Here is a 57,671-nt window from a genome sequence, read left to right as displayed (position 1 = left end):
CACCTAGCAAATAGAGATGTTTTTGAAATCTTTTAGGTTTACATAATTTAAATTATGTATGATTCTGTATTTTTGAGCCTTTTTAATATATGGTATTATTTGTTAATAAATATGAGAAATATACTCTTATTTATGCGGAATAGTGGTCGCATTATCTATTTCTAATCGATTTAAACATAAACAGCGTATAATTTATATTATACGCTATTTTTTTAAGAGTTTTTTATGCTAAATATATTGGTTTTTAAAGCTGTCTCCTTCTCTCTGCTATCGATGTTAGTAACCTATATTTCCACTATTATAGAGTGATATCAATAGATTTCGGATAAAACTAAATCGTTCTCTATGACCTATACTTACTGATTATCGTAAAACATATGCTGCAATCTGAAAGAAATAGATACCTTTACTTAGGATTATAATTTTTAATATTGTATGCAAGAAAAAATAATTTTACATAGATGTAACCTTTCCCCTCTCTACATGATCTAATCTAACGAATACAAAAAAATGTATACCATATAAAATCGCAAATGACTTACCTCAGAAAAACAAACAACTAATAATGCCAAATACAAGAAGGTGAATTTCAGATTGGATACACAGCAGCAAGTCGAACGTGCACAAGATGGAGATCATCAAGCTTTTGTAGAACTCATGAAAGGAATCGAATTACGACTTTATCGAATCGCTCATTCTATCGTAAAGAAAAATGAAGATGTTGTGGATGCTATGCAAGAAACGATTTTAAAAGCCTATGAAGCTTTACCACAGCTACGAGAAAGTCGATATTTCGAGACATGGATTATTCGGATTCTGATCAACGAATGTAATACAATTCTTCGTAAGCGCAACAAAATTATTCCTTTTGAAGAAATTAGAACCATTCATTTAAATACCCAAGTGTATGATGCTGTCGATATTCGTGAGGTAGTTGACCAACTTGAAGAAGAGAAAAGGCAACTGATTATTTTGCATTACTTTCAAGACATCCCTTTAAAGCAAGTAGCAGAAATGATGAACATAACCGAAAGCACAGCCAAAACTAGATTGCACCGAACACGAAAATTATTATCACGTTGGATAAATGATTACGAGGAAGGAGGTCATACACATGAAAAATGATAAATTAGAACGTATGTTAAATCATGCTAAACAACAAGAATCTTTGGAAATAAATGAAATTCCTAAAGAAGTAAAATCTAAGCTTCAAGATATATATCAAGCGATAGAACAAAGACAATCTGCACAGCAAATCAGAGAAAAATTTCCCTTATCTTCTGATATACAGCAAAAAACTACAGAAAAGATGACTCCATCAACTGTACGTACAAGAAATAATACAATAAGACGTTATAGTGCTACTGTAACAGCAACATTAATTATAGGTATAGGTGGTATTATAGGTTCGGGTTATGTATCACCAGATATGGCTCATCTAGCAAAACAAATACCAGGAACAAATCAAATATATCAATTCACTTCCGCATTTGGATGGGTTCCTGCCGATGATTTACAGTCTTTCACCTCTCAGCCAAGTGTTACGCAAGAAGGGGTTACCCTAACTCTTAGTTATCTTATATATGATGGCAAGAAAATATATGTTCATCTTCAGCAACAAGCGAATGCAGAACTCCATAGTTATCAAGCTATTCATTTATCGGTTAACGGAAAATTATTAACTTCTGCTGACAATACCACTGCCAATCTGCAATGGTCAGAAAACAAAGAAAAAAAGATATCAGATCTCAGTTGGCAAAAAGATCTTACTTCTGAAATGCTTCCTGTACAGTCTAATATTTCTGATTCTTCTGGAAAAGATATTTCAGCTTCTGATCTTCCAGAAGAGTTAGATGTACAACTTAATATACAATTGCAAGACATGCCTGATCAGCCATTTATATTTAATGTTCATGTGCAACGTGATGTTCCACAAACCTATCAATTAAAAGATTATAGTCAAGCTAAAGAAGGAATTACGTATAATAAAGTTACAGTAACGGGTACATCTGCATCTACTTTTGTTGAACTTCAAGCATCTGGTATAAAGGAATGGAGATCTCGATATTATCTTCAACATGGTCATTATCCTATTACTATTGGTTATATTTTGTTAGATTCTATGAATAAGGTATACAAAACAGAATTGCAAAATGGAGATTTCACCAATGAAGCTTTGGAATATAATGCCCTTCCCAAAGAAATGAAAGAAGTGACATTGATTCCCTGGACATTCAATGAAGAACCAATACTGAAAAACCGTCTTTTTTCCAATAAATCTAATTCAAGTACTACACCAGCAATGATCGATATGGGACAGACAGGAAAGGTTAACTTGTTGAAAATAGAATCAACACCAGAAAAGTATGTTTTGCATATTCAACCTCAAGAAGTATATCAATCCTATATGATAGCTTATTCATTCTGGTATAGCCAGTTAAATAAAGATGGACATGAGACCTATCCATCTGAAGTGACTCCTGATCCTGAACATAAAGGACAATTCCTTGTATCATTTGAGAAAAGTAAATTAAAAACAAATGATCAGCTTCATTACTCTGTTAATAAAATTCGTTATCTGAAACCTATGCATATAAACCGTATAAACCAATAAGAAAATACACATCTATGTGCAAGAATACTAATAAATAGCAAAGAGGAGATAGTCGCTAATGACCTATCCCCTCTTTGCTTTATTAAATAGACAACATCAAAAATGATAATATCCTCATTCTTTATACCACTAAGCCACATACACTTGCTTCATCGTGCGCCTTTTCAATAAAGTAAACACAATCAACATCACTCCAAGCAATGTACAAATGCTGTACATCCCTGAATAAGATAACACGTCTGAAAGAGGTCCCATAATGATACTACCCAGTGACATCCCTAGATCGGCTGTTGCAATAAATAAACCTATTAATATATTACGATTGTGAGTCGGTAAAACGAAACTCAAATAGGTAGTTAATGTGGGATACAGAATTGCTTGAGCAACACCCATACATATAGCTCCTATGTATAGAACAACAGCACCAACAATGACAGAAAGACTAATCAATTGCGCAGCGATCGTTAATAATAGCAATGCGCCTACAATAAAGGAAGTATGCCATTTGCCATCAGAAGGAATTTTTTTGCGTAATGTAAATCGGGCAATCACTACAGTTGCCGCTTGAATCATCAAATACACTCCAGCACTTCCTCCGGTCAATTCTTTAGCATATAACGGAATAAAGGTTGTTACTGCCCCAAATACAACTGAAGCTGTCAACATCATCAGACTACATGTAAAAAGAGTAGGATTGGTTACCAACTGCTTGAGCGATCCGATTGTTCCTGTTCGCTGATCTGAAGAATCTTTAGTTGCTGTAGAGGGTCTAGTATCTATACGCGCAGTATATCCAAGTACACCTGTAAAGACTGCAATAGCGATCATCGTTATTGTAAAATACGTCATATTGCCACTTTGCCAGATACCTAGTGCTAGAAGTGGTGCAATAATACCCGGCATATAAGAGCAAAGTGAGTATAACGAGATCCCTTGCGAACGATCTTTTTCAGGAAGTGCATCTATAATTCCCATCTGCAAAGCCATTGAGAAAAAAGCAGTAGATACTCCTTGTAAAATACGAGCGATTAGATAACCGCTTAACCCAGTAAATGTATACAATAGTAAAGCTACAGCATTGATGATTAAAATCAAACGAAGGATTCGAATAGGCCCGTACTGTTGAATCATCTGCCCTGCCCACGGACGGAAAAACATGGTGGTTAATAAATAAGCTCCCATAATCAGCCCAATCGTTGTATTGGTCGCACCCCATGCATTTCCTTGAAGTGGAATAATCACATTTAAAATCGCATTGGCACTAAAGTAACCCAACACTAAAATGTATAATCGCAAAAATGGCCAAGACATCGCTCCTGTCAATGGTTTCCCCTCCTTTGATCAAAACACGCCTTTTTATAAAACAATCGATGTCGCTAATAAAGTACGACCGTAATCCGACTGTACCTGACTTAATTGATCTGTATTTATGATCTCTTCAATCTGTCCTTGACGAAAGATAATAATACGATCACAGATATAAGCAGCGGCTTGGATATCATGAGTAATAAAGACATAGCCCATATTGTAGATATTTTTCAACTCTTTCAGTAACTGAAGAACTTGTACTTGAATAGATACATCCAATGAACTGATCGCTTCATCCAAAATTAGATATTGTGGTCTGCAAGCAATCGCTCTAGCAATACATACCCGCTGTGCTTCTCCACCGGATAATTCATGAGGGTACCTTTTTTTGAATGAAGCATTTAAGCCTACTTGCTCTAGTAATGAATCCAGAACATATATTGAATTGCTGTCTATGTTAGTACGAAGATGGACAGATTCCATAATTGCACGCTCTACCGTAAAAAATGGATTGATCGAAGATGTATAATCTTGAAATACAGCGCTGATCTGACCTCGCCTTGTCGAACGATATTCAACAGACTTTCCGTGTAAAAATATCTGTCCTTGATCGGGTCGCTCTATACCTAATATCATTCTTACTAATGTAGATTTACCACTTCCACTTTCTCCGATAATACCTAAAGATTCTCCTGCTTCACATGCAAAGCTCACTCCGTGAAGCACCTGATGCTTCTTTTTCCATCCGATAATTCCGTTGTGATATGATTTGGTTATATTTTCAATCTGTAACATTAAGAACCCTCCATCAGTTGGCGAAAGTGATCACTTAGTGTCGCTCGGGTAGCCATTAGATAACGAGTATATTCATGCTGGGCATTTGTAAATATATGATGAGTTGTTCCTCGTTCTACTATCTCTCCTGAACGCATAATTAAGACTTCATCTGCTATTTGCCTGACCATACCCAGATCATGAGAAACAAAAATCATAGAGCTTCCAATCGTCTGACGCAATAGCAGGAATTGTTGGATCACTTCATATTGTGAAATGGTATCCAGCGCTGTTGTCGGCTCATCTGCAATAATAAGGTCTGGTTCTAATATGATAGCGAGCGCTATCATCATTCGTTGCAACATGCCTCCCGATAGTTCATGCGGATATTTACGTAGTAGCTCTGCTGGCTTTTGTAACATGACTCGCTCCATAGCTTTGATCATATGATCATCAGCGACACGACGTTTCCATCCCAAATGTTGACCTAGTGTTTCTCTAAAATGAACACCGACTACACAGGAAGGATCAAAGGCGCTCATTCCATTTTGCATAATCATCGCTATTTCTTTGCCTCTTTTTTGCCGTATTTCTGCTTCAGATAAAGTCGTCAGATCGATTCCTTTAAATACAATCTTGCCCGATTGAGCCAAAGATTTAGGATTTAAGCGAGTCAATGCACGGCATGTCAAAGACTTACCACTACCACTCTCTCCTACAATCGCTAGACAACTACCTTTTCGTAATTGAAAAGAACTATCATGAACCAGTGCTTTCCCACTGTGTTGATCCCATATGCTTAATTGTTCCACTTCAAGAATATTCATATCCGAACCTGCCACTTTTTAGATGATGTATAGGTAGAAGCTGACTGATGCAGACGAGGGTCAAGCGCCACTTGAAGAGCATCAGCCAAAAAGTTAAATGCAGATACCATAATGATAATAGCGATACCGGGAGCTAACATCATTTCTGGACGAGTGAACATTACTTCTCTAGCTTCATTAAGCATCATTCCCCATTCTGCATGAGGTGCTTGAATACCCAATCCTAGAAAAGAGAATCCAGATATTTGTAAAATCATCGACCCAATCGAACTACTAGCAATAACAGTTAGATCAGCAAACGTCACAGGTACCACATGTCTACGTATAATATGCCAGTTGCTAATACCCGATGCTTTGGCAAATCGAATATAATCCAATTCGGTATATTGCATAACTGACGTACGAATCACCCGAGCAAACCAAGCCCATTTGGTCAAAATAAAAGCTATGACTATATTTTCAAGTCCTACACCTAGAATACCGACAATAGCGAGTGTCATCACATAGCCAGGGAAAGACAGCATGATATCGCATATACGCATGATCCAAGCATCGACTTTGCCTTTAAAATAACCTGCTATAAAACCAAGTGCGGTCCCGATTCCTATCGAGATCAACAGTATCCATAACACCAGTAAAATACTTGGACGAATACCATAGATTAGTCGGGATAAAATACATCTACCCAATTGATCATTTCCAAGCCAGTATGACCATGTCGATCCATTATAACGAAGACTCATATTCACTGTTAACGGATCATGTGGAGCAATAATAGGTGCACATATTCCTATAACAATAACAGCTATAACAGTAACAAGTGACAGTATACCGATCCGATCATGTCGTAGATTACTCCATATATTCATTTACAGACCATTCCTTAATCTCGGATTCATTGCAGCGTTGATCATGTCAGAAATAGCATTGAATATGACAAATGAAATAGCTAGTATTAATACATAGGCTTGAATAACAGGAAAATCTCTACTCAATATCGCTCGTATACTCAAGCTACCTAACCCCGGCCAAGCAAATACATTTTCAATAACCACTGTACTGCCTAATATAATAGGAATAGCCATACAAAAAATCGATATCGCTACTTGAAGCGAATTACGTAAAATGTGCATCATAACGACAGATTCTTTTAACCCTGAGGCACGTCCATATAAGACATAATCTTTGTTCATATTACTGAGCATCGAACTACGTACATTTCTAAAATAAATACCAGCATAACTGATCGTGATAATCAGCACAGGCAGAATATAACTACGATAAGAATCCATCCCACTGGTCGGTAACCAATCTAATTGGACAGAGAAATACCAGATCATTAATGCGGCTAACCAATAAGAAGGCATCGCTGTAAGGATAAAAGCTATTCCGCGCACCGTTTTATCTACTTTTTTTCCTACTTGTAATGCACAGATCATACCTAGTACCACAGAGACAATCATAATGGCTATCGAAGAAACCAGTGTTAATTTGAACGTATTTACAAAAGCAGGTGCTAACGTAGACCATACTGGTTGATTGGTTACATAGGAATGCCCAAAGTCCAATTGAAGACAAGCCATCCCCCAATCCAGATAACGGACAAAAAAAGGACGATCCAGCCCAAGTTGTTGCTCTGTTTGTCTAATCAGTTCTTCGGTAATATCAGGAATACCTTGAGCTTGCAAAACAACAACTGCTGGATTCAAAGGCGATAAGTTAATAAAAGCAAACGTAATCAGAGAAATAATGATTAATAGTAAAAAAGCTAATACCATTCGCTTTACAATATAAATACTCAATCGTAATCCCCTCTACTTTGTATTCAATTCCAATCAGAATGTATATTTATTTTTCAAAGCTCATCTGTTCAAATGGAAGTTCGTATTGCGTCTGTTTGAATGTAATGCCTTTGAGATCAGAAGGTGAGACTACTGTGATATTTCCGTTCGTAATTGGAATAAAAACAGCCTCATCATGAACGATAGTAAGTACATCGGTAAATAATTGCTGGCGCGTTTGCTCATTCGTCGTCGTCATAATCTGATCAATCGTTTTATATAGCTTGGGAGCTTCAGGTATACCTTGAGTGGCGTAAAGATAAGCATTTTGTGAAGTGAATCCTGCAATTGTACTTTGTGGATCATAGGCTAATCCCCATGTCTGGTTAAACAACAGATCGTATTCACCGGTGGATCTACGATTTGCAATCGATGTTGATTCTTCTCCTGTTAGCTCAAGCTTCATGCCTATAGCTGCTGCGGCGCTTTGGATCAGTTCAGCTTCTATTTTTTGCGAAGAGGAATTGCTGTCATAATATAATTTCATTGTGAGTGGTTTGCCATTTTTGGAACGAGAACCTGTACCCTCAGTAGATACCCAACCCGCACTCTTCAAAAGCGAGGCTGCTTTTTGCGGGTCATATGCCCGTTCTTGCAGTGGGATATCTGCATCATTTACATTTTTTGAAAAGAGTGTATACGCAGGTGCCTCCGTTCCTCCCATAATATCTTTACTAATCGTTTCCCGATCGACTACATACCATAATGCTTCGCGTACAGCTTGTTCGTGTACTGGACTTGCTTGGCGACTCGTATTAGCAACGATCATTTTGGTATTCATAGATTCACTTTGTACCCGTTGATACTTTCCAGATGCAATCAGTTGCTCTACTGCTTCTACATCTACGCTGTCTGCTCCACGATCATCTGTAAATGCGAAATTAACTTCACCTTTTTGCAAAGCTAGATACGTCGTTTCTCCTGCGGGTAATACTTTAGCTGTAATCATAGGGATCGTTGGAGTTCCATTCCAATAGTTCGGATTGGCTTTGAACGTTGCATATTGTTCGGGTTGATGGTCTGCCAGTATATAAGGGCCTGTACCATGATATCCATTGACTCCATCTTTAGTTTCTCCATTTTTAAAATCTTTGGGCGAAATAAAAACGTAAGGACGAGTCATAGACAGTTCTGCTAGTGTTGGATAATAAGGTTCAGCTAGTACAAGTTCAACTGTATATTCATCGACTACACGACATGCTTTTATTTTGGTCGATAATTTAATCCAGGCATGCTTTTCTGAATTACGCTGTACTGCTTCTATATTTTGCTTGACGGCTTCGGCATTAAAAGGCTCACCATCATGGAATTTGACGTCTTTACGTAAATGAAATGTATAGGTTTTGCCATCCGGTGATACGTCCCAAGATTCTGCTAATAGAGGCTTGATCCCTTCTGCTGTATTTTCGACTAAAGATTCATACACGATTCCCTGAGCAGGCATTGATCCTGCATAAAGATGAGGATTCATATCATTAATATCTTTGGCAGTCGCATAGGTGATGTTTTTCGTGGCAGTCTCTGCCTGATTATTAGGTTGATCTTTGGCTGGATTACAAGCTGTTAAAATGACGGTTAACACCATCAATATAGTGATCGATTTGAATGTTGTGATAAACAAATGATTTCGCTCCTTAATGAGTTGTCTGAATTCGGTTCTGAATCCGATTATAGTCTTCATCATGATGATGAATTTGAAAAGCAGTCGATAACGGTTCTTCGGGATGAGCTTCAATATACTGCTGAAGATGATATTCATAATTACGAATCAATTGATCAATCGTAGGACAAGGTGTACCTGTATGTCTGGCGAATCCTTGAATCATTTTGATCCGATAATAGTCTTCTTGTGGCATTCGAGGAATGTCTTGCTTCCCTTCTTTATTGGTAAATACCGTCCGAATCGGCACAGCTGAGAAATCGAAATACCTTCCCTTTGAATCAGGTTCTGAAAATGGATCGATTAATAGTGAAGCATATCGTACATATAAGAGATACTCTTGGTGAATCGGTTCTAAGTCCATAAAGTTCTCAATATCTTCTCTAGATAGACTTTCTGTAGCGATAGGATAATTATCATCCACCATAAATTGAAGTAAATTGATCCCTGTAATCCCCATCTGCTGTAGCAGATTCATCACTTCTTTCCATTGAGACAGCATATTGCGAATCAATGGTGGAGTGATAGGACCTTCTGGATATAATTTGTATACAAATTTGGGAACGCTATGACTACCAAATACAACTTGTAAGGAAAAATCATTCATAAATAGTGCAGGATGAACATAAAGTGAGATATTTCTAGTTTCTGCTTCCAGTGGTGAAGACATCGTTTGGACTTGAATTCCCAATTGTTGATACATACGTTGTAACTCTTGAACCCGCAACGAAGATGAAGTCTGAGAACCTATATATACTTTTTTCTTTACAGCAGTCGTAATCACTTGATGAGAAGGTTCATCACCTGCCCAACGTGTGTCTCCATAATACGTAGAAAAGCTGATAATCTCTGCCTCTGGTTGAAAAGCACTTATGTAGTCAGAGACGAGATCGCCCGAGCCAAACGTGGGAGAAATCAAAAGTACACATTGGATCTGCTTCAATAGATCAGGTTGAAGTTGTTGCAGGACTTGAATATAGGTGTCTGTAGTTACTGCCAGCACAATGGTGTCCCATTGTCCTGTAATCTGTTCGTACCCAGCAAATACATGATCTATACGACATTCTCCTGCGACTGATTGATGTTTTTCATTTTGAATATGCACAGATATATGTTGATCACTTTGCGCTAAAGCTTTATACACATGATCTGCACGTGAAGACTGCCTTCCTGCAATCGCTACAACACTATGTAAATGCTGCTTGAGATTAACAGCTACTTGAATTGCCACAGGACCTGTACCCAGAATCAATACATTTTGAAAATTATTCATGATCTACACCCTTTTGATAAATAGCAATATCAAATACTTGATCCGCATGTACAATATTCTCAACTTGTTGCCATTTTTGTGGATCTGTCGCTAGAGAAGGAAAATTAAATAATGATTTCAACCCATTTCCATATCGCATAGCCACTACCACTTGTTGGTTTGTTAATAGATATAATCGGTCTAGAATATCGTATTTTTCCGCAACGGTTGAACTAAAAATAATATGCGTAGCCTCTTGTAAGCCCTCAAGTTGTTCAACAGGCACCGCTTTTAACTCAATATCCAGATGAGATCCTAGTCGATCAATAACAGCTTGCCCCAGATCGATCGATTCTTGATCAATATCAATACCTACTACTCTAGCTCCAGTACGTCTAGCTATAAGCATAGGTGTCATTGGAAATGAGCCTGAGCCAATCATGACTACTTTGGATAAAGACGTCACATGAAATCCGCCAAATTCTTGTTCGATGCACGATTCTATATTTTTAAAATAATCGGTCTTCTCATCTTGTCCTTCCAGAAGGTGAAGCGCGCGATATTTCTCCATAATCGCTACACATCGTGCAGATCGCATTCGTAGTGTATCCATTATAGATGTTAAAGCTTCAATATCACTGGTCTGTAATTGTTCCCACTGCTCTTTATGGTAAGGATCAATAATGAACCTTGAATAATCATCGATCAACGTCTGTAACTGTGTATCATGGGCTAACGTGTGATCATATTGAGCTATAGCTTGTTCAAATTGCTGTGAGTAATCAATCAGACTGTGTTGAAATGTGAGTAACTGTTCCATTGTTATCCCTCCAATAGATGATCCTAATTACATGTATTACACATTAACAAAAGCTTTGCCTTGCGCCACTAAACCTACATTGCCTTCAATCTCAACTTGTTCGACGATCGAATGTTGGTAATTTGCGGTGACACGAATAGTTCCTCCCGGTTGCTTAATATCACAATCTATTCCTTTTTGATGTTTCCAAGCAAGATAGGCACCGATTGAAGCTGTTCCTGATCCACAACCTCGTTCCCAGACGATACTATCAAGTGCTGGTACATAAATAAGTGGAGCCATTTCGCCCGTTTGTGCATCATACAATAGCAGACCGATCAGGCTTACATCATATTCTGTTGCTACTATTCGAATAAATGATTCTGCTTCTTTCTGTAGAGTAGTACTGAATGTCTGTACTTCTATCACAAAATGAACAGCATCCTGATAATTCAATTGTGTAGTCTGCCAGATCTTATCTTTATGAAATGTACGGTATTGAATCTGTTCTGGCACCGGCATTCTAACACGACAATAATATTGTCCTGCTTTTCGAGTGACTATACACTGGATAGGTGTATGATTACCTGATGTCTCAATCTGGATAGGCATGGCAGTCATATCAGCAATATTCTTCTCTATAGCGAGCATCACTGCAAGAGACATACAAGCATTACCGCAAAATTCACCTCCTGCCATATGTAGACATGCTTCAGCATGAGGGCTAATCGCTTGTTGAATAAAACCTACCTGTTCTGCATGTACATGATCATAAGACATCAAGTTCGCAGCAATACGGGCATGATCCTGTTGTGGATACCATGTTTTTACAAGGATAGTCATATTTTGTGTAGGACTAAACTTTACAAAATCGATCTCTTGCTTCATTGTTCACCCTCATTCCCATATATGCTTTTATTAAATAGTAATAATTACGATTATCATCTGTAAGCATATATTACAAATATTGATAGTGTCAACAAATAATTATGTTATAAGGAAATTTATTATGTAATAAATACATCTGTATAAGATATAGTTATTATGAAAAAAAGCGACTATCCGGATAGGTTCTTTATACCGGATAGTCGCTTTTTTGCTATGGATACATCATAGGTACTGGGTATACGAATTACTCATCGGCTCCAATATTTACTGCACTACCAGATACCCGATTTTGCCCGTCAATATCAGCAGTTCCTATAATAGCTGTATCGGTTGATCCTTTATCTACAGCAGGTGAAGTTGCCTGAATATGATAATTATCTGCACTTACATTTACAAACTTAGGATCTGCGAAGATGGAATGAGCATCATTACCTGATCCTGATTTGTAAGCTGCAAATCCGTTATACTCTTTGTTTTTCCAAATCCAAAATGTAGAATCACTACTACCTGAAGCAAAATACAAATTGTAGTCGACGACATTACCTGAATTTTTTGTATACGGATTCGTGATCAAAGCATTTGAAGCACCAGCTACCATAATATTGTTTTTGATAATGTTATTGGAAGTATCGTATTGTACTAATAATTGTCCATTATCGTCACCTAATGTATCGTTTTTGTACAGCGTATTATTCACGATTTTGGAGTTAGTCGTTGAACCCCGACCTGTATCATATCCACCCATAGCAATACCAGTTAAGCGGTTTTTATAGACCATATTGCTACGAACTGTAATATTGTCGGTTGCTTTGCCTGCATGTTCAGAAGCAATTTCGATACCGATATCGTTGTTGTAACTATAGTTACGCTCAATAATCGTATCTTTCCCACCATCGACATAAATACCATCTGCGGAATTGGTGTTATTAGGTACAGGACCATAAGATACATTATTATTAGATGTAATATTGTACACTTTATTACCTTGAATCAATCCATTACGAGCTTGATCATAAGCAACTGTTGGAGACTTGCCTTCGAATCCAATCACATCAATCCCAATGTTGTCTGCATCATGGATCGTATTATTGAGGATTGAAAATGTATCTACATTCCCGTTTACAACTAATGCTTCACTTGTACCTAAGACTAAATTATATAATTCATTTCCGCTGATTGTCAGATTATTGATTGAAGCTGGAGCTTGGGTTCCATAGACAGCAATACCATGAGCATCACGTCCTAACCAGATGTCTCCACTTGGTGTAGATGTAGGTGTAGCTGTACTTTTGATATCATGGATTTTGTTATTGAGTAATTTGATATTGCTTCCTTTACCATGGACATAGATACCAATCGGTAGCAAATCTTTAGTAGCTGTTTTGTAATTGCTAAGTTCTAACCCTTGAATCGTAATGTAATCCGCATTTTGAATATCAATTAATCCTTCTAATCCTGTAACACTTAATCCTGTTCCATCAATGATAGGTTTTTCAGAAGCATAGTTGCTAAAAGTGATAGCTCCTGTAGAAGAGCCTGATTTGGTGATTTTCAGCTTCTGATTATACGTACCTCCACGAATATAGACAGTACTTCCTGCTGTAGCTACATCTGCGGCATGTTGCAGTGTTTTCCAAGGAGCACTCAATGTCCCTGCATTAGAATCACTACCACTGGTGGAAACATAATATTGCGTTTCTGCGGCTATCGCTTGGGAAGTATTCCACTGAATACCTGTGGTTACTAACAACACCATACTTGCGCCTAGCACTACTTTTTTGATGGACTTGAACACTTCTTCATCAGCTCCTCTGAAATAGTGAATTGCGATACATTAACGTTGTTGCTTACCCCTTGTATAGCAGAATAAGTATGACAAGCTCACCTCCTTTAAAGAATACACACGTTAAGAATGACTCATCTGTATATGGTCTATCTGCTGTAAAGTCGGTAAAGCGCCTGTACCCCCTACTCCTTGAGTAGATAAAGCGCCACAAGCATTTGCAAATTCTAACAAAGTAGCTCTTCGATAGCCTTGTAAATATCCATAAATGATCCCGGCATTGAAGCAGTCTCCTGCTCCTGTCGTATCAATAGGCGTCACCGGATAAGAGCGAATGGTTAGCGGCTGCTTGGTTGTATCAACAAGTAAAGAACCTTGAGAACCTAATTTTACGATCACATCGCCTACAAGATCAGGTAATTTGGTAATAACTTCTTCCATGTGTGAAGTGTTATAAATATGCAATATCTCTTCTTCACTTGGAATAAACAAGTTAGTGGTTGTTAATAATTGTTCGATGCCTGAACGATCCCATAGATTACGAATGTCCCAACCGGTATCAAAAGAAGTGCTTACGCCTAGCTGCTGTGCCTGTGCAAACAAGGTTGACCAATGCTCTCGCATCTGATCTTGCAAATAGTAGGAACCGAAGTGTAAATGATCAGCTTCACGAAGTAATGATTCTGTTACCATATCAGGTGTAACACATGGAATACTTCCCGGATAGGTGACAAGGCCACGATCAGATGAAGTCGAAAATGATAAGGTTACTCCTGTTTTGATATCTGAACGTATGTGAATATGATCTGTGTTTACACCCATTCGCTGTAATTCTTGTATACAAAATTCTCCAAAATAATCTGCTCCCACTACACTTACAAATGTCACTTCAACGCCAAGACTAACGAGTGCACAAGCCGTAATCGCTGAAGATGATCCCAAAACGATTTCGAATTGATTAGCTATCTTTTCTCGATTCCATTCCGGTACAATATCTTCTCCGGTTAAAATCATATCGACATTCAATTCGCCAACCACAACAACACTTGCAACGGGGGTATGTGATGCTTTAGTCTTCATCATTATTTCATATTCGGAATAAATTCCCGTTCCACTTCATATAATTCATCGAACATATTGCTAATTTCTTCAAGTGAACATACGGCTGCTGTTAATGGATCAGACATCAATGCATGACGTGCCATTTCTTTATCGTTACCGAGTACAGCACCTACAGCTAATTCAAAAAATTCCATATTCGAGCGACACAGCGCAGCTAGATGTTCAGGTAGACTGCCGAACTGACAAGGATTAATTCCATTACCATCAATCATACAAGCCACTTCGACAACACCATTTTGCGGTAAATTGTGAATCAGCCCTTGGTTAGGTATATTGCCATAAATCACTTTAGGTTCATTTTTCAGCATAGCTTCTATAATAACCGCTGCATACTCATTACTATTTTTCAATTCGATAGGTAAAGTACCTTCTAGTTGTTGTAAGATACGCTCATCGTTTTCTTTTCTCCAGATGGGCCAGTTATCTGCATAAAATCCTGTTGCACCGTTATATCCTGTATTGCAGTGCTGATCGATTAATTCCTGACGTTTGCGATAATAAGGAATATATTCAGAAAAGTGTCCGCTGGATTCAGATACAAAAGCACCTAAGTATTTCATTGCGTCTAAGCGCACAGGATCTTGACGCAGTAACTCTTCGTCTTTTATCTTTTCCAGTAATACAGGGTACAAGTCTTGACCTTTATGCTTGAGTTCAACGAACCATGACATATGATTAATACCACCTGCTCGCCATTCTAATTCGTTGTAAGGTACACCTGCATACTCTGCTAATTGACTGGATGTGTTCTGAATCGAGTGGCATAGACCGACTACCGGAAGTTCTGTAATCCGTGAAGTGAGTAAGGTAACTGCTGACATTGGATTCGTATAATTCAAAATGGTTGCTTGAGGAGCAAGGTCTTCAATATCTCTCACAATATCGATCCAGCTTGGGAGCGTACGCAACGTTTTGAACAAACCACCGGGTCCAAGCGTATCTCCTATACACTGATTTACATTATATTTAAGAGGAATCTCATACTCGTACCTTACATTTTGCAGTCCACCGACTTCAATCTGATTAATTACAAATTGAGAGCCACCAATGACTTCACGTCGATCGGTAGAAGCGATAACTTTCCAACGATCACCTGTCATTTCGATCAACTTTTCGACCATACGACGAGCAATATCCAGACGCTTTTCATCAAGATCGACTAAAGCGATTGTTCCTCCATCGATTCCTTCTATTTTCAAGATATCTGTAGTGATATCCTGTGTAAAAGCACTACCTGCACCAATAATAGATATTTTTGTCATTATAATTCGTCCTCTCTGTATGTCGATTATGATGGAATATTGTTATTTCATACCTGTCATGGTTAAGCCTTTGATAAATTGCTTTTGGAAAATAAGGAAAACAATCATTACAGGTAAAGTAATTAAGACGGCAGCAGACATCACAACATTGTAATTGATCACATGAGTTCCGTTAAAATATACAAGTGCCAGAGGTACAGTCATATGATCGGTATCATTCAATACGATTAATGGCCATAGATAATTGTTCCATGCATTCATGAATGTAAAGATACCAAGCGCTGATAACATCGGCAAAATCAGAGGAGCAATAATGCGAACCATCAATCGCAATTCACCAGCACCATCTATCCGCGCAGCATCTAACAAGTCTTGCGGGATATCTTCAATAAACTGTTTAGCTAAGAACACTCCATACGAACTAACAAGGTTAGGCAAAATAATAGCGGCTAAATGATCAATCAATCCAAGTCTTGCAGTGATCAGATAGGTGGGAATCATAATCACTTGAAAAGGAATCATCATCGTTGCCAGAATCAACATAAATAAAATGCGTTTGCCTTTAAATTGATGCTTAGCAAAAACGTAGCCGGCAAGTGCACTTGTAAACAGTGTAATGATGGTAATAATGACTGCTGAAATAGCGCTATTCCACATCCATTTCACAAATGGAGCATCTTCAAATACAGTGAAATATCCTTCTAATGTCGGATGATTTGGAAAAAAACTTCCCTGACCTGACATGATATCCATATTGCTTTTGAAAGAAGATACTACCATCCATAGATAGGGAACCATCATTGCTACTGCTGTCACGATTAGAAACACCAATACGATCGAATCCAACCATGGACTTTTTCGTTGCATCTGTATCTCCTCCTCCTATTGTTCCCAGCTAGAACGTCCTAATCGGAACTGAATTAATGTAACGATTAAAATGATGATCAAGAATATAGTTGCCATTGCCGAAGCATAGCCCATATTGGAATTGGAAAAAGCTTGGTCATAAATATTAAGTGCTAAGACTCTTGTTTCGTTAAACGGCTCTCCTTTGGTCATAATCTGGAATTGTGGAAATGCTTGAAAATACGAAATCACTGTAGTGATCGTTACAAATAACATCGTTCTACGCAATAAAGGCAACGTCACAAAAAAGAACAAATGCCAGCGATTAGCGCCATCCAGAATAGCCGCCTCATAATACATATCAGCAATAGAATCTCTGCCTGCTATAAATAGCACGATATTATAGCCAATATCTGCCCAGAGCGTCATCATAATAACCGATAACAAGGCGTATTTGGGGTCACTTAACCAGTGAACAGGAGCAATATGTAGCTGACCCAGAATCACATTGAACAATCCACTGTCATAATTCAAAATAGTTGTCCAAACAATTGCCGTTCCCGCTAGTGGAGCAATAGCCGGTAAAAAGAATAGTGTGCGAAATAAATTTTTAAGCCATTGGATTCGTATTGCATAGATCGCACTTGCAATAACTAAGGTAATCAAAATATTGCTGATCACAGTAATACCAACGAATTTAAAAGTGACCCAGAGCGATTTTAGAAAGACTGCATCTTGAAATAACAATGCATAATTTCTGATGCCTATAAAAACAGCATGATTACTGAGCGGACTATAATCATAAAAAGATAACAACAAACTCCAAGCAATCGGCAGAAAAGCAAATACTCCAAAAAGAAGTAGAATCGGGGCTAGAGCAATACGTACAAACCATTTCTCATTTTGATATGAACGAGTGGTTCCTTTATCGAATGTTCTTTTGCTGGTATTTCCAGCTTCGATACTTTTATTCATTCGCTATTCACCTCGATTACTTGTGTTGGTCTTGACTTGAATTGATTGATTTTTCTATATTACCTAGACCTGTTTCGACGGTGATCTGTCCGCTTACAATCAACTGAAAGTTATCATTAATCTGTTTGAAGAAATAATCTCGATCTGCAACAGGACCAATCCATTGACCATACTTCAAAATATCAAGCGGTGCTTTCATGTATGGATTCTTCTTCAAAAATTCAGGATTATTCGCGACTTCTTTTTTGGCAGGTACCGTAAATGTACTTACATTCCATTGAAGCAGATTTTCATTTTCGCTTAGAAATTGAATGAAACTCAAAGCTTGCTTCTGTATTTCACTTTTACTGGCTACCACTACACCCCATCCTGATTCTGCTGCGAAATAAGGATTCTCATTCGTAAATGAAGGAACAGGGGCATACTCAAAATCTTTCACCTTATAGTTATCCAGTCCAGAAGCAACTGTCCAAGGACCACGATAAGTCATAGCAGAATTGCCACGGAAAAAGTAATCTGAACTATCCAATTGACCTCCAAAAACAGAAAGATCAGTTACTTTATCTACACTAACTAAAGAAGTAAGCGTATTCATTGCTCGGATAGCTTCTGGAGTTTGAAAGCTTACATGGTTATCGGTTCCCCAGTACTTTCCATTCTGTTGCAAAATCATGGAGAGAAAGGTAAACGTAATATTGTCTAAAGAAACAAAATCAAATCCTTTGATTTGAATGCCATTATCATTACGTACCGTTAATGTTTTGGCATTTTCCACTAAATCAGCCCATGTTTTGGGTGGGTACTCTAGCCCTTTATTTTTGAACATTTCAGGATGGAGTAACATGCCTCCATTTTCGAGGTTATATTCAAGTGGTAAACCGTATAACTTGCCATTGTATTGATAAGCTCCTAATGGAGCTGGATAATACTCTTTGCTGATCTTGTCGATATCAGGAACTTCAGTCAGCGCTCCATTTTTACTATACTCTGGAACCCATGTACCAAACATCTCAGCTACATCGGGAGGGTTTTGTGCAGAAAAAGAGGCTTTAAGTTTTTGATTATAAACGTCATATGGAAAGGTCTGAAATTCAATTTCGATATCGGGGTGCTTGGCTTCATAAGCTTTGATCAGCTTGTTATATGCATCATTCATTGCACTTTCTTGATGTGCCCAAAATACGATTTTAGTTTTACCAGAGGAGCCTACATTTTTAGAATTCGATGCACATCCTGCTAGCATCACAGTAATCAAGATCAGTAAGATGAAATGGTTCAAAACCTTAGTAGGCATATTAATGAATTCCCCCTTTCAAATTCAGTACTCTTACATGCTCTATTTCTATTACCTATAGTGTATAGACAAAAGTTGGATATTCGAGCTAAGCAACCTTGTCTATACGTAATAACAGCTATATGATCAGATGGATATCCAATCATTAGACAAGTTGTAGTTGAACATGTTCTTTCTCACATAATTGCTGTAACCAAGAATCAGGATGTACATTAGTGATAATACCGGTCACTTCTTTTAAAGGCATAATCGTAAATAAAGCTGTTTTCTCAAGTTTACTTTGGTCGAACACAGCATATACTTCACTAGAACGCTCACTCAATTGCTGAGCAATACGTACTTCTAATTCAGAATGCATAGTAAACCCTCGTTCAGATGCGACACCATCTACACCCAAGAACATTTTGCTCAAATTAATCTTCTGAATAACACTTTCAGCTAAAGGGCCAATTAATTCATAACTTTGTGAGCGCATCACACCACCTGTTAGAACCACTTGGATTCCTTCAGCATCTGCTAATTCAAAAGCAATATTGACGGCATTTGTAACAACAGTGATATTTTTGCGATGCTTCAATTCCATAGCGATCAAAAAAGTAGTTGTACCACCTGTAAGACCAATAACATCACCGTCAACGACTAATGCAGCCGCCGCTTCTGCGATTTTTTGCTTATCTGGTTGCTGAGCTAGCTGTTTATCGACAAATGGAACTTCATCCTGACTGATTTTGCTTCCACCCTCGTAGACGGCTCCGCCAATCGTACGAATCAGATGTCCTTCTTTCTCCATAAGATCTAGATCACGTCTAGCTGTAGCTTCAGAGCAACCGATAACGCTAGTAATTTCTTGGACAGATATTTTTCCATTCTTTTTGATCATATCCATAATTTTTGTTCGCCGTAATTCACTTTTAGAATACTCCATTTCTGCAATCTCCTTTGATTGTTATGAGCATTATTCATATAATTCTGCTCTTTTTAATCATTTTGTATGATTACAGAATGAATTGCAAGTATTTATGATCGGTTCATACGGTTCACCTTTTATAAAGGAATGACCTGAACAGCAGATTCTAACTCCAAGTAAGTAGCATAATCCATATCGCCTGCTTTTTCAGATAAAGCATTTGCACTAGCAACCGCAGAAGCTAACTTTAACTGTTGTATAGGGTCGCACTGTCTTAATGTGGCAAATGCCATGCCTGCTACAAAAGCATCACCGCATCCTACCGTATTAATGGCTTGAATAGACGGAGATATCACTTGATACACTTGCTTATTGATGATTGCAATCGCTCCCTGACTTCCTCGTGTAATACAGACATTCTCTATCCCATGATTAATAAGAAGCCATGCTGTATCAATATATTGCTGATCTGTTGTCAGCGAAGTATTGCTCCACTGTTCTAACTCATGTTGGTTCGGTTTGATAAAATAAGGCTTAGCTTGGATTGAATCTGTAAAAGCAGCTCCACTTGTATCCAAAAAAGCATGTGCACCTGCCTGTTGTACAATTTCGATCAGTTCAGCATATCCATTCGTTGCGACTCCTTGAGGTAAACTCCCTGAAAAAACAATAATCGTAGACAACTGTGCAAGTTGTTGTATTTTCTGCTTGATGGCTATCCATTGCGATGAAGAAATCGTAAGCCCCGGTTCTAAAAGTTCAGTAGAAGCATATTGACTGGATTCATCAATAATATTAAGACATATTCTCGATTCACCTGATGTCATAACAAAATCTGTATTTATTTTGCGTGTTTGTAGTAAATGGTCTATTAGTTGTCCATTGTCTCCTCCTATACAACCAGAAGCAGTCACTTCACCACCTAATAATTTGATGATTTTGGCTACGTTGTTTCCTTTACCCCCTGGTTCTGTTAGTACACGTCTGACCCGATTGACCTGATGGGTAGCAAATGAATCCATATAATACGTTTTATCGACTGCTGCATTCAATGTCACCGTAGTAATCATTGTAGAACGCCAGCTTTACCTGCCGATCCGCATAAGCCGATTTTTTGCATGGCTAGTTGTTTAACTGCTTCTTTGGCAGGAATCATATATTTACGTGGATCATTTTCTGAAGGATTTTCGTCAAAAACGTGCTTAATCGCATCAGAGAACGCGATACGTAATTCAGTAGCTACATTCATTTTGGACATCCCTAGAGCAACGGCTCGCTTCACTTGTTCTGCTGGAATACCTGAACCTCCGTGAAGAACCAATGGGATATCGACCAATGCTGCAATTTTCTCGATTCGTTCAAAATCAATATGAGGGTCACCTTTATAAATACCATGTGCTGTTCCGATCGCAGGTGCTAATGTAAGTACTCCGGTTTGTTTTACAAATTTCAGACATTCTTCAGGATCTGCTAATAGAGCATCTTTTTCATCAACGACGATATCGTCTTCTACCCCTCCTACTTTGCCAAGTTCTGCTTCTACATTTACACCAGCAGCAGTTGCTACTTCCATGACTTTGCTAGTGATGGCTACATTATCATCATAAGGATGCATTGAAGCATCAATCATGACCGAGGTATAACCTGCTCGTATACATTCAATAATAAGATTGAACTCTGTACAGTGATCCAAATGAAGAGCGATCGGAATAGAAGATTGATTAGCAGCAACCGTCGCTGCTTCGACTAAATACTTAGCTCCTAAGTGACGAACAGTGCCCACTGTCGATTGAATAATAAGTGGAGACTCCATTTCTGTAGCAGCATCTACAACAGCTTGTAGCATTTCCAAAGTATGTACATTGAAAGCAGCTACAGCATATTGATGTTCTCTTGCCTTTTGGAGCATAACAGTGGATGAAATAATTGGCATATTAGCATCTCCCTAATGATTGAATAAATCATTTAATTTGATTCTTTAGATCATTTTTTAATTATGATACTCTTAATTTATGATCAAAACAATCTTTTTTTATTATTTTTTACAAATTTATTTATTTTTCGATTAAATAAGCGTAATAAATATCGAAATAATCAATTTTTGATTTAATAAATCATAATTTTGATTGAAAAAATCAAAATAAAGAAATATACTATATATGAAGTCCGCTCGTAATGACTATGTTGCAAAATATACTATATGGAGGTCAATTCATGAATTTAACGTATCAGGAAGTAAAAAAGCAATATACAGCGCTACATCAGACGTTCAATTATATGCTAGAACATCGTCATGCTATTGAAGAATTAAGACAACAAGTTCAACCTACTTCTATTACCTTTGTAGGTTGCGGCTCTAGTTACTGCCTAAGTGAATCCGCTGCTTTTTCGACTCGTTTGTATACAGATATGCCTGCATCTGCATTAGCAGGTGGTGATCTTATGCTAAATGCAGAGCGATATGCTCCTCTTTTGGCAAATACATTATTGGTTGCTCCATCACGCTCAGGGAGTACAAGCGAAATTATAGAAGCTATTCAACGTGTACGTAAACTACAACCTCTTTCGGTTCTTTCTCTATCCTGTGTATCCGATTCTCCTTTATCTACACAAGCTGACTTATCTTTAGAATTACCATGGGCATTTGACCACAGTGTATGTCAGACTCGTACAGTCACGAATTTGTATGTAGCTAATCTGTTAATTAATGCTTTTTGGAGTAATGATGAGAAATTAATTGAAGATATTCAAAGTGCGATTCAAATGGGCGAAGCTTATATGGAAAAAGTAGAAGCATCAATTCGAGAAGTAGCTGATTTTGCATGGAAACGTGTCATTTTATTAGCAGATGGTGAATTACAAGGATTAGCTAACGAGGGTGCAATTGCTATTACTGAAATTGCTCAAGCAGAAGCGCATGCTTTTCACTTATTAGATGTTCGCCATGGCCCAATGGTCACTATTGATCAAGATACATTGGTGATTGCAGCATTAACTGGAGAAGGCACATCGTATCAACATGATCTTATTCAAGATATCCATGCTCGCGGAGCACGAATTATTGCGTTAGCCGATCACGCCAATCGGATGCCAGATGCATTAGTCCATCTAGGAATTGTTTTAGAACAACCTTTGCATCCAGCAGCACAAGGAATTCCTTTTATTTTCATCCCGCAAATAGTCGCTTTAGCCAGTGCAGAGCGTCAGAATATTAATCCTGATCAACCCGATGGATTGGAAGCATGGGTAAAATTGTAAAGTAGATTTGTATTTGTAATAGTGCCGATAAAATTTATACAACAAAAGAGAACAGTCCTCTATAAAGGTCTGTTCTCTTTTGAGTTGTACTATTTAGCCTATCATTTATTCATTTCAAATCACACCTAGACCTGCTAATAGCGTCCAAATTCCAGATAAAATAATCAATCCCAATGAATACTTTTTAAACTTCTGCTCGTTCAAATAGTTAACCGCTTTAACTCCAATCCATGTCCCAATCACCATCACCGGTAACATCCAACCTAGATACAGACTCATCTCCTGATCGATCAATCCACTATATACAAAGGTAATGATCGTCACTCCATTTAATATCACACCGACTAAGGCTAGATTGGCTCGAAACATCTGCTTGGACATGCCTTGATTAGACAACATCAATGCCATGGGAGGTCCACTAACAGAGATACTTCCACTCAACAACCCACTTAACGCTCCTGCTGATAGATAAGCCGCTTTTTCATTGGCTATCGGAATGGTGCGTCCACTTAACAAAAACACAGCAAATAGTGTAATCAATATACCTGTCGCAATTTTAAGTACACTCCCACTGATAATAAGTAAAAATAACGTTCCTACCGGAGCCATAGCAACACTTGCGATAATCAATAATCCGATTTTACGAATATTCGTATCTCGATACACTGAACCTAAGACCAACAAACAAATCAGCATACTCAATATCACAATCATCGGCACAACACGTTGAATAGGGAGAAACAAGCTCAGTAAAGGTAAAGCAATCAACGCAAACCCAAAACTAGTCAGTCCTTGTACAAAACTTGCAATCAGGATAATACCTGCCCCCATCAGTAGAGCATCTATAGTAATCATCTATACTCCTTCATGTTAACTAGATTCTATATTATATTAGATTATACGGTATACTTTTATCTATCCATACTATAATACTTTATAAGATCAATATAGATATAATCTACTAACCAAATTAGGCGGGATAATACGATGAAATTAGAACGATTAATTGCGATGATCTATAAATTACTTCATCATGAAGTATTGTCTGCTTCTGTATTGGCAGAACAATTTCAAGTTTCACAACGGACTATTTATCGGGATATTGATGTACTCTGTGCTGCTGGATTACCGATTGTCTCTTACCAAGGTAGTGGCGGCGGATACGGGATTATAGATGGATACAAAATGGATAAAAGTCTACTAGGTGCGTACGATGTCAATTCATTGATCACTGTTCTTGGTAGTCTCTCCACTGTATTTCAAGATCAACGTGCTCAAAGTACTATTGAACGTCTACAGAATATTGCTCCTGAACATCATCATTCTAATCTGGCGATCAATTTTAATACATACCGTACAGAACCTCATGCGCTGCTTTTTCTACGTCAAGGCATTACAGATACCAGAGTCGTTCGTTTCGATTATATTAATGCCAATAATGAGCATAAGGCGCGAGAAATCGAACCGTTATGGCTTCATTTTAAATATAGCACATGGTATGTACAAGGATTCTGCCGGACACGTCAGGATTATCGTGAATTTCGCTTGTCTCGAATGATGAATGTGGAGTTAACCGAAGAACATTTCCAAGCTCATCCACTTAGCCCTCAAGAGCCTATACATGCCGAACAAGAATGGAATACTTTATTAGAAAATATATTGATTCGTGTAGCACCCCAAGCCTTGTCTGAAGCACTGGACCAATTTCAGCAAGCCGATAAGGAATTTCAGACAGATGGAAGTATGATTATGCGTATTCCTGTCTACCAACCACTGGAAGCCAAATGGTTGCGGTCGACACTGCTTAGCTTCGGAGATGGTATTGAAGTGCTAGAACCTATCGAGTTACGTAGTATCTTAAAGCAACAACTTCAACAGGCGCTCAACCTTTATCCAGAAGTATGACATACTGTTGTCATACTTGTTTGGCTATGATGAGGTTAGAAATTAATCATCATTCCAGAGGAGCTGTTATTTGTGCCAAATCATCCTGTAGCTATGTTTGAGTATCATATCTGGGCAAGTCGTACGATTATGGAAAGGATTCAAGAACTACCTGCTTCTGTGTTACATGCAGAAGTAGGTAGCTCTTTTCCAACTATTGCACATGCACTAAGTCATATGTACGCTGTAGATCGAATGTTTTATCAAGTGTTAAAAGGTGAAGAAATGCCGGAAGCCTTACAAGAATGTATGGCTTTAAATCAGACCACACTGACTTCTATCGATGAGTATATCACTCGTTTTGCAGTATTAACTGATCAGTATCAACAATGGCTACAAAGTGAAATAGATTTAGAACAATCTCTTCTACTGAACAATCCTTATGTCGGCCCAAGGCAGACGCGTTTAGCGGAAATCGTACTGCATGTAGTAAACCACGGAACATATCATCGAGGAAATATTTCTACTATGCTTCGTCAATTAGGTCATGCTTCTGTAATGAATGATTATCTATTATTCTGGTATCAGGAATCGGCATCATCTATCTAATGATCGAAAGGAACATGATACATTGAATAACATTGACCATCTTCTCACTATACATTTCAGAATAGAATTAAGAGCATGGTTACAACAGCATAGTAATGATATGCCCTATTGTTGGGTGATTGTGAGTATCACACCTGTTCCCAATATTCTACTCTATCTAGATGTGGTCGAAGAATGTCTATGCTTTGGCTGGATCGATGGGGTCAAAAAGAAAATATCTGATACACAATTAGCACAGCGATTATCTCCTCGTCATCCAAAAAGTTCATGGACTGAACTAAATAAAGAACGTGTTCGTCGTTTAGAGCGACTGGGATTGATGACGGAGGAAGGTCGAAAAGTACTACCTGATATGAACGAAGAACATTTTATTATTCATCCACATATCCTTCAAGCTTTACAAGAAGAGCCTGAAGTGTATGCTCACTTTCTAACTTTTCCAGCACTATATCAAAGAGTGAGAATCGATACAATTCAGAGTATGGAGCATCAACCTGAAGTATTTCACAATCGGCTTCAGAAATTGATCACTAACACCAAAGCCAATAAAATGTACGGTCAGTGGCATGACAATGGGCGTTTATTGGATGCTCACGATTTGTTATAAATGATTATTTACTTGTATGACTATACATTCTCAAACACAAAAACGTGTACTTCCATGTCGATGCTTGACATACAAGTACACGTTTTGATTTATGATTAGATTGATTGCGACTCTATCCAGCTTTTCAACTTGGGAAAGACTTCAAGTGCATTATTATAAAATACATTCTCCCATTGCGCTTCAGGAATTAGATTTTTGATAAAAGCAATATAAGCATCTAAAGGCACTAACGGCCAGTCGGTACCGAATACAAGCCGATCATACTTTTCAGCAAACACGATAGCACGCTTGAAATGATCCACATAGGTTTGTTCACCCATCAGGCGGTACACTTTAGAGCTATCTCCAACAATCCAACCGGATAGATCAGCATATAAATTGGGATTTTTCTCAAGTAGAGCTGCGGTATCCATCACCCACGGATCACCCAAATGACATAACATAAAGGTAATATCCCGGTGCTTCAGGAACGTTTCTTCCATGGATAAAGGATGTGAGTATTTAAGCAGTCCATGATCTGAATAGGTTAGACCTCCATGAATAACGATCGGAAGTTCATACTTACGCGCAAGATCATACACCGGATCATAGATAGCATCACCCACATTATAATGATAATACCCTGCATATAACTTAATCCCTACAACATGATCCCATTGTAACGATTCCTCTAATGCTTTGCATTGACCTTCTTGATGAAGAGTCACCGGGTTAATCCCTACACAGGTAAACAGGTTATCTGGCATAGGGTCTTTCAGATCTAACAACATGGGATTAGGAGCATCTGTATCCGGGAAACCACCAGCAGAAGTCTCTGTTACGCCCATGCCAACAGCAGCGACTACGCCTGATCGTACAAATTCATCCAATAATCCTTGTTGACTATAGTCAATTGAAGCTAATGTCTCAGCTGTATCATAAAAAGATTCTATTTCCGAAAAATGAATATGGGCATCTATGATTTTCATGATGGACTCCCTTCTGAATCATTTATTGCATCACGTACATCAAATTGTATATTGAATAAATCTGATAATGTGGAATCTGGAATCTCGGCATCTGAAATGATATAAAATTGTGGTTTGCCCCATACCTGTTCATTGTTGTTAGCAAATAGGTTAGCGATAGCAACAGAAGCGACTAAATGCGTATTCACAAACACAGCACAAGACTCATTTTCTGGATGGTCAACAAACAGTAACTTTTCTTTCCGTTCATTAGATCCAAAGCGAATGATTCTATCTTTGACTTCTGTCTCATATTGCACTTTGCCCGCTTTATAGATCACATCTTCTTGGACTGTATTTTTAATATAAGCTTTGGCGTCTTTGATCTCTTCACTGACTTTGTAAAAGCTAAAATGATTCGCACCAAATGGTGATAATGTGGTTCCTGTATGTTGATCAAGCTTAATAAAGTTACACAGGACAGGAACCCCTGGAAGCGTAACATAATACTGCTGGAACGACAGTCCTTTTAATTTTACATTGTTCTGAATATGAACCGTAATACAAATACCTGACCATACATTTCCTAGATTATCTTTGATTTCTGTAAATTCAACAGAGCGTTCTTCTTCTAACAAGGTACGTGGTGATAGACCATGAACTTCTAATGTCATCCCACCTATCCATGGATTCCACCATGATTTAGCGACTGGTTGTGGAAATGAAGAATCTAACCATTCGACCCCATGATACTTCAGCGAAAATACAGTCGGTGCAAAAGATTGACTGGCTTGAAATTCAAGTACACCATTGCGCACCGTATGAATATCTCCATGCTCTGTGGAGATAATTTCCTGCGTGATCGCTTGTTCAGATTCTGGAAAGACTAAGCGCTGTTCTTCCAGTATATAAGAATCCATATCCAGTTGTAATCTCAGCACATCTATTTCATGAGCTGATTGTAAAGGAAGTTGAACCTCGAAATCATGCAGTTCTAATGTTCTATCAAGCTCATATTGATTCGGCTCTATACTATTGAACTGTGAAGCAATCGATAGCGTACCCTCTAGTATCACATTTTTGTGTTCTGTAATCTCCACATGTAGTGATTGCTGTGCAAATGGATTGCCTTGATTTACTTTTAGCTCCAGAGATGAAGTCGCTATTAATGTATCTGCTGAGCTTTTCTGTAAAGCAAATGTCCGAAAATCTTGCCAATCATTCCATGTACCAATCGCTAACTGTAGTGCAGGCGTTTCGACTTGTTCTCCAAGCTTGCTGAGCGATAGCGAATGTTCTAATGCATATAACCAATGATCTGTAATCAATGTCTGATCGGCTGACCATGTTACACCATAGGTTGCATGAGGGGTATATGAGAACAACCAATTTTCAGTAATATCGCTAACTTCCCAGTAATCTGTAGCCGAAGCGTCAGAACCTTTAGCTGTATGGATATACTGATGTCGATAAGGAATAATACTATTTTCTAGCGCAAGGCGGAAATGTTCTTTTAAAAATAAAGGTTCGGTTCTTTCCTGTTCACTCGTATTCTTCACTTTGTAATATCGATTTACGATACCATTTGGATATAGTTCTACAACAGTTGTCAAAAGGATATGGAGCGTTTCCAGATTATATTCTGCTTCAAGAATCATCGCTTCTTCTTGGCGGAAAGTGACCTTAGACGCACGATCTTTTTGAAACTCATTTTTGTAAGGTAGTCCAAATTTGGGATGGAACAGTTGGGTAATACTTTCTAGCCCTTTATAGATAGCAAGCTTATTGTTTATTTTGTTCAAGCAGACATGGTATTGTCCGTTAGAAATAACCCAATCTTCAGCCGTCTCGCCTCCAAAAGAAGAGGAGATCCCTGAAAATACAAGACTTATGTATTGGTCAAGAACTTTGGAATCGGCTGTATAGCTTTTTTCCTTGTAAATAGAAATCGAACGATGCCAGATACCATAGCTAAGTAGCGTTGCTGTCAGTGTCACTGCTTGACGTGATCGAGCTGGAACTTCAATAGCTACTTCTGCATGTTGAAAAGATAAGATATCGTCATCTGGACATTTCATATAATAAGTTACGGTTTGATCGTATTCATTTTCTACTGTTAATTCTAATTGTACTTCTTCGCCGACCATGATCATGCGGTGAGGCGCTTGTAATTTTAAGCGAACTGGAAATTTAGGTTCGACTCCGATCTTGAATATAGCAGACTTCCCATTAATGACTAACTCGGCTTCGACAACCGGATGCGTCTGGAAAAGGTCTTGCTCTTCTTCAATCGGCATAATCTGAAACTGTCCCTCAATAGTGGCGTGGGTGTCTACTGTTTTCGATTCTTGTAAGTCAAACGATACCGCGCTGTTACTGATTGATCGGATCTCAAGCGATAAGGGCTTACCTGTTTTGTTAATGATTTCATAGACAATCGGATACTCCGTTCCAAAGGGCAATCCATGCGCAACAGGGATCGTCGCTTGAATCTTATAATCATTCGTTTCAATCAATCGCAGTCCGCGTCCTGTGCGTTCATATTCCATTTTGAGGTGTAGATCGTCTTTACTCCACTGATAGGTGAAATAATCAAATCCATACTCTTGCCGTCCATCCGGTTCGGTTATAATGTCGCGAGTACTATCTGTATACCAATCCATATGTTCAAAATAAGACTGTACTGCTGGTGTCTGCAACACCGAAGGAATAAGGTTGATAAGATGTGTAGTATCATCCCGACGTTCCCAGAAAAAACCTGCTTTTTTGTACGTAGGAACAGCTTTGATATTCCCCGGCCATGTATACAAATCTAAGCGTGGCCATCCACGTTGTAACGTTTCTTCGACTGCTCGTAAGACCAAGCGCTTGCCGATCTTATGTCCATGATAATCTGGACGTACATTAAGTAAAGGAATGTATAAAGCACCTGTATCTTCTTTATAATGAGAAAAGCTACAATATCCTACGACTTCTTCTGCTACTACTGCTAAAAAGATATCAATATGTGTATGATTGTGGTGTTCTTTCAAAATCATTTGTTCGGTCTGAACAGTATTATCACCACCCCAACTTTCATGACTGGCATTCCACATTTCTGCAATCGATGCAGCAAAGCGTGGTTCATAAGTTACTATTTGAATATTATCCATTTGGGTCATTGTTCTGGCTCCTCTATTAGATAAAATATCCGTATTTTACTAGCTACGATTCAATGAAGATACAACTGTCGCTCCTTTCTGTCTAATTGTCTTTTATAATACTATGGTTCACTGCATAAGCAAAGCTTGAGAACGATCATACTATTCATGTGATAACTCCTACAAATCAGAGCAACAAAAAACCTCCTCATGATCAGGAGGTTTTTGACTTATTTCAAATTAAGACTGTAAAATCATCACGCCATAAGCTGGTATAGTCGTGGCTCCATCTATAGTTGTGCCTGTTAAGATATCTGTACGCGGAACTTTAGTATGGATAGGAGCTGGTTGATCACTGTAATTTAGCAAAAATACATAGTCTGCATGTTCATTCTGGCGAATCCCTACTTCTACTTGCTCCGGTAATTCTAACCAATCGACAAGCGGTGAAGAAATATCCAATAGACTCAACAATTCATCTACAACTGCTTCATTAAAAGCTGCTCCATAATACAACACCTGACCTTGCCCCTGTGAACGCTTGGTCAATGCAGGAGCATTTTCGTAATAACACGAAGTATAGGTGGCTAATACTTCTACATCATCATGCTGAATGTGCAAAATATCGTTAAATAATTCTGCGGATTGTTCGATCTGCTTGTTATTATGCTTCCAGAGCAGTCCCGGGGCTTCAATCGTACCTGTAATAGAAGTAAAATCAGCTACAGAGATACCACATAAAGAAGCTACAGGCCCTGGCATAGGCGCCATCCGGCACTGACCATTCAAGTCTTTGTATCCTGTTCTTGCACCAAAGATCAGTGTTCCCCCTGCTTCTACATACTGAGTTAATAACATCGCTGTCTGTTCAGACATAATCGCTGCATGCGGATAAATGATGAATTGATAGCGTTGTAGTTCTTCTAATGTCTGATGACGCAAATAGATAATATCTGTTGGAATATGCTGATACTGAAGTTGCTTGAACCATGCATTAATACTTTTAGCGGTTAAAGGGCCATGCCAGATATCGTATTCGCCATCCCAATCATTATCATAATCTTTGAGAATAGCAACATTGGCTTGATACGTTGTACCTGCAATCTTTTCACCGATGGAGACAAATTCTTCCCCTACTTGAGTCGCTTCTGCAATACGACGATTAGGCTGATTATGGTAATCATTGAGACCATGCCAGTATATCTCTGTACCAAATGTAGCTGTACGCCAGCGGAAGTACATGACTAGATCTGCACCATGCAGTACAGATTGGTATGTCCACAGTCTCAATTGACCTGGACGTGGAGCAGGCATATTCATACGATTCACCCAGCCACCCGGCCCTGCTTGCTGTTCCATAATACAGAAATTATTAGATATATTACGCACAACACTTAGATTCTGACTCCATTTGCGATCCAGTAACGGCTTGTGCTCGTTATTTCCGGAAATCGTTGAAAATTGAGGATACGAATCATATGAGAAAAAGTCGAGCATTTCTTCTGTTAAGGCATGAGTATCTAAATGACCAAACAATCCATTAGTCGTAATCCAATGATGCGGTGCGACTTCTCGCAAAATCTCTGCTTGAATACGAGCAAATGCAATCGTATTGTCTGAAATAAACCGCTTTTCATCTAAGACATGATGCGGATTGGGAGAGTGTGATACGGTAGGACGTGGCAAATATACCTGCTCCCAATCTGTATACGTCTGACTCCAGAATACAGTCCCCCATGCTTTATTAAGCGCTTCCAACGTATGATAACGATGTTGTACCCATTCACGGAATGCGATATGGTCTGCTTCTGCATAGAACTCACTAATTTCACAGTTTAGTTCATTATCGATCTGCCAACCTATAATAGCCGGATGATTTTTGAAATGATTTGCCATTTGACGGGTAATATTTACACATAATTCTCTGTATTTGGGGCTACTATAATTGTAATGTCTCCGCATACCATGCTGATATGTAACACCTTCGATGGATACGTTCAATACTTCAGGGTATTTATGAGTTAACCATGCAGGCGGAGTGGCTGTAGGTGTTCCCATAATCACTTTCAATTCATATTGTTGAGCTAGATCTAATACACGATCAAACAGATCGAAATCGTATACTCCTTCTTGTGGTTCAAATACACTCCATGCAAATTCTCCGATTCGAATATGAGAAAGGTGCATCTGTTTCATTCGTTTAAAATCATCTTCCCATAAGGAATCCGACCATTGTTCAGGATAATAACATACCCCTAATTGCAAAGAATCTAGCTGAATCGATTTGTTCATGACTATCACCTCTACTGTTTGGATAGTCTTATTTTAAGTCTATCGAGCGTATCCGTATATAACGAGTAATTATCCTGATAACACTATTTTGCGATTATGGATTTACGACATAACTGCTAATACTATAAAATAGGTCGTAGCATAGCATTCATTTCATATGAAAGGACGTAATGATGAGAGAACATATTTTCTTTCCCAATCCTTCATTTCCGCATTATAGTTGTTATCCAGACTTTATAGGTGGTTATCAGAACCATGCTTCTCATACCGTAGATCGTCCAGCTCAAAGCAGTGATTTCAAATTAAACCAGTTATATAATCTACACTTTATTTTGAAAGGAAAAGGTTATGTATATAGTCAAGGTACGAAATATGAGCTGAGTGCAGGTCATGGATTCTTATACGGTCCTGAACTGGCACAACGCTATCAAGCCGATCTTTCTGATCCGTGGGATATACGTTGGGTTCACTTTTCTGCTTCGGCACTCGAATCTTTATTGGGTAATCGGGGCATTAGTGAAGTCTGGTTATTTGAACATCATCATATAGAGACATTGAATCAACGGATGGATGAGTTATTATCGCTAGGTCGCAACTTCGATCTTCAGCAAGAAATACGTGCTTCTGCTATTCTATACGAAATGTTGTTGCATATGAGTAAAGAAGCGGTCCCCCTCCACTTGCCCAAAGATCCTTCATTACCAGGCATTCATGCAGCCGCCAATTATATGCGTGAGCATTGTACGCAGTCTGTATCGATCACAGAAATTGCTATATTCACAGGTTACAGTGTGCCTTATTTTTCTCGCAAATTCCATCAATCCATGGGTGTCACGCCTACTGCTTATTTGCTAGAATCTCGAATTTTACATGCTAAGAAATTATTATTGTCTACGAATAAAACGATTCAAGATATTGCCGTGGAATCAGGCTTTTCGCAAAGTAGCTATTTTATCCATTGTTTCAAAAAAGTCGTTGATCTCACGCCTGAACAATTTAGGTTAAGTTGGGATTCTTGATAAGAACATGATATGTATAAAAAAGATGCCGAATATCTTCAGCACCTTTTTTGTTCAATCTATGGTATCACTCTCAATGCATTTCATAAGAACGTTGCTCTGTACCTGCAAAAGAATCAAGCATAACGATAGGATGTTGCTCTATACAATGGAGTAACGTCTTAACCAATAAACATCGATCTTGGCTATTCATTATTGCTTGCTCTATCTGCATGATTTCACGCCATTTTACACGCTTCATTTCTAAAGTGAGCTGATCGGTATGCATAGATATTTTCGAATTATAGAGGCTTTGTTGAATATCCAATGCTTGAAATAGTAGTACATGATTAGACTGCTGGATCTGTTGATTCAAATGGTCTTTGTTCCATTGCAATAGATTAATATCATCTAGCTCATATAAGACAGTATTCATCATTTCTAGCAGTACACCACTCAGACTGTATTCTAACCGTTGATAGGCATGATGAACAGTTGGATGATCTAATACATTTTCTTTCCCAACATGACTTTGATGCAAATGAGTATACACCATATCTAGATACTGCATATAACTTTGCATATAGTTTATTATTTTTTGCTCGGGGATCAAGTAAGGATCTACATAATTGGTGAAAATAAGATGATCTATATCTTGACACATTGTATCTAAAATCAAACTAAACAAATGATCTTTATCTTTAAATTGGTTTGTAAATTCTTTTTCCTTCAGACCACAGATCTGCATAATATCTTGCTCTGAAACAGCATCATATCCCTTTTCAAAAAATAGCAGTTTGGCTTGTTGAACCATGGTATAGGTGTTATTCATCTATTAACCTCCTTCGCACCAACGCATAGATAGCAACCACATATTTAGCTACTATCTATACATAAATGCTTTTTTAAGAAGTATATGATTAGGATAGCAATGAAGTATTGTAATTACATCGACTGTTGACGTTTGGCTAACCGTTTGTTTTTGCGTTCTATTTTAGAAGTCATTCGTTTGTCAGTATAACGAGCCATTACCATATATAACGCTGGTACAACGAATAGTGTTAATACCGTTGAGAACACCAATCCGAAAATAATAACGACACCTAGTGGACGGAATAATAACTCTCCTACAGTTGCAATTGGAATCATACCCACAATAGCTGTTAATGATGTTAAAATAATCGGACGGAAACGTGCTGAAGCAGCTAGAATAATCGCTTCTGTTAGTTCCATACCTTCATGTCTTGCATCTTCTATAAATTCAATCAATACAATCCCGTTCCGTACTACAATTCCGGCTAATGCAATAATACCCATGACCGCCATAAATCCGATCGGTGTCTGTGTTACAAATAGCCCTAGTACTCCACCTGCCGCTGCTAAATAGACTGTTGTCATAATGATAAAAGGAATCAATAAGGAATAGAACTGCATCGTAATCAGGATGAAAATAATAAATATGGCGACGACAAATAATGCACCTAAATCTTTAAACGTATCGCTCTGGCTTGATGTCTCCCCGCCTACTTCCCATGTATATCCTTCAGGAAGCTGGATCTGTTCTAACTTAGGTCTAATATCTTGCATCGCTTCTGTTGCGGTCGGTCCACTTAGTTCAGCTTCAATCGTATTCACACGTTTAAGATCATAATGATTGATCTGTTGAATCGAGAATACCGGCTTGATCTCTACAATTTGAGACAATGGAATCTGTGTACCTGCGGAATTCGTAATATTCACCTGTTGCAACAATGTATTCGGACTGCTGTTACGTGAATCTTTGATATATAATTTCAAATCAATCAAATCACTACCATTATCAAAATCTCCTACAGCAAATCCACTACCCATCATTAATAAGGTTTGAGTTAAGTTTTTGTAAGTCACTTGATAGCGGTCCATCGCTTGCTTGTTTACAGCGAAATCTAAAGTATAACTATCATTTCCTGTACTATCTGTAATCCCGTACGTACCCGGAGATTCTGAAATGATCTGCTTGATCTGATCGCTCAGACTACGTAGTTCTGGTAATTGATCCCCTGTCACTCGAATAGAAATAGGTTTTCCTACTGGAATCCCGAGTGCTGCACCTTTTACCGAAATTTGAATGCCGGGATATTCTGTTTTTAATGCGGCTGACCATAATGCTACAGTAGAATCAACATTCATCCCATGTTGCCCTGTGACTAGAATCTGACCTGAAGATGCGCCATTACCTGATCCACCCGTACTATTAAATAACTTGGGAGCCGCGCCACCTACAGCGTACGCTAATTTATCAATATCCGGCTGTTTTTTCACCCATGTCGCAATATTTTCAGTCACTTTATTCGTTTCTGTAAGCGAGGTTCCTGAAGGCAAATCAATATCTACCGAAATCTGAGGTTCTTCGGATGTGCCAAATAACTCAACAGGTGTCAATGCAGCAAGTCCGTATACAGCTGTACTAACTACAAGTCCTACCAGAGCCACCATTAATGGACGTTTGAGTAGACCTGGCATTAAGCGAAAAGCATAGCCATTCGTTAATAGCTGAATTTGCTTACCTAACAGACCCGGTGGCTTATCTACATGGCGTTTCCCTTTTTCAATTTGTCGATTCTCATACCATTCGCGGAAAATAGGAATAATCGTTAACGACATAATCATCGAAGCAAGCATACATAATGAAATAATCACTGGAATCGGTCGGATAAATGAACCCATGTCGCCCGGCAATAACATCAATGGCACAAAAGCAGAAATTGTTGCAAGTGTAGCCGTAATAATAGAAACAGCGACTTCTTTGGTACCTCGCACTGATGCTTCTTTTGGATTTTCTCCAAGGGTCGATAGCCTTCGCTCGATATTGTCATTGACCACGACTGCGTCATCGACCAGAATCCCCAGCACGATAATCAGACCTACAATGGTAATCTGGTTCAACGTGATACCAGCTTGAGGTAATGCAATCAATCCTAGAGCAATAGAGATAGGAATAGAGAGAGCTACAAAGCCTGCTGTAAGTAAGTTCATACCTAATGTACAGATCAGAATAACTGCAATAATAGCGATCGCCATTTCTCGTATTAAATCGTTAAATATTCGCTCAACTTCATCATTTTGAGCAAATAAAGACTCTATTTTCACATGAGAAGGTAATGTTTTCTCTAAAGAGGTCATTTTAGCGGATAATACTTTGTTCATATTGATAACGTCTGAACCTGCTTGACTACTGATATCCATAGTGATTGATGGAACACCATTGTAGTAACTGAGATACGATTCTGTGGTAGGAACCATTTTCACATCAGCTACATCTTTGAGATAGACCGGAATACCGGCTTCAGTTTGAGCAATCAAAATCTCTTTGATCGTATTATAATCATCTGATTTATCGACTTTGAGTTGATACGTACGATTGTCATACGTTAGATTTCCGACAGGAATACGATCATTTTCGGATTGAATCCCTTGTAATACTGTTTCCCATGAAATATTATATTGTTTCAGCTTATTCGTATCTGCTTCGATACTGATTTCTTGCTCAGGTAGTCCTTTAATCGCTACTTCAGTAATGCCGGGAATCGCACGAAGCTGCTTTTTCCATGTGTTCATAAGATCATTTAACGCATAGACATCTTCTTTGGTCTTACCATAAATAGCAAAAGACTGTACAAAACTCTGTGCTAAATTATCATTGACGATCGGTACATCTGCATCTGTAGGTAAGCTGGATTGAGCATCTTCAACTTTGCGTCTTAATTCATTCCATACTTGTTCTGCATCGGCTTTATCTTCTGCTTGTACCGTAATCGTTGAAATTCCATTTCCTGAAGTTGAAGAGATCGTTTTGAGATCAGTCACTTCTTTGATCTTTTGTTCAAGCACTTCAGTCACAGTCTGCTCCATCAGTTCTGGCGAAGCACCTGCATAAGTGGTCGTAACCATTGCTGTTTTGACCACCACATCGGGCTGTAATTGTCGAGGTAATCCTATCCCTGAATAGACACCATACAAAATAAGTAAAACAAAAAACAATAGAGTAACTTTACGTTTTCTTATAAAAAACTCAATCATGAGCAGTTACCTCTTGAGCATTCTTTGGTGTAGCCAGAGTATCGCCATTAAATAAACGGTCTGCTCCCTGTACAACGACTTGTTCTCCAACTTGAAGTCCACTTTTAATCACATACTGATTGTTATAGGACTCGCCTACAGTCACAAAAGTCTGAACAGCTTTTCCTTTGATATTTTTGAATACATAGGGTTTATCTCCTGTACTAATCACTGCTTCTACAGGTAACAGTATTCCTTTTTGCGTCGTTGCTTGACGAGAAGCTTTGACCACCTGTCCCGGTTTCCAATCTTGCTTGGTATTACTTACAGTGACTTCTGCATTGATTGAACCTGTACTTTCATTGGTTTGTGGATATAACTTGGTCACTTTACCTGTGCGTACATCATCATACAGACTTACACTTACTTCTTGCCCTACTTTCCATTGACTGATCTCGCTATCAGCTACAGGGAGTAGAACTTTCAGACGTGTGGTTTCTCCAATTACAAATGGATCGGATGAACTGCCCATAGCGCCACCACCACTTGAACCTGCACTCACTGTCTGACCGACAGATACATTTTTTTCTAAAATCACACCGCTGGTTTGTGCTTTTAATGTGGTATAGGAAAGACTCAACACAATTTTATTTTTGGCTGTGATCGCTTGATCGTAGCTTGCTTTCGCTTTGTCGACTCCTGCTTGAGATTGAGCAATACCTGCTTCTGCTTGGGCTACACTTGCTTTGGCTTGTTCTATCGTTGCTTGTGCACTAGCGATTCCTGTCTGTGCTTGGGTGACAGCAGAAGCTGCATCTGCACGTTCTGAATCACTTGCACCTTCTAGTGTTAATGAAAGCTTGGCTTGAGCGTCTTTGAGACTATCTGTCGCATCAGCTAGAGCCATCTGTGCTTGTTCATTCTCTTGTTGCGTAAGTAAGCCGTTGCTTGCTAACGTCTGCGAGCGGGTCGCTTCTGCTTTTGCCTGATTATAAGCGGTTTGTGCTTTGTTCACAGCATTTTGTGATTGTGCTTTTTCTTGCGAACGTGCTCCAGACAATACGCTTTGCTCGCTTACACGTGCGCTATCGATTTTGGCTTGAGCACTGGCTAATTGAGCGTTAGCAGAAGATACTGTAGCCATTGCATTTTGCTTAGCGGCTTGAACATCTTTTAAAGAAGCATTGGCACTGGACAGATCGGCTTGGGCAGCAGCCACAGACTGGTTCGCATCTGCTAATGATAAATTCAGATCAGCTGTATCCAGTGTAGCCAGTACAGCACCTTTCTTTACCTGTTGTCCGATCTCGCCTTTAACCGATGTCACTGTTCCAGCTGTACGGAAAGTAATAGGTGTTTCTGTATAAGCAGTTAATGTGCCTGATAAATTGTAATTCACATTAAGCGCTTGTTTTTGAATAGTGGTAAATGTTACATTGCTACTTGTTGTATTCACAGCAATTGTCGAAGAGTCTGTAGAACAAGCAGTTAGACTGATAACAAGTAGTATAGCTATACCTGCAAAATATCCTTTTCTATTCATTGATCATGTTCCTCTCTTATCTCAACACCAGTATAGTTGTGGTTTCTCTGTGCTTATCCTAGCAAAGATAATATGTTGTCGAATCGTCCAATCGTACATGCACATCATGCCCTTTCGGGCAGAATTTATCACAACGCAAAAAAGAACACATCTCTACAAACAAGTGATGTGTTCTACATGTAATTATATTTTAGGGGTCATGTGTCTTTTTTAAATATGCACAAGCCCTTGTTCTACTGCTATGGCTACAGCTTGTGCTCGTGAATCAACACCTAGCTTATTATAAATATTCGTAAGATGAGCTTTCACTGTGCGTTCTGCTATCCCCATATCAAAAGCAATCTCTTTACTACGATGTCCATGTGCGGCTGCTTGGAGTACAATCTTTTCTTTATCCGATAAAGAAGGAAGCAAATTGTTTCTGGTTGGCTTTTTGGGTGCAGTATCATGTTTGGCTTTAAACACAATTCCCATAATTTCAGGTTGTAACAAGGTCTCGCCTCGAATCGCCGAGTCTAATGTACGAAAAAGATGCTCGCGTTTGGTATCTTTGAGCAAATATCCTTTCGCTCCTATGGTTAAGCCTTTGATCATAAGATCATCTTCATTGTAAGTGGTCAGAATAACGACAGGAATCGTATTGTTCTGCGCTTGTAATTGTTCGATCGCTTCAATCCCATTCATAATCGGCATATTTAGATCCATTAAGATCACATCCGGACGAAGCTCTTCAATCAGCTGAATAGCCACTTTGCCGTTATCTGCTTCACCAATCACTTGATAATGTTCACTCGTCTCTAAGATAAGCTTAAGTCCTTCTCTAACGACAAAATGGTCATCTACAATCAATACGTTGTATTTCATACTATTCTCCTCATCTCAAAGGAATCTCGATATGCACAGAAGTTCCATGAGGTATACGATTCGTTATTTCTAATGTACCCTGTACAATACGGATACGTTCTTGCATGCCAATTAGACCATAATGTCCACTAAATGAACCGATCTGACGCATATCGAATCCAATGCCATCATCTTTAATATCCATTACCAAATGATGGTCATCATACGAAATGTTCAATTCTACATGGTGAGCTTGAGCATGCTTGATAATATTGGTCAAACATTCACGTATAATATGAATACTATGTTCATAGATCAATTGGGATACTTCTATAGGGGTTACTATATTGCTTTGTATCGGGATACCTGTTAAGGAAAGGAAATGATCTACTTCTTTCTCTACAGACTCAGCAAAATTCACTTGTAATGCGGTATGCAAACGCAAATCATCAATCGCACTGCGAGCTTCTGCTAATGTGTGACGTGCACCGCTCATAGACAAATGAACAATTTCATGTGCTCTTTTGGTATTATTCGAAGAGAGATGGGCATCGATCGCTTCCAATTGCATAATCAATCCGGCTAATCCTTGTGCTAACGTATCGTGCAGATCCCTTGCCATACGCTGACGTTCATTAGCAACCGTTAATTCTTCGACTTGATGATGAGCGATTTCTAACTCTTTCAAAAAATGCTGTGTACGTGACTTAGCATAGAATTGACGTAACGTTAAATTGATAATGCCTCCTACCAATACGTTCATTAATGTAAACAACGAAATATAAAACAGCAAATTAACAAAGCTTAAATAATTCATATAAGCAATACATACTATATAAATAGCCGCAATAGAAATGATTATCGTTATCTTCTTATACGGAGCATATAGTAATTGTCCAATAATAATCGGATACAGCACAATCATAACTAAATAATATCCTTGATTCATAAAATAAACAGACATGAGAAGGATAGCACTTTGTAATACATAGTACACCCATAATTCTCTTTGAATAAACCAGGTTACTTTCCAATTCAAAAACATAAAACACAAAATACCTAGACTTGCTATCACAATATGAAGCACACTATTATGGGACGTTGTTTCTAATAATGTAGTTCCAATATGAACCATCAGAATCCACAAGATCACCGGTTTACGTAGTTCTAACGCTATCTCACTCAGATGTTTTTTTTGCATAATGCCCCCCTTTCATAAGCCTCTTACAGTATAACAGGTGCTCAGATCAGGACATTGTACTTTCGGGCATGCACGTTGCAAAATTTAATAAAGCGATAAATACAATTTATTCCAGCTATAAGTGATTCATTTATGCATGAGATGAATGGATATGATCAGCTAATATGTCTTTGGCAGATGTCCATTGTATTCCGGCATACCGATCGTTATCAATCTGTTCAAGCTTACCTAATCCGCTGAACATACCATGAACATATTGCATCCCTTGCCATGCGGGATACAAATCGGTTGAAGGCTTAGAACAACTACGTGCAATCTTAATCAATGTCTCCAACAATCCTCGACTTCCTGCTTTGAGCAAACGGAATCGTTGACCGCTTAATCTGCTCATCAGTACCGTCAGTTGACGTGCATTGATCTGATCTCCTGCAATCTGTAAAAAGCGAGGAGCAGAGTTATCCAATGCTGCTTTGGCTGTATAGATAGCTACATTGTCTTTGGTTGTAAAATCCATAGGTTGATCTGCATCATCCCAGTAAAGGATTCGGCGATGTGAGAAAAGAACGATAGGTGCCATCCCTGTTAACATATCTGCAAATGCTCCATTTAAAATAGAAGTGGCTGCAATCGGTGCTTGATCCAGTCTTTTCATAAAATCACGACGTAAATCCAAATTGCGATTTGATCCTACAGGTAACTTGGTATAGTCCATCGAGTAATCAGAAGGAATAAAGCGAGGAACGCCTGCTTCAACAGCTGCATTCAGTAATAAAGTTTGTGTCTCTATAATCACATCTTCTAGTCCACTTAGAGCAGATACTACACAGGATACGCCTGTACAAGCTGCTTTCATTTCTGCTGCATTCGTATAATCGACTTCTACGATTTCGATTCCTAGTTGTTCTAAAGGTACCGTCTTCGATAATGAAGTGCCCCGGCGAATCAATGCCCGCACATGTGCTCCTTCATGAACCAATGCTTTGGCAATCCGTTCGCCCAGATCACCAGTACTGCCTGCAATTAAAATCGTTGAATGTTCCGGTACCATGTAGAGATCCTCCTCAGTGTAATAACCTTTTATTTCTTGTTCCGCATTTTATAGATTATGTATAGTTCATTTTACCATTTGTTCAATCTATTAGAAATTATTAACGATAAGAATTTTTCTACAATCGTTAAATAAAAAAGCTATCATTCCCAAAGGAAGATAACTTTTCATTTTATTATTTTGGATTGTGCAGGATTCCTTGTAAGATCACTTCTAATCCCCATTGAAATCTCTCTTCGTCACCTGAGAACATTTCCTCATTTAAGCGAACAAGCATTGGATATTTTACTGCATCTAATGATTGGTAAGAATCACGAATCGATTGAAGAGTCATGCCTTTTTGCTCACGAGAAGATTGTTCAAAAGCTACTGAGGTGACATATAAAAGTAACATATCTGCTCCCCATGCTGCTGACTTCGCTTGTGCTCCCCCTGCTTGCAAACGCGCTAATATATATTCGTTGATTGCTAAAGAGTAAGGGCCGATTGGGATCGTTGTTAATGCAAGTTCCGCTACTCCTGGAGATGTATACAAAACGTTAAGATAAGAATTCAATAGAGAGACTAGTTCACTTTTCCAAGAGTTCGGTCGCCCTTCAGGCAATATTACATCTCTCAATCCATAATCAACTACATAACTGTAAAGCTCTTGAATATTTTTGACATACACATACAGTGATGAAGCGCCTGTATCTAAATGTTTAGCAATTTTGCGCATACTCATGCCGGACAAGCCTTCTGCTGCTAACAATTCAAAAGCAGTCTTTACAATAATTTCGCGACTAAGTGCGTCTTTAGCAGGTCTGGTACGACGACTAATTATAATTCGATTTGTATTATCCATAGTTTCCTTATAACATGTTTAACTTTATTAGTAAATCCTAGAGTACTTTTTTATGCTTGTTGATGATACTGATTCATTAATGCTGCTAATCGAGAAGCTGCCTGATCACCAAAACAAAGCTGTAAGTTTTCATACGATTCTTTAGCCGCTTCTCCAGAGTAAGCATACATTTTCTGCTCATAACTTTGAACAGCTATACTCAAATCATTATGCTGTACAATAGACAGTGCTAATTCGGTAGCATCTAACATTGCTAGATTCACACCTTCACCAGCAAAAGGAGACATTAGATGTGCTGCATCTCCAATTAATGTAACTCCTGCTCGGTGTGCCCACGTTAATCCTACAGGCAACATGTAAATGCGTCTTGGAAGAATTTGTCCTTCTGCTAAACAGATATAATTTTGAAGAGAATCATCCCAATCTTCAAAATAACTTAGCAATTTTTGTTTTGCTATATCAGGTTGATCCCACAAAAACCCTGATTGATCTAACCATTCTTGCTCTACTTGAAAGCTCGCATACACACGAATATCTCCATCTCCATTTAACTGACCGATGATTGCTTTGTGATCTGCCAGTGCAAACATTTTACCACGACGATTAAAGCTAGCCAGCTCAGGATGATCTATAGCCACATTTTTGATATGAACTTCTACCATACTCAAACCTGTATATTCTGCTTTGGCTTTTGTTAGAAGCGGACGAACTTTTGAAAATGCTCCATCTGCTCCTATAACAAGATTAGAGGTTTCCACATTCCCGTTTTCAAAATGAAGTTCATACAGATCATCTTTTAATGGAACAACATGGCTTAATGAGTGATTCCAGCGTATAGAAGTAGGGTCAAGTGCTTGTAATATCATTTCACATAATACACACCGGTCGATTTCGGGACGATCTGAATCATGATCTTCTGCTATTTCGTCTAAATACATTTTTCCTTTTTTGTCAAAAAGTCTAAAGTCCTCTCCATCATAACGAGCAACAGCTTGAAATGATTCAAATAAGTCGGCTTCTTGTAATGCTCGCTGTCCAGATTCACTATGAATATCTAATGAACCTCCTTGTTGGTTATTAGCTTGAAAAGAAGATTTTTCATAAACAGTAGCTTTGACACCATATTTTTGTAAAATAACGGCTAACGTCAAGCCCCCAGGTCCTCCACCAATAATAGCTATTTTTCTTTCGTTTGCTTTTTGCATAATAATATCATCTCCATGTTTAATAGATTAACTTGTATTAGTTATATCATAACGAACAATGTTCGTAAAGTACAGTGTTCGTTGAATGCAGCAAATGTATAATATAAATTTTGTAATCAAAAGAAGTCTGTGTAGTTTAATCTACACAGACTTCTTTTATATCCATTAACTATTCCATTCGTCTCCAGAAAAACGTTCTGTAGCACGAGTATGCTCTTGTTTGGCTTGCTCACTTAGACGATAACGAATTTCCTGAAGCATAATAGACATGATTTCCCGGCGTTCGCCAAGATCAATAAGTGCTTTACGTAATCCATCACGCACCATGCCTTCTTGTTCACCTTTTTGGTAACTAGCCAGAGCCGTAGCGCCTTTTTCAATTTCTAACTGCAAGTCTTGTACATAGGAAGTCACAAGTAATAATGACTCTTCATATACATCACTCGAAAACCCTTTAAGTGGAGAACGAATAAATCGTTCCTGAACCGATTCCTGAATATTAACCATCACAAAAGCTGGATTACTCAATAACAGATGCATACTTTGCATTTGCAAATCTTCCGGCATACGGTCAATCAAAATCGCTTCATTGTTCTCAAGCAACTGTTTTAAACAGTAATTCAGTTCAGCTTCACCTTCTGGTAATTTCTCTACTTGGTTTTTTCGCACAAAATAGATCATTATTGTCTCCTTTAAGTTACTGAATACGTTTACTAAAATCAGTAAAATTAAATACAATCTTTTAGTATCGTAAGTAGTAAATTCGCTTTAAGTTAAACGCATTATTTAAGTATTTTGTTATAACTTAACCATTTTAAGTACATTGTTAGCATATTTACTCTTAAAAAAAGACTCTTATTTACAATAATCGGCTTAAAGCGAAGAAATTGTTATGTATAAACTATGAATATTAGACAAAATATGCACTAAAGTATATATTCAAAAAAGAACAAAGAAATACTGATACTCCTTTATTCTTTTTTAAATAAGCTGTAATCATATGCTATTAACTGATAATAATACATTTACTATTACTGCTATGTCCAATTCCGGTCGATTTCACTATCGGAATCGGCTTTTTGGCTGTTAGCTTTAGAAGATGCTGTTGAATAAGATCCCATTCATGATGTTGTTCTATCTCAGTAAATGTTCCTAACAATATTCCAGAACATGTAGCGAATATACCGACTTGATCCATTTGATCCAGCATAGAGATGATTCGATGGGCACGTCCACTCCATGCTTCTAATAAAATAACTTTACCCGAAACCTCAGGGAAATACGGAGTACCGACTAATTTTAAAAAGCAACGAATATTGCCTCCAATCACATCGCCATTTAGATTCTCACCTTGAACAAAATCAAAATCGAAATCATACAAATCCGAAGCTCCTTCAAAAAAGGTACGATAAAATTGCTGTCGTTGTTCTGCACCCTTTTCTTTGACTAAATTCATGATTTGATAATGATACGTCTGAATATGAGATTGATGCACCATAGCGTTCAGAACAACAGTCAGATCGCTCATCCCAAAAAAAGCAGTCTGTGCTGTACGAATCTGTTCATAATGAAGGTGTGGAAGTACGCCATTAGCTAGGTCGCCGCCAGAGATATCAAAAATAGCTTTGATCTGCGGATCAGCAAATAAACGATTTAACTCATTCGCTTTTTCTTGGGAAGCCTGAATAGTATGGGGTTGCATCAATACTTTAGATTCGACAACTTGAAGCCCCCACTGTTGCAAATATCCGATCAAATCATTAATCTGTACTCGGCGATCAGGTGCGATAGGATCCGAGCAAGCGACCAATGCTACTGTATCTCCAGATTTCAATTGCAGTGTCATTTATGTATTGCTCCTCTCTGTTGAGTGTGATCACCTTATGAATCCAGTATAACGGATAATTGATAAAACTTTTTATCCACTTGCATTACTGGAAAAGAAGCAGGTAGTTGGGTTACTTCTATTTCTTGAAAGCTATTTTTCTCATAAAATCGATGGGCAGCTATAAATTGTAGAGTTGTGCCTAAATATATATGCGTTAATTGCTGTTGGGTTGCCCACGAAATGGCTTGTTGTAGCAATAATGTAGCTGTATTCCACACTTTTCCTCGATAATCAGAATGGACAAACATTTTGCGAAGAGCGACCTGTTGATTCCCTATATCTAACAAAGCAATCGTACCCACTACTTGATCACCAGCACAAGCCACCCAGAAGTTACCGTTCCCTTTTTGATAAAAAGATTGAATGGATAACAGGTCTGGCTGATCTTGCTTAGTAATAGGTATATTGTATTCTTGTTGCTGAATATGGAGAATAAGCTGTACTATTTGCTTTTGATCACTGTCTGCGTAATTTCGAATACTTAGCGATGAATTCATTGGCGATACTCCTTTAGGAAAGAATTCCATTTCTTTTTGGAAAAAGGTTTATATAACAACGTCTCAAACCGATCATATTGTTGTTCATTCATACGTAGAACTATAGCTTTTTTAGCAATTTTAGCACAGGGTTGTGAAGAATAGTTTGGACTTCCTAACTTTCTTCGGACAGGAATATTAAATTGCAACAGATCCGCTAAATCGTTCCAGCCTTCCCAGCTCCATCTAGCTTTGCGTTTCCAATCTATCGCATATAATATGTAATCAGATGTAGAGTTATTTTGTTTTTCGATCATAATCCATGTAGAAGGAATGATTTTTTGAGCTTGTCGTTGATTCATATTTGCTCCCTCACAATATGATTTCGTTATTGTTCTATTTTCATATGAATAGTCTATAAATTCAACGTTCAATTATCAATATGCAAAACAAAAAGCCATTCACCGGAAATCTTTCAGCGAACGACTTTGATTTAAAATTTATTTTAAAATTAAAATGTATGATCTAAAAAAAACACATTTTACAATAAAATCGAGATTAAGATAGGTAAAGAAATTAAGGATAAAACGGAACTAATAACAAAAGAAGAAGCTGTTTCGACTTCAAGCGTTTCAAAGCGAGACGCAATCATTGCGGCGACTGCTGATCCTGGGAAAGATACCAACAATACAGCCATCGTAATATCTTTTGAAGATAATCCAAATGCTAAAGCTAATACATATGTTAAAATAGGCAATCCGACTACTTTTAATACCGAAATACTGATAGCATTCGCACTAAATTGAATACGATTCAGACCAATAGTTACACCAATTGCAAATAATGCCGCACCGGATGTAATACTACCAATTTGATCAAGTGAACTTTGCAGCAATTCAGGAGAATGGAATCCAAACATCGTAAGCACAACCCCTAATAAAGGAACACAGGCGAGCGGCTCTCTAAGACCATGTAAAATCGAATGAACAGTCAGTTTGAGCAAGTTTTCAGGATGTCCATCTTTTTGCCCTGCTTGTGTTTTTTTACCTACAGAACTGACAATAGTTGCGATTGGATCAAGTAACGCATTAACAACAATACCTGTAATCGCGATTGGAATAGCAACTTCAGCAGCTCCAAACAAACTTCCAAGTACAGGTATACCCATAAAAGCGAAAGAAGGTTGAGTCGCATTTAAGGAGAAAATAGAAGATCTATTTAAATCTTTTTTGAACACAAGTCTTAGGATTAACAGCAAAATTACATAAAACCCGATAATTCCTAAAAACATTGTGATAAAAAAAGGCCATTTATCGATTAACGTTTGTTTACTGGTTGTAGTGATTCCGATAAAAAGGTGAGCAGGTAGTGCAAATTTGGTAACTAATGTATTTAAACCTTTGGACGATGCGGAATTGAATACTTTAAAATGACCGCCCAAAAAGCCAAGAATAATAACAAAGAAAATAGGTATTAAAATAATAAAAATATGACCGACTGACATGTTGTAGGACCTCCATTATATTTTCAAATCTACCCTGTAAAGGGCAGACTGCCTATCTGCTATAGATAGACAATCTGAGAGTGATGCGATTTAGTAATAGAGCGTTATTTAGCTTAATGGCGTCATCTCTGTAGATTTAACGGTTCTATATACGGGATGCCACATTGCGTCTTTGACAGCTTGTTCGATATCGGTTGGAGTATTTTGTGCAACACCATCTTGAATAGCAGCTTTAGCGACAGCGACAGCCACCTCGAACGATACAGATTGTAGATTTTTCACTCTAGGTAAAAGTGGAGCGCCTAGATCAGAAGAGTCAACCGCATGAGCAACAGCATCAGCTGCCGCTGTAAACATGCCTTTGGTAAATACATTGGCTTTGGCAACAATTGCACCAAGACCAAGACCCGGGAACACAAAAGCGTTGTTGGATTGACCAAATTCGAAAGTCGTTCCTTTATATTCAATTGATTCAAATGGGCTACCTGTAGCAATCAATGCTTTGCCGTCTGTCCATGCGATCAAGTCAGCTGGTACTGCTTCAGCCAGTGATGTTGGATTCGACATCGGCATAATCATAGGACGTTCTACATGTTTAGCCATTTCTTTTACGATTTCTTCTGTAAATGCTCCGGTTACGCCTGAAGTACCAATCATAATCGTAGGTTTGACTTGTTTCACGACTTCAAGCAAGCTTACTTTGCCATTCTCGTCTGTTTCCCAGTTTGCAATTTCAGACATTTGGCGAAGATATGGTTTTTGGAAAGCAAATACATTTTCTGTTTCTTCTGTTAATAGACCGCGATAATCGTATGCCCAGAAGCGACCTTCTGCTTCTTCTTGTGACAATCCTTCTTTCATCATCGCATCACGAATTTGATCAGCATTCCCAATGCCTGCTGCGCCGGGTCCAAATACCAATACACGTTGATCTTTCAGTGATGTGCCACTTACTTGTAGACCTGACATAACTGCTGCTAAAGTAACTGCGCCTGTACCTTGAATATCATCATTAAATGTCAAAATCTGATCGCCATATTTTTCAATGATATTACGTGCATTTACATTGCCAAGGTCTTCCCAGTGTAATAAGACGTTAGGAAACAATTTCATAGCTGTTTGTACATAACGATCGACGAACTCATCGTATTTATCTCCACGTACTCTTTCATGACGGTTACCCATATATAATGGATCATTTAATAATTTCTGATTGTTCGTTCCTGCATCTAACACGACTGCAAGCACACGACTAGGATCAATACCTACAGCAGCAGTATATACAGCTAATTTACCAATAGCGATATTAATACCACCTACACCCCAGTCACCAATACCCAGAATACTTTCAGAGTCAGTAGCCACAATCAGATCAATATCTCCAGGTTGTACGCCTGTATTGCGGAACGCTTCTTCTATTCCGTCCATATGATCAATTGAAAGATAGACACCGCCTGGTTTGTGATACTGTTGGCTGTATTCTTGAATCGCTTGTCCTACGGTTGGTGTGTATACAATAGGAAGCAATTCACTTAGATGCTCGCTCAGTAGACGATAGTAAAGAACAACATTGCGATTATATAGATCATTTAACATTGTATTTTTGCGAAGGTTATTCGGTTCACTGCTAATCTGATCGTATACACGGTTCACTTGTTCTTCAATCGTTAAGATCATTGGAGGCAATATTCCGTTCAGTTCCAAATCTGTTCGTTCTTCTGCTGTAAAAGCAACCCCTTTATTTAAGATAGGGTTAGCTAAAATTTCTTTTCCTTTAAGAATCGTTTTAATAGAACCATCATTATCAAGATAAAAAGCGTTCATTTGTATTTCCTTCTTTCGTAAAATTGTCATATATGTGTTTTTTCTGTGTCTAAATCGTGATTACACTATTAATAATAGTATCATTTTGACATATTGTAAAGGTCATTTTCTATCATAAATAATTTAATCATTGATAAAAACTATGATAAATATAAATATTACATTTTTAAATTGTATTTGCAGAAATTATTCTCATATATAAATCCGTTTACATTGCTGTCCTATATGCTAAAATTGATATATTAAATACATAACTGATAATAATGGTAAAATGGTTTATCATAGTTAAAAACAATGATAAAAGTTAAAAAAAATAATCATTTTACTTCTCATTCTGAGATTTAGGAAAGGAATAAGTATGGAAATTAGACAACTTGAATATTTTGTAGCCGTATGCGAGGAGTTACATTTTACCAAAGCCGCTGAGCGTTTAGGTATTACTCAACCTACACTCAGTATTCAGATTCGTACCATGGAAGAAGAAGTAGGAACATTGCTTTTTGATCGTATAGGTAAAAAAATCACTCTGACCGAAGCGGGATTTATTTTGTTACGTCAAGCTCGAAGTATTCTGTTGAAGTTACAAGATGCGTTTGATGAGATTAATGGGTTACGCGAGTATACAGGTGGTAATTTGGTCGTTGGAGTGATGGCGGCGGAGCTAGATTATCGGATTACACCGATTTTAATTGATTTCCATCATCAATTCCCTAATATCCATTTAAAAATCTCGTCAGCGATCGAAGTCGCAGAGATGGTGATCAATAATGTAGTAGATATTGGAATTACGTTGATCGAATTTACTGATCCTAGACTGGTGACCACTCCACTATATACAGAAGAGTTTGTACTTGTCGTTTCTGAAAATCATGAACTGGCAGATCAGCAATCGATTTCCCTAGAGGCATTACCTTATATTCCGCTGGTTCTTTATCCTAAAGGATTCAAAGGACGTGAATTGATAGAACGTCACTGTAAAGAACATGGATTGAACTTGAATATTATTATCGAGACTTCTACAGCTTCTTCTTTATATGGATTTGTAAAATCGAATGTAGCCGCTTGTATTCAACCTTATTCGTTATCAGCTTCTCTCAACGATCCCACTCTTCGTTTGATTAAAATAGCTGACTTCCCACCTACCCGTCAGATTGGTATTATGCATCGTACTGATAAGTATCTTGGTGTGGCGGCTTTAGAATTTATGAGAATGATTGAGAAGCATTTAAAAATGTAAGACTATAGAAAACAAAGAAGGAGCAGCATGAGGATATGCTCTCCTTCTTTGTTTTCTATTTTACTTTTTTACAATTTATGTTGAGGACTTACTAAAGTTATGCTGCCATGCTTCTTCAAGCAATTCACTATTGATACTGATTCCAGCCATAGAACCTGAAGCTGCCGCAGCAACGACCTGATATTTTCGTGAAGTCGAATCGCCTGCGCTGTATACACCCGGTATATTGGTTTTACCAAACTCGTCTACGATGATCATGCCTGTATCAGCAGATTCGCATCCTAACATTTGTGGAACATCTGATCCAGTGACAAGTTCAGGTGTGAAAAAGATCCCTGTACATAAAAGAGAATGACCATCTTCAAATTGAATATGTTCTACGATCCCCGATGCTGAGTGTATATGTTGAATAGGTGAATCGATGATTGAAATCTGGTGGTTTATAAGTTCCTCGTGTTCTTCTGCTGTCCAATCATTCATGCCATTGGTGCAGATAGTGAAATGAGAAGTCCACCCTGAGACCGTCTTAGCTAAATGAGGTGCTGTTGCTCCACTAACGATTAATGCTAACTTCTGATCTCGAAGTTCCCACCCATCACAGTAAGGGCAGACAAATGCGCTTTTTCCATAGACTTCTTGTAGACCGGAGATAGCAAGTGGATGATCTTTCATTCCTACTGTAAATAGTATTTTTTTGCTAGTATACGTATGTCCTTGAGAGGTAACCACTTCAAATTGACCATCACTACCATTCGCACCGATAACGGTGTCTTTGGCAAATTGAACAGTAGGATACCTACTAATCTGTTCTCTAGCGATTTGGCGAAAATCAGCAGGTGTAATGCCATCTCGAGTTAAAAATCCATGCGATTCTTGAGTGACTCGATTCCGTGGAAGTTCTTCATCTATAATCAGTACATGTTTACGTGCTCTTCCCAAAATAAGCGCAGCACTTAAGCCAGCAGGCCCTCCACCAACGATGATTGCATCTTGTAATTGTTCCATATGATCAGCACTCCTTTAAGGTGTATTTTTACTTAAGTTCTATATTGTTATATCTTTTGCTTTGGAAAAAATAACGTTAGATATCGATGATTATTTTCAATATTTTATTTCGAAACTATAAATATTGGACAAATGAAGTTGATATATTTTGAATAGCAATTTGATCTATTCTTCTTTATTCCTCCTTTAATAATAAAAGACTTTAAAGACTACCATTATCTATGATTGTTATAAAAAATACGTAATACAGTAAAATTTAAGATTATGATTTAATTATAGACTTTGTTTATCTATAATATACTTAATTATAATCAGAAGTCAACAGACCAAATGATTTCTCCTTTTCATAAACTAGAAATAAATACGAATGTAGCTAATGATTCGATATTTTTATACCGTTTGAGTGTAAATACATATTCTTCTATAATTTTATATAATTGCCTATTTCTTTTTTGTAAGCGCTATCTTATAATAAGTTGCGTAAACGTTTGCACAAACTATAAGCACAGGAGGAATGGTTATATTGGTATCGGGTAAACCACATTTTAAAAAGATGATTTTGATTGTATTCGGGGTATTGCTTTTATTTCCTTTGCTGTTCAGCGGTTCGTATACCACCACTCATGCAGCAGATAATTCAGTAACTGTGTATTACAAAAAAGGGTTCACAACACCTTATATTCATTACCGTCAATCGGATGGTAATTGGACAACTGTTCCGGGTACCAAAATGGCAGATTCTGAAGTCAATGGATATACCAAGATCACTGTTAATATTGGTTCTACTTCTCAATTAGAAGCTGTCTTCAACAACGGTAACGGTACATGGGATAATAACAATTCCAAAAATTACTTATTCAATCCCGGTACATCGACCTTTACACCGAATGCTAGTAATACCGTAGGTACGATTACACCTGGTGCGCCGGGTGGTACAACACCTACGAATCCTACACCTGCTCCCGATAATTTCGGTCCAGTTGATTGGAGTAAACGTAGTATTTATTTCATCATGACCGATCGATTCAGTGATGGGGATACTAGCAATAATAACTATGGCGGCTTTGCTTCTAACAAAAGTAATCCTTCGCAATGGCACGGTGGAGATTTCCAAGGGATTATCAACAACTTGGATTATATCAAAAACCTTGGATTTACAGCGATCTGGATTACACCTGTAACGATGCAAAAAAGTGTAAATGCTTATCATGGTTATCATACGTATGACTTTTATTCTGTAGACGGTCATTTGGGCACAATGGCGAAATTTCAAGAGTTGGTGAAAACAGCACATAGCAAAAACATCGCAGTGATGCTAGATGTTGTTGTCAACCACACAGGTGACTTCCGTCCAACCAATGGAACCGCCAAAGCTCCTTTTGATAATGCAGATTGGTATCATAATGTTGGCGATATTACGCAAAACGATTACAACAGCAATAATCAATCTCGTATTGAAAATGGTGATGTAGCCAGTCTTGATGATCTCAAACAAGAAAATGCGGCGGTTGCTACAGAATTGAAAAACTGGGGTAAATGGATTATTGCTCAATCTGGCGTAGATGGTCTACGTGTAGATACAGCCAAGCACGTACCCAAATGGTTCCTTAAAGATTTCGATACCGCAGTCAATACATTTACTATCGGTGAAGTCTTTAACGGTGACCCTGCTTATGTTGCTGATTATTCTAATTACTCTGATGCTGTACTTGATTTCCCTATGTATTACACGATTCAAAATGTATTTGGTCATGATGGTTCAATGAATCAGATCAAAGAACGGTATAGCCAGGATTACCGTTACAAAAATACGAACTTGAATGGAACATTTTTAGATAATCATGATGTCAAACGTTTCTTAAATGATGCTTCTGGTAAACCTGGAAACGCATCAGACAAATGGCCACAATTAAAAGCAGCCCTTGGATTTATGCTGACTTCTCGTGGTATCCCGATTGTCTATCAAGGAACAGAACAAGGCTTTAGTGGTGGGGATGATCCTGCTAACCGTGAAGACATGACATTCAATACGAATAATGAACTGTACAAGTATATTGCTAAAGTGAATGCTATTCGTAATAGTCACCCTGCTTTACAAAATGGAACGCAAAAAGAGAAATGGGCAGATACTAATTTCTATGGATTCCAACGTTCCAATAGTGGTGACGAAGCAGTTGTATTGATTAACAACTCATGGGAAAGCCAAACACGTACCATTCCAAATTTAGATAATTTCTCTAACGGTACAGTGTTGCGCAATCAAATGGGTACAGATTCGGTAACGGTTAATGGTGGTTCGATTACAATCACACTAGCTCCTAAAGAAGTGAAGATTTTGACAAAATAACAGCAATTTATGAAATCGTTATCCATATAAAACCATTGTACAAGTAAAGCGCCTCAAAGCAGTCTGCTTTCTTTTGAAAAGATCAGATTGCTTTGAGGTTATACATATGAGTCTGTAATCGCACTATTTAGCCTTTACTGTGATACTGAGCCATAAAAGGTTCTGCTAAACGGGATGGTTGTAACTTAGCACCTAATCCAAAAAACTCACAGTAATTCATAATCAATGGATGCCATTTTTCAGGATCGATATAATCTTGATCAGGATGAAGCAAAATACTTTCTTCTACATGTACACGTATCATCCGTAGTTCTATAGCTGCAATTGTACCTGTTTCACTAAACGTGGAGATCTGTTCAACTTGAGCTTCTAATTGAATCGGACATTCTTTCACTAAAGGGGCTTGGACAAGATCTGCTGGAATAGCTGTTAGCCCTGCACATTCAAATTTATTAGGTTCATAGGTATAACCCATAGTAGCTTTGTACATTGGAATATCTTCTTTTCCAGTTGTTAACGCTAATCGATCGACATGATTGACTAACTGAGCAGAAGGCAGATTAAGTACACAACTTTTTTCTCGTATTAGATTCTGTACGGTCTGTGATTGATAGCTCATGCCTAACATACAGGATTGATTAACCCACCATGCCGAAGACATCGGTGCTAGATTAGGAGAACCATCTGGATTAATAGTACTAATAAGAACGACAGGTGTTCCGAAGTAAAATACTTTAGGCTGTACAATTTTGTGCATACGTCACTTCCTTTATAGGATTAGAGATCCAGAATGATGAATAGGATCAGGCGGTGTCCTTATTATAAAAGAAGCCTATAGACAAAACTTTCGCTTTATTGCGCTCTTATTCGAATCTAATGTTCATTATGTAGTAGATGATGTATAACCTAGCATCGATAATGTAAAATGGATAACAAAAATAAGCAAGAAATAATCTGCATCCATCACAGACTATTTCTTGCTTATTGATTGGATGTGACTTGCTCTTTATCATACATATTTCGTATATATCTTTTAACATTACGATTGCAACTATGCCTCATCTATCTCAATAACATGTTTGCTATCAACTTAAGAATGTAGACTTTGTGCTAGCTCTGTGAAAATAACGCCGAGTGCATGTGCACCTGCATCAGGATATCCGATACTACGTTCGCCTACAGCTCCTGCACGTCCCATGCGAGCAACAATATCTTTTGTACGTTCTGCACCTTGTACTGCGGCAGCCGCACCTTTATTCAACGCTGTATGCATATCATCACCGGCTTGCACACTTTCTGTCCAAGCATCTGCGCAAGGTACAAGGGCATCAATTAATGTTTTATCGCCGACAACTGCGCCACGTCCAAAGGAACGTTCGCCTGTTGCTTGAATCCCTTTAACAGCAGATTGCATCATTTCAGCAAATTCGGCTACAGTGATTTCTTTTTGCTCACCTGCACTTTTTCCTGCCGCGCGGAAAGCAGATCCCCAGATAGGGCCGGATGCTCCACCACAAGATTCCATAATAACCAGTGATGACTGATCCAAAAAGCTACCGATCGTAAGATCCGGTTCAGCTAGAATTCGGCTCCATTCATGTTTTAATTCACGGAAGCCTTTAGCAATACTCATCCCGAAATCCCCATCACCTGCATGAGAATCGAGATCACAGAAAGGAACTTCATTTTCAATAATCACTTCACTCATTTTATCGATCAAATAAATCATATTATTTAATGTTAATGTATCGCCTTGAAGTTGGGCATATTTAGGATCGGTTTGTACTTTGTACGATACCGGTGTGTCTGGCACTTCTTCAACTGCCGCCGCTTCATAATGTACAGGTGCTACAGCTCCCGATACTTTAAAAGCAGGTGTATCGCTTTCTTGAGAAAGTAATGTTTTGAGTTCTTCATCTAATTTCATTATCGTTACTGAAATACCGTCCATATCAATACTGGTCATATAGTTACCGACAAATTCACGATTGATCTGGATACGACGCTGTGCCAGTTCACGAGTAACTGCATGATTGAACAAATACAATTCTTGTAAAGGTGTTCCTCCGAATCCATTAATTAATAATGCAATCTCACCTTCATATCCATCTTCAATCTTCATATCTCGCAAAAGATCGTCTACCATACGTTTGGCAAGTGTATCTGCTGATGCCATTTGCTCACGCTTGATGCCCGGTTCACCATGAATACCGACACCATATTCAATCTCATTCTCACCAAGTTCAAAAGTCGGGCTTCCTTTAGCAGGTACGGTACAAGAAGTTAGAGCGAATCCAAGACTTCGTACATTTGCCGCCGCTTTCTCCGCAACAGCTTTGACACCTTGTAGATCACGACCTTCTTCTGCTGCCGCTCCTGCAATTTTATGTACCAATACCGTTCCTGCAACTCCGCGTCGTCCTACCGTATATAGACTGTCTTCGACCGCAATATCATCTTCCACCCGTACATAGTCTACTTCAATACCATCTTCTTCACATAGATACGCCGCATTTTTGAAATTCATCATATCGCCACTGTAGTTTTTGATAATCAGCAATGTTCCTTTTTCTCCAGCGGTTGCTTTGATTGCTTGATAGATCTGAATCTGAGAAGGTGATGCAAAAATATCTCCACAAACAGCGGCATCTAGCATACCTTTACCTATATATCCTGCATGAGCCGGTTCATGCCCACTACCACCGCCACTGATCAAAGACACTTTTTGTGGGTTTAATTCTTTCTTTTTAATGACTTTATATTTAGAAATGAGTTCAAGTT

At 38.2% G+C, this 57,671-nt stretch carries 47 protein-coding genes and 1 pseudogene (1 of these 48 running past the window's edge); 9 read left to right on the top strand and 39 right to left on the bottom strand.

The window, feature by feature from the left end:
* Nucleotides 1–594: 594 nt before the first annotated feature.
* Nucleotides 595–1,125 carry a sigma-70 family RNA polymerase sigma factor gene (locus tag PaeCFBP13512_RS05735; RefSeq protein ID WP_241669292.1) on the top strand — a complete coding sequence of 177 codons (531 nt, stop codon included), beginning with the start codon at nucleotides 595–597 and terminating at the stop codon, nucleotides 1,123–1,125.
* A complete protein-coding gene (locus PaeCFBP13512_RS05730; RefSeq protein ID WP_161594221.1) occupies nucleotides 1,115–2,614 on the top strand; it encodes a DUF4179 domain-containing protein in 1,500 nt (499 codons plus the stop codon). Before PaeCFBP13512_RS05735 ends, PaeCFBP13512_RS05730 begins: the two co-directional genes overlap by 11 nt.
* A 129-nt stretch (nucleotides 2,615–2,743) precedes the next feature.
* Here the strand turns inward: PaeCFBP13512_RS05730 and cntE are convergent, their stop codons facing one another.
* The 18 genes from cntE to fba form a co-directional block, all read right to left on the bottom strand.
* A complete protein-coding gene (gene cntE / locus PaeCFBP13512_RS05725) occupies nucleotides 2,744–3,937 on the bottom strand; it encodes a staphylopine family metallophore export MFS transporter CntE (protein WP_137221795.1) in 1,194 nt (397 codons plus the stop codon).
* Nucleotides 3,938–3,970: 33 nt separating this feature from the next.
* Nucleotides 3,971–4,717, bottom strand: coding sequence for an ABC transporter ATP-binding protein (locus PaeCFBP13512_RS05720; protein ID WP_069327109.1), 747 nt, complete (start codon nucleotides 4,715–4,717; stop codon nucleotides 3,971–3,973).
* Nucleotides 4,717–5,523 carry a staphylopine uptake ABC transporter ATP-binding protein CntD gene (cntD, locus tag PaeCFBP13512_RS05715; RefSeq protein ID WP_137221793.1) on the bottom strand — a complete coding sequence of 269 codons (807 nt, stop codon included), beginning with the start codon at nucleotides 5,521–5,523 and terminating at the stop codon, nucleotides 4,717–4,719. Before cntD ends, PaeCFBP13512_RS05720 begins: the two co-directional genes overlap by 1 nt.
* Nucleotides 5,520–6,392, bottom strand: a complete 873-nt coding sequence (gene cntC, locus PaeCFBP13512_RS05710; RefSeq protein WP_137221791.1) for a staphylopine uptake ABC transporter permease subunit CntC — start codon at nucleotides 6,390–6,392, stop codon at nucleotides 5,520–5,522. Before cntC ends, cntD begins: the two co-directional genes overlap by 4 nt.
* The gene (opp1B, locus tag PaeCFBP13512_RS05705; RefSeq protein ID WP_137221789.1) at nucleotides 6,393–7,325 is read right to left on the bottom strand and encodes a nickel/cobalt ABC transporter permease; all 933 of its coding nucleotides are present in this window, start codon (nucleotides 7,323–7,325) and stop codon (nucleotides 6,393–6,395) included.
* Nucleotides 7,326–7,371: 46 nt separating this feature from the next.
* The gene (cntA, locus tag PaeCFBP13512_RS05700; protein ID WP_441343319.1) at nucleotides 7,372–8,985 is read right to left on the bottom strand and encodes a staphylopine-dependent metal ABC transporter substrate-binding lipoprotein; all 1,614 of its coding nucleotides are present in this window, start codon (nucleotides 8,983–8,985) and stop codon (nucleotides 7,372–7,374) included.
* A 13-nt stretch (nucleotides 8,986–8,998) separates the two neighbouring features.
* Complete coding sequence (locus tag PaeCFBP13512_RS05695) at nucleotides 8,999–10,297, bottom strand: opine metallophore biosynthesis dehydrogenase (protein WP_193555939.1); 1,299 nt, start codon at nucleotides 10,295–10,297, stop codon at nucleotides 8,999–9,001.
* Nucleotides 10,290–11,096, bottom strand: a complete 807-nt coding sequence (locus tag PaeCFBP13512_RS05690; RefSeq protein WP_137221785.1) for a class I SAM-dependent methyltransferase — start codon at nucleotides 11,094–11,096, stop codon at nucleotides 10,290–10,292. The genes PaeCFBP13512_RS05695 and PaeCFBP13512_RS05690 overlap by 8 nt, the downstream gene beginning before the upstream one ends.
* A 36-nt stretch (nucleotides 11,097–11,132) precedes the next feature.
* A complete protein-coding gene (locus PaeCFBP13512_RS05685; protein ID WP_137221783.1) occupies nucleotides 11,133–11,963 on the bottom strand; it encodes a diaminopimelate epimerase in 831 nt (276 codons plus the stop codon).
* Nucleotides 11,964–12,207: 244 nt separating this feature from the next.
* Nucleotides 12,208–13,719, bottom strand: coding sequence for a right-handed parallel beta-helix repeat-containing protein (locus PaeCFBP13512_RS05680; RefSeq protein ID WP_137222021.1), 1,512 nt, complete (start codon nucleotides 13,717–13,719; stop codon nucleotides 12,208–12,210).
* Nucleotides 13,720–13,869: 150 nt separating this feature from the next.
* Nucleotides 13,870–14,829, bottom strand: a complete 960-nt coding sequence (locus PaeCFBP13512_RS05675) for a carbohydrate kinase family protein (RefSeq protein WP_137221781.1) — start codon at nucleotides 14,827–14,829, stop codon at nucleotides 13,870–13,872.
* A complete protein-coding gene (melA, locus tag PaeCFBP13512_RS05670) occupies nucleotides 14,829–16,130 on the bottom strand; it encodes an alpha-galactosidase (RefSeq protein WP_137221779.1) in 1,302 nt (433 codons plus the stop codon). Before melA ends, PaeCFBP13512_RS05675 begins: the two co-directional genes overlap by 1 nt.
* Before the next feature lie 42 nt (nucleotides 16,131–16,172).
* Nucleotides 16,173–16,997, bottom strand: coding sequence for a carbohydrate ABC transporter permease (locus tag PaeCFBP13512_RS05665; protein WP_137221777.1), 825 nt, complete (start codon nucleotides 16,995–16,997; stop codon nucleotides 16,173–16,175).
* Nucleotides 16,998–17,012: 15 nt separating this feature from the next.
* Nucleotides 17,013–17,951 (bottom strand): carbohydrate ABC transporter permease, encoded by a 939-nt coding sequence (locus PaeCFBP13512_RS05660; RefSeq protein WP_083243424.1) that lies wholly within the window; start codon nucleotides 17,949–17,951, stop codon nucleotides 17,013–17,015.
* A gap of 16 nt (nucleotides 17,952–17,967) precedes the next feature.
* Entirely contained in the window at nucleotides 17,968–19,245 is a 1,278-nt protein-coding gene (locus tag PaeCFBP13512_RS05655) for an ABC transporter substrate-binding protein (protein WP_241669291.1), read from the bottom strand.
* 145 nt (nucleotides 19,246–19,390) lie between these two features.
* Nucleotides 19,391–20,170, bottom strand: coding sequence for a DeoR/GlpR family DNA-binding transcription regulator (locus PaeCFBP13512_RS05650; protein WP_069327119.1), 780 nt, complete (start codon nucleotides 20,168–20,170; stop codon nucleotides 19,391–19,393).
* Nucleotides 20,171–20,289: 119 nt separating this feature from the next.
* A complete protein-coding gene (locus PaeCFBP13512_RS05645) occupies nucleotides 20,290–21,222 on the bottom strand; it encodes a 1-phosphofructokinase family hexose kinase (RefSeq protein ID WP_137221775.1) in 933 nt (310 codons plus the stop codon).
* Nucleotides 21,219–22,085 carry a class II fructose-1,6-bisphosphate aldolase gene (fba, locus tag PaeCFBP13512_RS05640; protein WP_137221773.1) on the bottom strand — a complete coding sequence of 289 codons (867 nt, stop codon included), beginning with the start codon at nucleotides 22,083–22,085 and terminating at the stop codon, nucleotides 21,219–21,221. Before fba ends, PaeCFBP13512_RS05645 begins: the two co-directional genes overlap by 4 nt.
* A 281-nt stretch (nucleotides 22,086–22,366) precedes the next feature.
* On the opposite strand from fba, the gene PaeCFBP13512_RS05635 reads away from it, so the two are divergent.
* Nucleotides 22,367–23,410, top strand: a complete 1,044-nt coding sequence (locus PaeCFBP13512_RS05635; RefSeq protein WP_161594220.1) for an SIS domain-containing protein — start codon at nucleotides 22,367–22,369, stop codon at nucleotides 23,408–23,410.
* Nucleotides 23,411–23,524: 114 nt separating this feature from the next.
* Here PaeCFBP13512_RS05635 and PaeCFBP13512_RS05630 read toward each other — a convergent pair whose 3' ends face one another.
* Entirely contained in the window at nucleotides 23,525–24,265 is a 741-nt protein-coding gene (locus tag PaeCFBP13512_RS05630; protein ID WP_137221769.1) for a sulfite exporter TauE/SafE family protein, read from the bottom strand.
* Nucleotides 24,266–24,397: 132 nt separating this feature from the next.
* On the opposite strand from PaeCFBP13512_RS05630, the gene PaeCFBP13512_RS05625 reads away from it, so the two are divergent.
* From PaeCFBP13512_RS05625 to PaeCFBP13512_RS05615, 3 genes are all read left to right on the top strand, one after another.
* Nucleotides 24,398–25,315 carry a helix-turn-helix transcriptional regulator gene (locus PaeCFBP13512_RS05625; protein ID WP_137221767.1) on the top strand — a complete coding sequence of 306 codons (918 nt, stop codon included), beginning with the start codon at nucleotides 24,398–24,400 and terminating at the stop codon, nucleotides 25,313–25,315.
* A gap of 93 nt (nucleotides 25,316–25,408) precedes the next feature.
* Entirely contained in the window at nucleotides 25,409–25,903 is a 495-nt protein-coding gene (locus PaeCFBP13512_RS05620) for a DinB family protein (protein WP_137222017.1), read from the top strand.
* Nucleotides 25,904–26,024: 121 nt separating this feature from the next.
* A complete protein-coding gene (locus PaeCFBP13512_RS05615; RefSeq protein WP_241669290.1) occupies nucleotides 26,025–26,510 on the top strand; it encodes a YdeI/OmpD-associated family protein in 486 nt (161 codons plus the stop codon).
* Between the two features lie 95 nt (nucleotides 26,511–26,605).
* Here PaeCFBP13512_RS05615 and PaeCFBP13512_RS05610 read toward each other — a convergent pair whose 3' ends face one another.
* The 3 genes from PaeCFBP13512_RS05610 to PaeCFBP13512_RS05600 all read right to left on the bottom strand — a co-directional run bounded on the left by PaeCFBP13512_RS05610 (nucleotide 26,606) and on the right by PaeCFBP13512_RS05600 (nucleotide 32,889).
* Nucleotides 26,606–27,478, bottom strand: a complete 873-nt coding sequence (locus tag PaeCFBP13512_RS05610; RefSeq protein WP_137221763.1) for an amidohydrolase family protein — start codon at nucleotides 27,476–27,478, stop codon at nucleotides 26,606–26,608.
* The gene (locus PaeCFBP13512_RS05605) at nucleotides 27,475–30,618 is read right to left on the bottom strand and encodes a GNAT family N-acetyltransferase (RefSeq protein ID WP_137221761.1); all 3,144 of its coding nucleotides are present in this window, start codon (nucleotides 30,616–30,618) and stop codon (nucleotides 27,475–27,477) included. Before PaeCFBP13512_RS05605 ends, PaeCFBP13512_RS05610 begins: the two co-directional genes overlap by 4 nt.
* A gap of 219 nt (nucleotides 30,619–30,837) precedes the next feature.
* Nucleotides 30,838–32,889 (bottom strand): beta-galactosidase, encoded by a 2,052-nt coding sequence (locus tag PaeCFBP13512_RS05600; protein ID WP_137221759.1) that lies wholly within the window; start codon nucleotides 32,887–32,889, stop codon nucleotides 30,838–30,840.
* Nucleotides 32,890–33,062: 173 nt separating this feature from the next.
* On the opposite strand from PaeCFBP13512_RS05600, the gene PaeCFBP13512_RS05595 reads away from it, so the two are divergent.
* Entirely contained in the window at nucleotides 33,063–33,908 is an 846-nt protein-coding gene (locus PaeCFBP13512_RS05595; RefSeq protein ID WP_137221757.1) for an AraC family transcriptional regulator, read from the top strand.
* A 73-nt stretch (nucleotides 33,909–33,981) separates the two neighbouring features.
* Here the strand turns inward: PaeCFBP13512_RS05595 and PaeCFBP13512_RS05590 are convergent, their stop codons facing one another.
* The 14 genes from PaeCFBP13512_RS05590 to PaeCFBP13512_RS05525 form a co-directional block, all read right to left on the bottom strand.
* The gene (locus PaeCFBP13512_RS05590) at nucleotides 33,982–34,719 is read right to left on the bottom strand and encodes a TetR/AcrR family transcriptional regulator (protein WP_137221755.1); all 738 of its coding nucleotides are present in this window, start codon (nucleotides 34,717–34,719) and stop codon (nucleotides 33,982–33,984) included.
* Nucleotides 34,720–34,832: 113 nt separating this feature from the next.
* On the bottom strand, nucleotides 34,833–37,946 hold the full coding sequence (locus PaeCFBP13512_RS05585; protein ID WP_137221753.1) for an efflux RND transporter permease subunit: 3,114 nt from the start codon (nucleotides 37,944–37,946) through the stop codon (nucleotides 34,833–34,835).
* Nucleotides 37,939–39,468 (bottom strand): efflux RND transporter periplasmic adaptor subunit, encoded by a 1,530-nt coding sequence (locus PaeCFBP13512_RS05580; RefSeq protein ID WP_137221751.1) that lies wholly within the window; start codon nucleotides 39,466–39,468, stop codon nucleotides 37,939–37,941. Before PaeCFBP13512_RS05580 ends, PaeCFBP13512_RS05585 begins: the two co-directional genes overlap by 8 nt.
* A 210-nt stretch (nucleotides 39,469–39,678) precedes the next feature.
* Nucleotides 39,679–40,332, bottom strand: a complete 654-nt coding sequence (locus PaeCFBP13512_RS05575) for a response regulator (RefSeq protein ID WP_137221749.1) — start codon at nucleotides 40,330–40,332, stop codon at nucleotides 39,679–39,681.
* 10 nt (nucleotides 40,333–40,342) lie between these two features.
* Nucleotides 40,343–41,512 (bottom strand): sensor histidine kinase, encoded by a 1,170-nt coding sequence (locus tag PaeCFBP13512_RS05570; RefSeq protein ID WP_137221747.1) that lies wholly within the window; start codon nucleotides 41,510–41,512, stop codon nucleotides 40,343–40,345.
* Between the two features lie 130 nt (nucleotides 41,513–41,642).
* Nucleotides 41,643–42,560 (bottom strand): aromatic alcohol reductase, encoded by a 918-nt coding sequence (locus PaeCFBP13512_RS05565; RefSeq protein WP_137221745.1) that lies wholly within the window; start codon nucleotides 42,558–42,560, stop codon nucleotides 41,643–41,645.
* Between the two features lie 175 nt (nucleotides 42,561–42,735).
* On the bottom strand, nucleotides 42,736–43,404 hold the full coding sequence (locus tag PaeCFBP13512_RS05560; protein WP_137221743.1) for a TetR/AcrR family transcriptional regulator: 669 nt from the start codon (nucleotides 43,402–43,404) through the stop codon (nucleotides 42,736–42,738).
* Nucleotides 43,405–43,454: 50 nt separating this feature from the next.
* On the bottom strand, nucleotides 43,455–44,609 hold the full coding sequence (locus PaeCFBP13512_RS05555; RefSeq protein ID WP_441343318.1) for an FAD-dependent oxidoreductase: 1,155 nt from the start codon (nucleotides 44,607–44,609) through the stop codon (nucleotides 43,455–43,457).
* 165 nt (nucleotides 44,610–44,774) lie between these two features.
* Nucleotides 44,775–45,290 (bottom strand): hypothetical protein, encoded by a 516-nt coding sequence (locus PaeCFBP13512_RS05550; RefSeq protein WP_069327138.1) that lies wholly within the window; start codon nucleotides 45,288–45,290, stop codon nucleotides 44,775–44,777.
* Nucleotides 45,291–45,615: 325 nt separating this feature from the next.
* Entirely contained in the window at nucleotides 45,616–46,455 is an 840-nt protein-coding gene (locus tag PaeCFBP13512_RS05545; RefSeq protein WP_137221739.1) for a S66 peptidase family protein, read from the bottom strand.
* 35 nt (nucleotides 46,456–46,490) lie between these two features.
* On the bottom strand, nucleotides 46,491–46,994 hold the full coding sequence (locus PaeCFBP13512_RS05540; RefSeq protein WP_137221737.1) for a GNAT family N-acetyltransferase: 504 nt from the start codon (nucleotides 46,992–46,994) through the stop codon (nucleotides 46,491–46,493).
* The gene (locus PaeCFBP13512_RS05535) at nucleotides 46,991–47,335 is read right to left on the bottom strand and encodes a hypothetical protein (RefSeq protein WP_137221735.1); all 345 of its coding nucleotides are present in this window, start codon (nucleotides 47,333–47,335) and stop codon (nucleotides 46,991–46,993) included. The genes PaeCFBP13512_RS05540 and PaeCFBP13512_RS05535 overlap by 4 nt, the downstream gene beginning before the upstream one ends.
* A gap of 179 nt (nucleotides 47,336–47,514) precedes the next feature.
* Complete coding sequence (locus PaeCFBP13512_RS05530) at nucleotides 47,515–48,477, bottom strand: AEC family transporter (protein WP_137221734.1); 963 nt, start codon at nucleotides 48,475–48,477, stop codon at nucleotides 47,515–47,517.
* A gap of 108 nt (nucleotides 48,478–48,585) precedes the next feature.
* Nucleotides 48,586–50,301 carry an NAD-dependent malic enzyme gene (locus PaeCFBP13512_RS05525; RefSeq protein WP_137221732.1) on the bottom strand — a complete coding sequence of 572 codons (1,716 nt, stop codon included), beginning with the start codon at nucleotides 50,299–50,301 and terminating at the stop codon, nucleotides 48,586–48,588.
* Between the two features lie 358 nt (nucleotides 50,302–50,659).
* Here PaeCFBP13512_RS05525 and PaeCFBP13512_RS05520 point away from each other — a divergent pair, with 358 nt between their 5' ends.
* Nucleotides 50,660–51,538, top strand: coding sequence for a LysR family transcriptional regulator (locus tag PaeCFBP13512_RS05520; RefSeq protein WP_137221730.1), 879 nt, complete (start codon nucleotides 50,660–50,662; stop codon nucleotides 51,536–51,538).
* A 75-nt stretch (nucleotides 51,539–51,613) separates the two neighbouring features.
* Here the strand turns inward: PaeCFBP13512_RS05520 and PaeCFBP13512_RS05515 are convergent, their stop codons facing one another.
* Nucleotides 51,614–52,543: an NAD(P)/FAD-dependent oxidoreductase gene (locus PaeCFBP13512_RS05515; protein WP_137221728.1), complete on the bottom strand. Its 930-nt coding sequence runs from the start codon at nucleotides 52,541–52,543 to the stop codon at nucleotides 51,614–51,616.
* Between the two features lie 634 nt (nucleotides 52,544–53,177).
* Here PaeCFBP13512_RS05515 and PaeCFBP13512_RS05510 point away from each other — a divergent pair.
* Nucleotides 53,178–54,890, top strand: a pseudogene (locus tag PaeCFBP13512_RS05510) (alpha-amylase family glycosyl hydrolase); the annotation flags it as partial.
* A 127-nt stretch (nucleotides 54,891–55,017) separates the two neighbouring features.
* On the opposite strand, the gene PaeCFBP13512_RS05505 reads toward PaeCFBP13512_RS05510, so the two are convergent.
* Together PaeCFBP13512_RS05505 and dhaK are read right to left on the bottom strand one after the other, a co-directional pair.
* Nucleotides 55,018–55,647 (bottom strand): flavin reductase family protein, encoded by a 630-nt coding sequence (locus PaeCFBP13512_RS05505; RefSeq protein WP_137221723.1) that lies wholly within the window; start codon nucleotides 55,645–55,647, stop codon nucleotides 55,018–55,020.
* Nucleotides 55,648–55,980: 333 nt separating this feature from the next.
* Nucleotides 55,981–57,671, bottom strand: the 3' portion of a protein-coding gene (dhaK, locus tag PaeCFBP13512_RS05500) for a dihydroxyacetone kinase subunit DhaK (protein WP_137221721.1). Its footprint extends 73 nt past the window's final position; only the last 1,691 of its 1,764 coding nucleotides appear in the window; its start codon lies beyond the right edge, outside the window — the gene reads right to left on this strand; the stop codon is at nucleotides 55,981–55,983.

Source organism: Paenibacillus sp. CFBP13512 (assembly GCF_005233705.1).
In the GTDB taxonomy this organism is placed as follows: Bacteria; Bacillota; Bacilli; order Paenibacillales; family Paenibacillaceae; genus Saccharibacillus; species Saccharibacillus nuruki.
The sequence above is the reverse complement of the archived record's forward strand: the minus strand, read 5'-3'. Positions and strand labels throughout refer to the sequence as shown.

What these genes read in the sequence shown, in the direction of transcription:
- PaeCFBP13512_RS05730 (WP_161594221.1), top strand. Translation starts at nt 1,115, where the DNA reads ATGAAAAATGATAAATTAGAACGTATGTTAAATCATGCTAAACAACAA.
- PaeCFBP13512_RS05720 (WP_069327109.1), bottom strand. Translation starts at nt 4,717, where the DNA reads ATGTTACAGATTGAAAATATAACCAAATCATATCACAACGGAATTATC.
- cntD (WP_137221793.1), bottom strand. Translation starts at nt 5,523, where the DNA reads ATGAATATTCTTGAAGTGGAACAATTAAGCATATGGGATCAACACAGT.
- cntC (WP_137221791.1), bottom strand. Translation starts at nt 6,392, where the DNA reads ATGAATATATGGAGTAATCTACGACATGATCGGATCGGTATACTGTCA.
- PaeCFBP13512_RS05695 (WP_193555939.1), bottom strand. Translation starts at nt 10,297, where the DNA reads ATGAATAATTTTCAAAATGTATTGATTCTGGGTACAGGTCCTGTGGCA.
- PaeCFBP13512_RS05690 (WP_137221785.1), bottom strand. Translation starts at nt 11,096, where the DNA reads ATGGAACAGTTACTCACATTTCAACACAGTCTGATTGATTACTCACAG.
- PaeCFBP13512_RS05685 (WP_137221783.1), bottom strand. Translation starts at nt 11,963, where the DNA reads ATGAAGCAAGAGATCGATTTTGTAAAGTTTAGTCCTACACAAAATATG.
- PaeCFBP13512_RS05680 (WP_137222021.1), bottom strand. Translation starts at nt 13,719, where the DNA reads ATGGTGTTGTTAGTAACCACAGGTATTCAGTGGAATACTTCCCAAGCG.
- PaeCFBP13512_RS05675 (WP_137221781.1), bottom strand. Translation starts at nt 14,829, where the DNA reads ATGATGAAGACTAAAGCATCACATACCCCCGTTGCAAGTGTTGTTGTG.
- melA (WP_137221779.1), bottom strand. Translation starts at nt 16,130, where the DNA reads ATGACAAAAATATCTATTATTGGTGCAGGTAGTGCTTTTACACAGGAT.
- PaeCFBP13512_RS05665 (WP_137221777.1), bottom strand. Translation starts at nt 16,997, where the DNA reads ATGCAACGAAAAAGTCCATGGTTGGATTCGATCGTATTGGTGTTTCTA.
- PaeCFBP13512_RS05660 (WP_083243424.1), bottom strand. Translation starts at nt 17,951, where the DNA reads ATGAATAAAAGTATCGAAGCTGGAAATACCAGCAAAAGAACATTCGAT.
- PaeCFBP13512_RS05655 (WP_241669291.1), bottom strand. Translation starts at nt 19,245, where the DNA reads ATGCCTACTAAGGTTTTGAACCATTTCATCTTACTGATCTTGATTACT.
- PaeCFBP13512_RS05650 (WP_069327119.1), bottom strand. Translation starts at nt 20,170, where the DNA reads ATGGAGTATTCTAAAAGTGAATTACGGCGAACAAAAATTATGGATATG.
- PaeCFBP13512_RS05645 (WP_137221775.1), bottom strand. Translation starts at nt 21,222, where the DNA reads ATGATTACTACGGTGACATTGAATGCAGCAGTCGATAAAACGTATTAT.
- fba (WP_137221773.1), bottom strand. Translation starts at nt 22,085, where the DNA reads ATGCCAATTATTTCATCCACTGTTATGCTCCAAAAGGCAAGAGAACAT.
- PaeCFBP13512_RS05635 (WP_161594220.1), top strand. Translation starts at nt 22,367, where the DNA reads ATGAATTTAACGTATCAGGAAGTAAAAAAGCAATATACAGCGCTACAT.
- PaeCFBP13512_RS05630 (WP_137221769.1), bottom strand. Translation starts at nt 24,265, where the DNA reads ATGATTACTATAGATGCTCTACTGATGGGGGCAGGTATTATCCTGATT.
- PaeCFBP13512_RS05625 (WP_137221767.1), top strand. Translation starts at nt 24,398, where the DNA reads ATGAAATTAGAACGATTAATTGCGATGATCTATAAATTACTTCATCAT.
- PaeCFBP13512_RS05620 (WP_137222017.1), top strand. Translation starts at nt 25,409, where the DNA reads ATGTTTGAGTATCATATCTGGGCAAGTCGTACGATTATGGAAAGGATT.
- PaeCFBP13512_RS05610 (WP_137221763.1), bottom strand. Translation starts at nt 27,478, where the DNA reads ATGAAAATCATAGATGCCCATATTCATTTTTCGGAAATAGAATCTTTT.
- PaeCFBP13512_RS05605 (WP_137221761.1), bottom strand. Translation starts at nt 30,618, where the DNA reads ATGACCCAAATGGATAATATTCAAATAGTAACTTATGAACCACGCTTT.
- PaeCFBP13512_RS05600 (WP_137221759.1), bottom strand. Translation starts at nt 32,889, where the DNA reads ATGAACAAATCGATTCAGCTAGATTCTTTGCAATTAGGGGTATGTTAT.
- PaeCFBP13512_RS05595 (WP_137221757.1), top strand. Translation starts at nt 33,063, where the DNA reads ATGAGAGAACATATTTTCTTTCCCAATCCTTCATTTCCGCATTATAGT.
- PaeCFBP13512_RS05590 (WP_137221755.1), bottom strand. Translation starts at nt 34,719, where the DNA reads ATGAATAACACCTATACCATGGTTCAACAAGCCAAACTGCTATTTTTT.
- PaeCFBP13512_RS05585 (WP_137221753.1), bottom strand. Translation starts at nt 37,946, where the DNA reads ATGATTGAGTTTTTTATAAGAAAACGTAAAGTTACTCTATTGTTTTTT.
- PaeCFBP13512_RS05580 (WP_137221751.1), bottom strand. Translation starts at nt 39,468, where the DNA reads ATGAATAGAAAAGGATATTTTGCAGGTATAGCTATACTACTTGTTATC.
- PaeCFBP13512_RS05575 (WP_137221749.1), bottom strand. Translation starts at nt 40,332, where the DNA reads ATGAAATACAACGTATTGATTGTAGATGACCATTTTGTCGTTAGAGAA.
- PaeCFBP13512_RS05570 (WP_137221747.1), bottom strand. Translation starts at nt 41,512, where the DNA reads ATGCAAAAAAAACATCTGAGTGAGATAGCGTTAGAACTACGTAAACCG.
- PaeCFBP13512_RS05565 (WP_137221745.1), bottom strand. Translation starts at nt 42,560, where the DNA reads ATGGTACCGGAACATTCAACGATTTTAATTGCAGGCAGTACTGGTGAT.
- PaeCFBP13512_RS05560 (WP_137221743.1), bottom strand. Translation starts at nt 43,404, where the DNA reads ATGGATAATACAAATCGAATTATAATTAGTCGTCGTACCAGACCTGCT.
- PaeCFBP13512_RS05555 (WP_441343318.1), bottom strand. Translation starts at nt 44,609, where the DNA reads ATGCAAAAAGCAAACGAAAGAAAAATAGCTATTATTGGTGGAGGACCT.
- PaeCFBP13512_RS05550 (WP_069327138.1), bottom strand. Translation starts at nt 45,290, where the DNA reads ATGATCTATTTTGTGCGAAAAAACCAAGTAGAGAAATTACCAGAAGGT.
- PaeCFBP13512_RS05545 (WP_137221739.1), bottom strand. Translation starts at nt 46,455, where the DNA reads ATGACACTGCAATTGAAATCTGGAGATACAGTAGCATTGGTCGCTTGC.
- PaeCFBP13512_RS05540 (WP_137221737.1), bottom strand. Translation starts at nt 46,994, where the DNA reads ATGAATTCATCGCTAAGTATTCGAAATTACGCAGACAGTGATCAAAAG.
- PaeCFBP13512_RS05535 (WP_137221735.1), bottom strand. Translation starts at nt 47,335, where the DNA reads ATGAATCAACGACAAGCTCAAAAAATCATTCCTTCTACATGGATTATG.
- PaeCFBP13512_RS05530 (WP_137221734.1), bottom strand. Translation starts at nt 48,477, where the DNA reads ATGTCAGTCGGTCATATTTTTATTATTTTAATACCTATTTTCTTTGTT.
- PaeCFBP13512_RS05525 (WP_137221732.1), bottom strand. Translation starts at nt 50,301, where the DNA reads ATGAACGCTTTTTATCTTGATAATGATGGTTCTATTAAAACGATTCTT.
- PaeCFBP13512_RS05520 (WP_137221730.1), top strand. Translation starts at nt 50,660, where the DNA reads ATGGAAATTAGACAACTTGAATATTTTGTAGCCGTATGCGAGGAGTTA.
- PaeCFBP13512_RS05515 (WP_137221728.1), bottom strand. Translation starts at nt 52,543, where the DNA reads ATGGAACAATTACAAGATGCAATCATCGTTGGTGGAGGGCCTGCTGGC.
- PaeCFBP13512_RS05505 (WP_137221723.1), bottom strand. Translation starts at nt 55,647, where the DNA reads ATGCACAAAATTGTACAGCCTAAAGTATTTTACTTCGGAACACCTGTC.